The organism is Sphingomonas sp. PP-CE-1G-424, assembly GCF_004341085.1.
Taxonomy (GTDB): Bacteria; Pseudomonadota; Alphaproteobacteria; order Sphingomonadales; family Sphingomonadaceae; genus Sphingomonas.
In genome coordinates this window covers 688,603-745,462 of the sequence record NZ_SLXW01000001.1, presented here as the reverse complement: position 1 = coordinate 745,462, position 56,860 = coordinate 688,603, and the positions used below count along the sequence as shown (strand labels likewise).

Below are 56,860 nucleotides of genomic sequence, written 5' to 3'. Positions count from 1 at the left end.
GGGCATGGACGTCGTCGCACGCGCGCACATCGCCGAACTCGCCGCCTCACGCGCGATCGACCTGACCGGCGTCTTCACGACGTTGCCCGCCGACACCCCGCCGCCCGCGTTCGGCGGCGTCGGCGGCTACCGCGCGGATACGAAGACGCCGTCCAAGGCGCGCAAGCTCGCGCATCTCTTGTCGGGTAAGCTGCTGATGAGCATCGGCTTCGTCTCGACCCCGGCGCGACGTGCGATCCGCGCGGGACTGGCGGCGAAACCCGATCTGATCGTGGTCGACCATATCCAGGCGCTCGCGAACGTGTCGCTGTGGCGGCTCGTGCTGGGGCGCACGCCCTTCGTCTTCATCGCGCACAACGTCACGCCAGACACGCTGGTCGACGGCGCGCGGCTGCGGAAATCGCGCGCGGCGGCGGCGTTCCTCCGCGTCGAGGCGGTGCAGGCGTGGCTGATCGAGGCGCTGCTGTTGCGGCGTGCGGCGCGGACCGTGTTCATCTCCGACAGCGATGCGCGCCACTATCGCAGCCTGACCGGCGCGAAGGGCGTCGCGCTGTGCCCGGTGATCGAGCGTGCGCCGGTTTCGGCGGTAAAGGCGATCGCGCCGCCATCCAACGACATCAACCATCGCCGCGTCCTTTTCATCGGCAGCCCCGGCTTCCCCCCCAATCGCGCCGCGATCGACTGGATCACGCGGTCGCTCGCGCCCGCGCTGCTGGCACTCGACGCCCCCGCGATCGTGACGTTCATCGGCAAGGGCACGCGCGACCATATCGGTACACCCGCCGCCAATGTCGAAACATTGGGCTTCGTCGCCGACGACGAGATGGAGCGGCTGCTCGGCGCGTGCCTGTGCATGCTGAGCCCGGTCGTCCACGGCAGCGGGTTGAAGATCAAGATGCTCGAGGCGTTCGCCGCCGGCGCACCGGTGATGGCGACGCCGCTGTCGCTCCAGGGTTTCGAATTCATGGGCGTGCCCGCGCTGCTCGACCTCGACCGGCCCGAGACCGCCGCCCGCCACATCCTCGGGCTCGCGCAGGACCCGGCAGCGGTCGAGGCGGCACGGACGCACGTCCGCGAGCGCTGGGCCGCGCACAGCCGGCAGCGCGAGGGCGCCCTGGTCGATACGCTGATCGGAGCGCGCGCAGGACGGGCCGGATGATGGCGCCCAAGACGGACAAGGAGCGGGCATCGTGAGCGAGCCGCAGACGCACGCAGAACCGACCGGTCCTTTCGGGACGAAGGTCAGGGTGCTCGATCCCAATTTGTCGATCTACCTTGATCTGCTGCGTCTGGTCGCGGCGTTCGAGGTGGTGCTCGGCCATGCCCGGCATTTCGTCATGCCCCGGCTGCCCGGGTTCATCTCGGGCCACACCGGCGAAGCGGTCGCGGTGTTCTTCGTGCTGTCGGGGTTCGTCATCGCTTTCGTCGCCGAGGAGAAGGAGCACAGCCTTCGCGCCTATGCGACCGCTCGCCTGTCGCGGCTCTATTCGGTCTGCCTGATCGCGCTGCTGACGGGGTTCGTCTGCGACATGATCACGCAGCGCTACGGCGCCGTGCCGCTCAGCGATCATCCGTTCTACGATCCAGCCTACCTTACCAACCTGCCGTTCGCGCTGACCTTCACCAACGAACTCTGGTTCAGCCACCGTGTGTTCGGCAGCAACGAGCCCTATTGGTCGCTCGGGTTCGAGGCCGCCTATTACGTGATCTTTGCCGCGTTCTTCTATCTCGGGCGCGTGCGGGGCGCGGTGATCGGCGTCCTGTTGATGCTCGCGTTCGGACCGAAGGTCGTCGCGTACATGCCGATCTGGCTGTTCGGGCTGCTCGCCTACCGCCACGTTCGCGCCGGCCGCGTGACGATGCCGAAGCGTTTGGCGCTCGCGACGTTCGTCGCGACTGTGCTCGCCTATTTCGTCGTCAAGCGCACGTTGGAGCATTGGGCGTGGCCGATGTACGACCAAGCCGACCTGGCGCAGCTGGCGAAGAGCTTCGTGTATTTCGCGCTCGTCGGCGGGCTGATCACCGTCAACATCATCGCGTTCCGGCGCGCGACCGAGGGGCGGACGATCTTCCCCTCCGGCATCGCCCGCGCGATCCGCTGGCTGGCCGGGGCAAGCTTCACGTTGTACCTCGTCCACCAGCCGTTCTTCCTTATGCTGGCGTCGGTGTTCCCGAAGTTGCGCGCGAGTGCGGGGGGTGGACCGGTGGCGATCCTAGCCGCGGTGATCCTCGCGCTGCTGATCGCCGAAGTGTCGGAGCGTCGCAAGCGGGTGTTCCAGCGCGCGTTCGGCAAGCTGCTCGGCGTCGCATCGCCGTCCCGATCGAAGGTCGTTTTGTAATAATCTTCGGAGCAAAACAAATATTAGTTAAGATCGAAGAAACTATAGAATAACAGCAATTTTTCATTGCATGCCACCTAGATAGAGCGAGGGTTCAGGGTTTCGCCCGCACTAGGGAACAGATGGTGGCAACGGTACACAACGCAGCATTTTTCGCGGATCCAGCCGAACGTCGCGCCGACACGCGAGTGGCGTTGGCGCGTACCGGTACGTTGCGCCTGCATGACGAGACGACGTCGCGCGAGATCCGCATCGCCGATCTCAACCGCGACGGGTGCCGGATTGAATCGGTACTGCCGTTGCTGCTCGATCAGAGTGTCGTGGTCGGTATTCCCGGCGTAGGCCAGCGCGAGGCGCAGATCACCTGGGCCGGCGCACGCGATTATGGTTGCCAGTTCGACCTGCCGCTACCTGCCGGCAGCATCACCGCGGCGATGACCGACAATGTTTATGGTTTGAACACCACCGGCGCGATCCGTGCGCCCGCCACGTTCAAATGGCAGCCGCGCGGGCGGTTGTTGCTGCTCGGCGTGATCAGCCTGGCGGGATGGACCGCGATCACCTTGGTGGTCGAGCGTTTGCTCGGCTGACAGTCCGCTAGGTTCGGAAACGTGCACTGGCCGCCTCCTCCACGCGCAGGATGGGGCGGCCAGTGTTTTTTTGTGCGCCTACAACATGCGGTAGCGTATTCCCGCACCGCTGCCCGACAGTGACACCACGACCGGCCGCGATCCGACCGGGATCGTCGTGTCGCGCGGGCCGGCGGGCGAACAGATTGGCCGGTAGGGCGTCGGCGCGCCGCCGATTTGCAGCTCGGCCTTCTGCGCGGCACGATCCGTCCACGCGATCAACGTACGCGACTGCCCGTCGCTCATCCTCGCCACGGTCAGGCCGGGCTGCGGCCGATCGATCCGCCAGCTTTTCGCGCGACCGATCAGGCGGCTGACATCGCGCATCATGCAGGCGGCGGGCTTGGGTTTGTAATCGTAGGTGAACAGCCCGAAATTGGCCTCGTTGTCGGTGGGATCCTGGGCCTGGTCCTTCAACTGATAGATCCAGACGCCGCGCATCCACGGCGTCGCCGCGGACCACAGCAGGAACTGGGCGATGTTATTGCCCGAATCGTTGCGCGCGATATCGCACGGCCCGCCCTGCGTGGTCGGCCAACCGATCTCGGTTACGTAGATCGGCATCGCCCGACCACCGCGGATCCGCATCTTCGTGGCGAGCGCCTGCATCCGTGTGATCGCTTCGGCGGCGGTCCGGTTATCGGGGCGTTCGCAGTGGTTATAGTAATGGACCGACAGGCCGTCGGCGCCCTTCAGCCCGCCGCCGCCGGCTACCGCGTGCACCCACTGCCACCCGTCATCCGTACCCGCCGCACCGGCCAGGACGGTGGCGTTCGGTTGGCTTGCGCGAATCGCGGCGGTCGCCTTGGCCGCCAGTCGGGCATAGGCGTCGCCGCCGCGCGGATCGCCGGGCGCGGCGCGTCCGATCAGCTTGCCCATCGCTGGCGCGGCGTTGAGGTTCCACTCGTTCCAGATCTCGTAGATCGGGCGTCGGCCTGCGGTCTGGCGCGCAGCCTCGCCGGCAAAGTTCGCAAACGCCGCACGACCCGCATCGGTAACGGGCACGCCGTCGCCGCCGATCGCCGGATTGGGATGATCGAGGATGAACAGCGGCCGCGCCTTGGTCGCGGCCAGGAACGCCGCCAGGCGGGGCCGCATGCTGCCCGGCGCGTTCATGCCCGCACCCTTGAAGCCGGGCCAGGTCAGGTCGTCGCGGAACGACGATGCACCGACCGTGTCGATCGCCTGCGCGGTCCGGGCGGGATCATAGCCATATTCGCCGCCGATCCCGAAATGCACGCCGACGCCGATGATCAACGGCACGGCGCGTGGCGTCAGCGGTCCATCGGGCAGCGGCCGCAACGGGCCGGGCGACGACGACGGCATCGGCGCCATCGAGGCGAGCGCGACGGCACCCCCGACCAGCCCGGTCAGCACCAGCCCGGTACGGGCCACGATCTTCCCGGCCGTGAGGCGGGATTTCGGGGATCGAATAGATGGCATTGGCTTCTCCTCAACCCCCGGAATCGCGCCCTACCGCCCCCGCGGCGCGGGCTCAATAGGCGTTGCTGTGGACGAGAACGGTCATCGTCCGGAACAGGATCTTGACGTCGCGCATCAGACTCCAGTCATGGAGATATTCGAGATCGGCCTGCAGCCGGTTCTTCAGATCGACGTCGCGGTGGGTCGCGCCGCGGAACCCGCGAACCTGTGCGAGGCCGGTGATTCCGGGCTTCAGCGCGTGGCGATGCCAATATTCGCGATCGACTTCCCAGAACAGCTGGTTGCCCGCGAGCGACCCGAGCGCGTGCGGGCGCGGCCCGACCAGGCTCATGTCGCCGAGCAGGACGTTCAGGAACTGCGGGATCTCGTCGAGACTGGTCTTGCGGATGAACGCGCCGACGCGGGTGATGCGCTTGTCGTCGCGCTGCGTCGACGTTGCGCCCTTCGCATCGAGGCTTTCGACGCGCATCGAGCGGAACTTCAGGATGTTGAAGATGCGGTTGCCGCGGCCGATTCGCTCCTGCCGGAACAGCACGGGGCCGGGCGAATCGAGCTTCACCGCGAGCGCGATCAGTACGAGCGCCGGGGAGATCGCGATCAGCACGATCAGCGTCACGATGATGTCGAGCGCGCGCTTCTTGGCCATGTCGGTATAGCTCAGCGGCCCGCGTGCAACGAGCAGCGTCTGGCGGCCCTTGAAGTTCTGCAGGCCCAACACGCCGAGCTTGCCGAAACCGGCCGACAGGATCTCGCCGTCGACATTGGCGCCGCGCAACAGCAGCGACCAGTCGAGCTGGCGATCGACCGGGCAGTGCACCACGACCCGCTCGTACTTACTGACCATCTGGCCGAACCGGTTGAGCATGTGCGGATTGCCCATGTCCGGCTCGATCCCGGCCTCGCCGGCAAAGATCGTGTCGCAGAGCTTTGGCTCGTGCCATTGCGCGCGCGGCACGTCGTCGACGATCAGCAGTTCGGCGACCAGCTTCGGCGCGACCGTGCGCCGGACGACGATGACGATGATCATCCGGAACGTCGCCATCAGGATCGTCGTGCCGCCGAAACCGATCGCGAACGCGACGCGCGAGATGTCGTTGCCCGCCTGGACGAAGAAGATCAGCGTCAGCAGCGCGAACCCGGTGATCGCCAGCGGCACGATCGCGCGCATCATCGATTCGGTGCCACTGGTGATCGCAGGTCGGGAATACGCCTTGTTATTGAAGGCGATAAGGAAATAGATTGGCAGAACCGGATAAGCGAGATCGATCCCGCTGAGCGACAGCCAATTGTCGCCGCGTACGAAGCTGCCGATCGCGAATCCGATTGCGATCGCGAACAGGTCGGTCGCGATCAACAGGCAATATAGCCGCAGGCGCAGGTTCCGTCGGTGGAGGGCGCCGGCCAACGAAACTTCGCCGAGATGGTCCATGGCTACTTCCATCGCGTGACTTTATCCTTAGAAAATCGGCCCCTGGCCACCCGACCGGTTTTCGCTGCGCTGCAACAGTGATAGCGGGTGGGCCATCGTGGAGCAATCACGGCGATATAACCTTACGATGCAGGATCTAACCTGAACGAAACACTCGAATCAGTTTAGATGGCCACCCATGGCGGCGCATAGCAGCCTTGCAACAATATGGCGTCACACCGTGCCTATCCCCGGATAGAATTGGAAAATAGAGACAATGATCGCAGTTAATGGTCGTTTTCTGGGACGTTCGGTCACCGGTGTCGAACGGTTCGCGCGTATGTTGCTGGGGCAGGTTCACGACCGCATCGTGGCGGGCGTCGAGCCGCCCCGCTGGACGCTGTTGCTGCCGCCCGGCGTTGCTGCACCGCCAGAATGGCCGCGGTTTTCGATGCGCACCGTTGGTCGCGGCGGTGGTCACGCCTGGGAGCAGATCCATCTGCCCCGGGCCGCGCACGGGTCGACGCTTCTCAATCTGTGCAACTCCGGCCCGGTCGCGCCGCGCCGGTCGCTGACCGTGATCCACGACGCACTGGTCTACGATCTGCCGGAGAATTTCTCGAGACCGTATAGGACGATGCACCGGACGCTCGGGCATCTCATCGCGCGTCGCTCGCAGATCGCGACCGTGTCGGGCTTTTCGCGCGATCGTCTGGCCGCCGTGCTCAAGCTCGACCCCGCCAGGATCCCCGTGATCCCCAACGCGGCGGACCATGTCGACGCGATCGTCCCCGATACCGACATCGTCGCGCAACTGGGCCTGATCCCGGGGCGATTCCTGCTGTTTGTCGGATCGTTCGCGCCGAACAAGAACCTGCCGCGCGCGCTCGAGGCGTTCGCGCGGGTCGCCCAGCCTGACGATCGGCTCGTGCTGGTCGGGGCGGCGGTCAAGTCGTTCGCGCAGAACGGCATGGACGACGTGCCGCCCGGCGTGATCCTGCCGGGCCGGATCAGCGACGAGGCGTTGATGGGGCTGTACCGCGCCGCCCGCGCGCTGGTGTTTCCCAGCCTGTACGAAGGCTTCGGCATCCCACCGCTGGAGATGATGCAGTTCGGCCGTCCGGTGCTGGCGGGTGATATTCCCCCGGTGCGCGAAGTGTGCGGCGATGCGGCGCTGTACGTCGATCCGACCTCGGTCGACTCGATCGCCGGGGGGCTGGAGCGGATCCTGCGCGACGACATTTTGGTCGACGATCTGGCGGCACGCACCGCGGCGCGGGTTGACGCCTATAGCTGGTCGGCGAGCACCGACGATCTGATCGCCGCGCTCGCTGCGATCTGAATAGCGAGTAAAGAAACGCGAATCAGACGGGGCGGTCGGCGTCGCTGGCGTAGAGCGCGATATAGCGGCCCGCGACCGCCGCTTCGGAGAATTGCTCGAGCAATGCCGGATCGGCGGTGCGGCGCGCGCGCCAGGTCGCCGGGTCGTCGAGCGCAAGGCGCAGCTGCGACGCGAGCGCCTCGGGATCGTCCTTGGCGTACATCGCCGAGAGCGGCGCCATATGGCCGATCTCGGGCGTGCCGCCAGCGTCGGAATACAAGGTCGGCGTGCCGCGCGCGAGGCTTTCGATCATGGTACGCGGCAGCGGTTCGGGCCAGGTCGAGCCGATGATCAGGACGTCGATGCTGTCGTAGAACGCATCGGCCTCGACGAACCCCATCCAGTCGATCCGCGGATCCGGATGGCGCGCCTTCAGTCCGTCGATATAGTCGGTCTGGCCACCGCCGGCGATGCGCAGTCGCCAGTCGCCTTCGACGCTGGTAATCGCCGCGAGCACCACTTCGATGCCCTTTTCAGGTTCGACCCGGCCGATCACGCCGAACACCAGGCCGGGGGCGTCCTCGCGCCCCGGTCGTTCCGCGCTGGACACCACCGCGTTCACATCGGCGATGTTGAAGATCACGCGGCTCGGCGTATCGTCGAAGAAGCCGTGACGCTCGTGCGTATCGATCACGTACTGACTGTTCGAGGCGACCGCATCGACGAGCGGGGTATTGCGCTTCTTGCGGTCGGTCAGCAGGCGGCAATCGGCGCAGCGCTCGACGCAATCCTTGCGGTCGCGGTATAGCGCGGCACGCGCGCACATAAGGCTGTAGTCGCGCAGCGTGTGGACGATCCGGATGTCGTTGGCGCGCGCCCAGTGCCAGATCTCGGTCGAGAACCCCTGCAGATTGTTGGTGTGCAGCACGTCGGGCTTGATCCGCTTGGCGAGCGCGATCAGGTCGCGGGTCGCCCGCCGATTTTTCCGGTCGCGCAGGTGCCACATCAGGCGCACGGGCTTGGACGGCCGATGCCCGGGGCGGAACGGCCAATAGATGTTGCGCAGTGGCAGGCGGTGTACCGTGACCGGACCGTCGCGTTCCTCGATGATCGTATCGCCGTCGTGCAGCGAGGCGACGTGCACGTCGTGACCGCGCGCGCCGACCGCCCGGCCAAGCAGCGCGACCGACCGCTCGGCGCCACCGACGAGGGAGGGGGGATACAACGTGTTCACGATCAGAATGCGCATGCTACCCTATCAATTCGTCTTTTGCGTATCAGCCGCGACCCAAATACCGCGGAGGAGGCGCACCATGGAATTCAAGGCGGCGTAATTCTTAGGCGACATCCACCCGTTCTGGTCGATCGTTACTGTCGTCGCGACCAAATCCAGCGCGGATACAACGCCATCGAACGTTCATCTCGCGTCTGCGATATCGTGACCTCAGCATCTTTCGCAACCGTGAACTTGTGGAGGAAAGGGCAGGCACGTGTCCTCGACAGACGATATTTTTACAAAAAACGATACGAGTTCACCGATATGGCTTTGCGTGACGTCACAATTGCCGCAATGCACAAAAAATTTCTTTATACCATTTTCACCATGCCGGATGGCAGTCTCAAGCAGAGGTAGTGTTCGCCCATGACCAATACGGAATCAGGCGAAGCCGCCGGTTTCCGCGCGGCGGTCCGGCGTGATCTCGCGTTGTTCGCCCATCACGAATCGACCATCGTAACCGCGGGCTTCACCTTGCGGATGATCCTGGTGACGCAAGGGTTCCAGTTCGTGCTGGCGCGGCGGATCCAGGATCTGTTGGCGCGCATTCCGGTTATTGGTCGTCCGATGCGGCGTATCTGGTGGTGGGCGACGTGCCGCTCGTTCGGTTCGGAGATCGCGATCGGCTGTACGGTTTCGCCGGGACTGTACATTCCTCATCCGTACGGGATCGTCGTGGGCGTCTGCACCTTGGGCGAAAACGTCGCGATCCTGCAGAACGTGACGATCGGCTCGCGCCATTCGCACAGCCCTGGTCATGCACGGATCGGCCGAAACGCCTATCTGTCGGCAGGGGCGGCAATTATAGGCGCGATCTCAATCGGGGAGGGAGCCATGATCGGCGCCAATGCCGTAGTGTTGCGTGACGTGCCGAACGGTGCGGTCGCGGTTGGCGTGCCGGCCCGGATCGTCGCCGCGTCATGATGCTGCGCGAACTTTCGTCCTATAGCCATTGGAGCGGCACGCGATGCGCATCCTAAGCATTTCCGCCTATTACCCGCCTTATGTGATCGGTGGCGCGGAACTGTGCGCGCACAGTCTGACCTACTGGTTCGCGGCCAATGGCCATGAGGCGGCGGTGTTGACCGCGGCGCCGATGGCCGAGCATGAGAGCTGGGCGACGCCGCAGGACGGCTACACGCTGTACCGGGTCGGCACCCCGCATATCTATCCGGTGTTCAAGACCAGTCAGGCGCCGGGCTGGAAGAAGCCGATCTGGCATGCGCAGGATCATTACGATCCGCGCAACGAGGCTATGTTCGAGCAGGTCATCGCCGATTTCAAACCCGACTTCATCCATATCCACTGGATATCGGGGCTGGGCTATAACGGGTTGAAGGCGATCGGCCGTCACGACATCCCGACCGCGATCACGTTGCACGACCTCGCCTATACCTGCCTGCGTACGACAATGTTCCGCGGCAGCGACGAGTGCGTCGGTCAGTGTACGAGTTGCCGCGTGAGCTCGAAGGTCAAGATGGGGTTCCTGCGTGAGATCCCGCGGCTCGGCTTCATCTCGCCGTCGCAGTCCAACCTCGACACGGTGTCGTCGTTCCTGCCGATCGAGGACTATCCGCGGTTCCACATCCTCAACCCCAACCGCTATCCCACGCCGCGCACCACGCACGTGCCGTCGGATACGGTGCGACTGGTGTTCGTCGGACGGCTGGAAAAGACCAAGGGGATCAATTTCCTCCTCGAATTGCTCGATCCGCTCGCCGCGCAGTATAAGTTCCATCTCACCGTGCTCGGCAAGGGGCCGGAGGATCAGGCGTTGCGGGCGGCGTATGGCGATCGCCCATGGCTGACGATGCAGGGCCATGTGCCGCAGCAGAACGTCTCCGATCTGATGGCCGAAAGCGATATGCTGATCGTTCCGTCGCTATGGGCCGAAAATTCGCCGGGCGTCGTGTTCCAGGCGCTGGTCAACGCGGTGCCGGTGATGGGCAGCGACAAGGGCGGGCTGCCCGAACTGATCGAGCCCGGTGTCAACGGGATGCTGGTGCCCCCCGGCGACACCGAGCGGTGGCGCGCGGCGATCGTCGACGTGTTGGAGCATCCCGAGCAATTGCTGGTCCTGCGCGAGCAGGCCGCCAAGCAGACCGACCGGTACGACTATGACGTGCTCGCCAAACAGATGCTCGACGCGTTCGACCAGATCGCGGCCGGCAGCGGAAACCGCTGACCGGCGCGGGGTTCGCGGTTTGTCCGGCAGCCTAGAGCAGGCGGGCGTTGACCCCAAGTCGGCTGGCGTTGGGCATGTCGATCACGACCGGCATCTCGCCGATGGTGAGGGTGCGGTCGGAGGCGGCGGCAGCGGTGGCCTGGCACAGGGTGCGGGTGGTGTAGGCGGCGGTGCCGCCGACCGTGATCCGCCCCTGCCGGCCGGCTACCGCGCTCCACGCGACGATCGCCAGGCCGCGCGACGTCGTGACGCGGATCACCGTCAAGCCGTTGTCGACGCTCTGCACCGCCATCGCCTTCGCATCGGCGATCACCGCGCTGGCATCGGCGAACGCGCACTGCGCCGACTTCGCCGCGTAATTGGCGTCGTACAGACCGAAATTATGCTGGATGTTGGTCGGATCGACACCCGAATCTTTGGTCTCGTAATACCAGGATCCCGCCACCCAGGGCAGCGCGGCGGTGTGCAGCAGGAATTGCGGCACGTTGGTCGCGATCTTCGCCGCGCTCACCGCACAGACGTTGGTACCCGCCGGCCAGCCCCATTCGGTGACATACAAGGGCAGGTCGCGCCCGCCATTGGCGCCGGCGATCTTCGAATGCAGCAGCGTCAGCCGGCCCAGCGCCTCGGACGCGGTGCGGTTGGCGGTACTGGCGCAGTGATTGTAGATGTGTGCGGAGACGCCATCGGCCTGCGCCGCGGCCCCGCGGGCGAGGACGTCGAGCGTCCATTGCCAGTCGGGATCGTCGCCCGCCGCGCCCACCAAGACCTTCGCAGTCGGTGCGACCTGCTTTATCGCGCTGGTCGCACGCGCAGCGAGCGGCGCGTAGTAGAGCGACGCGCGATAGTCCGACGCGTCGCCCGGACCGACCATCACCGGCTTGTCGCGGACGACGTTGCGGTTCCATTCGTTCCAGATCTCGTAGATCGCATCACGGCCCGCGGTCGCGGCGACCGCGCGCTGCGCATAGGCCGCGAACGCGGTCTGTCCGGCATCGGCGACGGGCGGCGAGGCGCCCGGAATGAACGCGTTGCCGTTGTTGAGGATATACAAAGGGCGTGCGGTGGTCTTGCCGAGGAAGGTCACGAGCGGCTGCGGCAGGTGCGCGCCGTTGACGTCCCAGTCTGGTGCGAGCGCGTTCCAGTAGAGATCCTCGCGGAACGCCCGGATGCCGCTATCGGTAAACCGCTGCGCGACGCTGTCGGGATCGTAACCGGCGAGCGCCGCATAGGAGAAGTGCGTGGCCGCGCCGACGATATAGGGCGACGCGCGCACCGGCAGGTCCGACGCGGCGAATATGATCGCGGTGGCGCCGGCTTCGGTGGGCAGCGCGCTGGCGTCGGCGGCGGTCGGCGTGGCGGCCGGCGCGGGCGTCGGCGACGGCACTGCAGCAGGAACGGTCGTGACCGCCTCGGTCGAGGCGGAACTGCCGTCCCCGCCGCCGCAGGATGCGAGCAAAATGCTGAATAGTGGCAAAAAACGGCGAACCATGACGAACCCTCGATGAGGACTCATGCTTAATTTGCAGGGTTTTACATGCGGTTAATGGAGGGGACATATAGGAACACTTATGCGGCAGCGCAGCGTGATCGAAGGTGAGTTCGTCTTTTACATCGGTTAGGAGCGTCTTGACGCCGTGGATACGAGAAGGCACGCAGACTCTATGTTCGGTTGTTATTCCTCACCGGTTCGTCGCTCGATGTTGCATTGCAGCATGAATCGCGCGCGAGTCTTCAGCGTCCTTGCCCAGGCAATGGGTGCCGCTGCCTTCGTCGTTCCGCAGGTCGCCGTCGCGCAGTCCGAGCAGCTGGGGAATCCGTTGCTACCGATCCCGCTGATCGGCGTGACGACGATCGATCAGCCGGGTCTGAGCGTGACGCCGTCGGGAGAGGTTGCCTATGACGACAACATCTTCCGAACCAACGAAAACCGCGCGGCACCGGTCGACGACATCATCGTCACGCCTGCCGTGCGTGCCACCTATCAACGGCAGGTCGGGCACAACGACCTGCGCGTCGACGGCGATTTTGCCTATAGTTTCTATACCCGGAACACCGATCGCAGCCGCGCGCGCGCCGACATAGAGGGGACCGGCACGATCCGAGTCGCCGGCATCTGCCAGATCCAGCCCGATCTGCGATTCGCGCGGCAGCAGGCCGATTATGGCGACATCAACGGCCCGGTCGACAATTTCCAGACGTTTTCGACGGTGGCGGTCAAGGCCAGCTGCCCTCGCGCCGTGGGGTTCTTCCCGCTGGCCGAAGTGTCGCGGCGGACGACGCGCAACACGACGCAATTCGATTTCGCGGATCAGACGCTGGTCTCCGCGGCGGGCGGAATCGGCTATGCGCGTCCCAGCCTGGGACAGGTGGCACTGTTTTATCGCTATTCGCGAGCAGATCGTCCGACGATCGGCGTCGTCAATCGCATCGACGAGGCGGGCGTGACGTTCAATCGCGCGGTCGTGAGCCGGGTCGAACTGAACGTCGATCTGCATTACCTGCAGGCGCGAAGCGAGGGGGCCAACGTGCGCCCCTATCATGGCCCCGGCTGGGACGTTGACCTCGTGTTCCGGCCTATTCCGCGGATCATGTTCAAGGGTGAGGCGGGTCGGCGCATCGTCAACGATTCGCTGGTGCCGTCCGGGTTCACCGTACAGTCCGATTACGCGCTGAACACCGAATGGCGGTTTGCCGAGCGCACCACGCTGCGCGGCGGCGCGGTTCTTGGGCGGCGACAGTTTCGCGGCGATCCGCTTGTGATCGCGTCGCCTTTTTCCAGCGATCGTTTTTCCAGCCTGACTTTGGGGCTGACCCGTGCGATGGGCGAGCGCCTCAATCTGACGTTGGATGGCCAGCGCACGTCGCGGCGTACCAATACGGGGTTAAACGATTATGATGCCAACCGCGCCGCGGCCGGCGTATCGTACAGGTTCTGACACAATGACGAGGCACATCATGACAGTTAGCTGGCCCTTCGTACGCCTGGCTGGCGCAGTGGCCTTGTCCGCGGTGCCGCTCGCGCAGGCGCAGGCGCAGGCGCAGGTCGCCAATGCACCCGTTGGTCAGACCGGCGTCGGTCAGGGACCCGTCACGCCGGCAAGCTCGTACGTGCTCGGCCCCAACGACGAGATTTCGGTCACCGTGTTCGGGCAGGATTCGATGTCGTCGAAGACGCGGATCCGCGCCGACGGCACGATCACCGCGCCGTTCCTCGGCGTGGTCCAGGCGGCGGGCAAGACGACCGCGCAGCTCGGCACCGAATTGTCGCAGGCGTATGTCCGCGGCGGCTATCTGAGCAAGCCCTCGATCAACGTCGAGATCACCGCCTATGCCAGCAAGACCGCGACCGTGCTGGGTGCCGTACCCAATTCGGGTCTCTACCCGATCGATCGTCCCTATACCGTGTCGGCGATGGTCGCGCGCGCGGGCGGGCCACGGATCGACGGCGCCAACGCTGTGATCCTGACCCCGGTCGGTGGCCAGCCGGTCCGCATCTCGCTCGCCGATCTGGCAGGCGGCGCGTCGCGCATGGTCCAGCCGGGCGATACGCTGTTCGTGCCGACCGCCGAATCGGTCTATGTCTACGGCGAAGTCAACAAGGGCGGCGCCTATCCGATCCAGCCCGGCATGACCTTCCGCCAGGCGCTGGCGCTCGCCGGCGGGCCGACGCTGGCCGGTTCGGTCAAGCGGATCGAAGTGCGGCGCGGCGGTCAGAAGATCGACAAGCCCGATCTCGACATGGTGGTCCAGCCCGAAGACGTGCTGGTCATCAAGGAAAAGTGGTTCTGATCGTGATGATCCCGTTCCTGATCGAAACGCGGGGGAGCCACGCGTGAGCTTCTTCGCACGCCTCCGTGACTGGCTGTCCGGTCTGCTCGATCCCGAGCCGCCGATGTCGAGCCTGCCCGACCTGCGTATCGCGGTCGGTACGCCTGTGCAGGAAGCCTCTGCGACGGTGCGTCCGGGCGCGCGTCCGGGGTCGGCGACGCAGCCGGTTCCGGGGGCGGTATCGCAACCGGCGCGCGCGAACGCGGGCGTCATGGCGATCAGCTCGCAGCGGACTCGTATCCATGCGGCGTTCGATGCCGGGATGCCGGTCGAGCATCGCGCCGGTCTGGCCGGGCGCGCGCGCGAGCTCGACCGACTCGTCGAGGCGGTTCTCGAGCATGGCAAGCACGGCATCGTGTTCGGTGCGCGCGGGTCGGGCAAGACGTCGCTGTCGCGCGTGTTCGGCGATCTGGCGGACGAGGCCGGGGCGACGGTCCTGTACAATCTGGCCGGCGGCGACATCGATTTCTCCGAGCTGTGCCGTCCGTACCTCGTCGAGCTGATGTCGATCCCCGGCGAAGGCGTGCGGCGGATCGATATCCAGCCGCTGCTCAACGCGCCGTTCGACGCGCGGCAGGTGGCCAGCATCCTCGCGGAAAAGGTTCGCCGGCCGACGATCTTCGTGCTCGACGAGTTCGACCGGATCGAGAACCTGGCGACCAAAACCGAGATGGCGACGCTGATGAAGCTGCTGTCCGACATGCGCTCGCCGGTCCGGATCGTCGCGGTCGGCATCGCCGCCAATCTCGAGGATCTGATCGAGGGGCATCCGTCGCTCCGCCGGCATATCGTATCGGTGCCGATCGGCGGGATCGAGACCGAGCAGCTCAAGGCGCTGCTGCTGCGCTGCTGCGAGACCGCGGGCATGACGATCGACGACGACGCGGCCACCAGGATCTCGCGATCCGCGGTGGGGTCGCCCTATCATCTGCGGCTGTTCGGATCGAATTGCGCGATCGCGGCAAGCCGCGCGGGTCAGGACCATATCGACGACGCGGTGGTCCAGCAGGGTCTGGTCGACGCGTATGCCGAGTGGAGTGCGCTGAGCCCGCGCGCGGCGGCGGTGGTCGCCGATATCCAGCGCCTGCCGAAGCAGATCGCGACGGCGGCGGCGGTCATCTGCCTTGCAGCGGCGATGCGGACCCGTATCGAACGCACCGAGGTGGTCCTGGTGCTCGACGAAGACGGCCATGACGATGCGACGATCGCCGCGGCGTTCGCGGCGTTGAGCCCGATCCTGCGTGCCAGCGCGATCGAAGGCAGCTATTATTTCGACGATACGCTGGCACCGCAATTCTATCTGCTTGTGTATAATCGCAGGATCGATCCGACCCGGATCAAGACCCCCGGGCTCGACGATCTGCGAACTGTTCTGGAACGGGGAGTGCGTGATCTGTGATCGGTTTCACTGACTTGGTAAGCGCGATCCGGTATAGGCTCCGGCTTGTCCTGATCGTGGGCGGGCTGGTGTTTCTCGCCATCGCCGTGCTCGGCTTCACGCGCCCCCGCGCCTACACCGCATCGTCGTCGGTGCTGGTCGATCTGACCCAGCGCGATCCGGTCAGCGCCAACAGCGTGACCGGTTCCGACAATAGTTCGGTGCTCGAATCGGTGATCGGCACGCAGGAGGACATCATCCGCAGCGATGCCGTGCTCGGCGAGGTCATTCGCCGCAGCCCGCAGTTCCAGAGCGCGAAGCTGGGCGATACGCCCGCGGAGCGGACCCAGAACGGCCTTGTCATGCTGCGCCGCGATCTCGCGATCAGCAACGAGAAGGGCAGCAACGTGATCCGGCTCAGCCTGACCGCGAACACGCCCGAGCAGGCGGCCAAGACGCTGAATCTGATCGTCGACACGTTCCTGACCAAGCAGGTGACGCTGCGCAGCGGCAGCGCGCAGGGTAACGCCAAATGGTACGACGCGCGGACTCGCGACGTCCGTGACCGGCTCGAAGCGGCGCAGTCGCGCTTGTCCAACTTCCAGCGGCAGCACGGCATCGTCGGCATGAACCGGATGGACGTCGAGGCCGACCGCGTTCGCAACCTGTCGACCGAGCTGGTCTCCGCGCAGGCTGCCGCCGCGGTCGCGCAATCCAAATCGGGGTCGACCGCGCAGCCCGAAGTCGCGCAGTCGACGATCGTCCAGGACCTTCAGCGTGAGAGCGGTATGCAGGCGGGCAAGGTCGCCGAACTGTCGAAGACACTTGGTCCGAATCACCCCGACATGCTGGCCGCCAACGCGCAGCTGGCGGCGCTGCGCAGCCAGCTCGAATCGGCGCGATCGATCCAGGCGCAGGCATTGACCGCATCGAGCTCGGCAGCGGGCCGGCGCGAGTCGCAGATTCGCGCCGATCTGGCCGCACAGCAGACGCGCATGCTCGCGCTGTCGGGTGTGCAGGACCAGCTGAACGTGTTGCAGCGCGACGTCGATGCGGCGCGGGCGACCTACGACACGGTGCGTCAGCGCTACAACGAGGCGACGCTGCAATCCGAGGTGTCGCAGGCCAATGCGAGCCGTCTCGATCGCGCGGTGGCGCCGACGCTGCCGTCCAAGCCGAACCTGATCCTGTGGGTGATCGCGGCGATCGTGCTGGGCGCGGGTGCCGGCCTCGCCTCGGCGATCGGGCAGGAAATGCTCACGCCGCGGCTGCGGACCCCGTCGGGGACCGCACGCGCACTCGATCTCGACGTGATCGCCGACATGACCGACATCGAAAGCGGGACAACGGGCTGGCGAGCCCCGCGCAAGGAGGCAATAGCGTGAGGCTTCGTTCGACCACTGGTCCCGCATCGTTTCGTTCCGACGGCGACGATACCGGATCGTCCCATGTCGCCCCCGGCAGCGTCGATCCGCTGGTCGTCGCGGCCTATGCGGCCGACACGCCCTATGTGGTGGCGGCGCGCGCGATCCGCAGCTCGATCCTGCAAAGCTATGGCGAGACCGATCGCCGGTCGCGCGCGTGCGCGCTGATCGGCGTCGATTGCGACGAGGCGCTCGCCGTGCTGGCCGCCAATATCGGCGTGGTGATGGCGCAGGCCGGATCGCACACGCTGATCGTCGACACCAATCGCGCGCATCCGCGGATCGCCAGCCTGTTCCAACTGGCCGATCATGCCGATCACCAGGGCACCGCGATCCCGGGCCTGCTGGTGCAGGGGACCGGATCGGATGGCGGCAGCGGCGAGCCGATCGAGCGGCGGTCGCTGCTCGAACAGCATGACGCGGTCGCGACGTCGAGCGGCCAGATGCTGGCCGTCGCCGCGATCCATTCGACCAACGGCGCGACCAGCATCGCCGACGCGATCAGCGGCTTCGACGCGGCGGTGATCGTCGTCCGCAAACACCGGACCAAGCGCAGCGATGTGCGCGGGCTGATCGAAGTGCTCGACCAACACGGCATTCCGATCACCGGCACCGTCCTCGTCTGATCGCATGGCCGTGTCGACCGGACCGCGCGGGGATGGCGGCGCGCCCGGCGTGCTGCATGTGTGCGACAGCATCATCGGCGGGACGGGGAGCTTTCTCGCCGAGCTGCTGACCCCGCAGGCGGAGCTTTACGGCCCCGCCGCGCTGACGCTGCTGATGCCCGAGCAGCACCGCGACCATATCGAGCCGCGGCTGCGTGACAGCGGGATCCGGTTCGAATATTTCGATCGGCCGAACCGGCTGCGCGGGATGGCGAAACTGTTCTTCGCGTATCGACGCGTGCGGCGCGCGACCCGGCCGGACATCGTCCACGCGCATTCGTTCGGCGCCGGCGTGATCACGCGAATCCTGCGGTTCGGGCGGCGCCCTCGCGTGCTGTTCTGTCCGCATGGCTGGGCGTTCAGCATGCAGGTGTCGCCGAACGTGCGGCGGTTCATCGTCGCGGTCGAGCGTTATCTGGCAAGGGCGGCGGACCGCATCATCCTGATCTCGCCGCACGAACGTGACGTCGCGGTCGAGGCCGGCTTGCCCGAGCGCAAGCTGGTGACGATCAACAACGCGATCGCCGCAGCCCCGCCCCCGGTCGCGGCCGCGCGGTGGGACGACTCCCGGATCAAGCTGTTGTTCGTCGGGCGGCTCGACCGGCAGAAGGGGCTCGATCTGCTCCTGGAGGCGATCGCCGGCCTCGGTGATCGCTATGCGCTGCGAATCGTCGGGCAGGCGGTGCTGTCGACCGGCACGGGAAGTCCGACACCCGATTTCGTCGACTATGTCGGATGGCGCGACCGCAACGGCGTGGTCGCCGAGATGATGGCGGCGGATGCGATCATCGTGCCGTCGCGCTGGGAGGGCTTCGGCCTGGTTGCGATCGAGGCGATGCGAGTCCGCCGCGCGGTGATCGCGTCGACCGCGGGCGGGCTGAACGACATCCTCGACGGCGGACGCTACGGCGTGAGCTTCCCGGCGAACGATGCCGCCGCATTGCGCCGCACGCTGGAAACGCTCGACCCCGCCACGTTGCCCGACTGGGGCGAGCGGGGCCATGCGCGCTTCATCGCCGAATATACCGCGGAGAAAATGGTCGATGCGGTCGACCGGGTGTACCGGTCCGCGCTCGACGACTGACGCGGTCGCGCCCCGATCAGGACGCTTCGGCGATCAGCTTGGCGGCGGCGGGCGTGTTCCATTCATAGCCGCCGGTCATCCGCCACACTTCCTTGCCCGCCGAATCGTACAGAATCGTGGTCGGTAGGTTCGCCTGGTAGGCAAGGCTGAGGCCGAGCTTCGGGTCGAGATACGGCTTCAGCGTCGAGAATGTCTTCGCGGCGAAGAACGGCGTCACCTTCTCCGCGCCCTGCATGTCCTGGCTGACCGCGATCACCTGCACCTTGCCGGCGAGCGACTTCGCGGTGGCGTCGAGCGTCGGCATTTCCGCGACGCACGGCGCGCACCAGGTCGCCCACATGTTGAGCAGCAACGGCTTGCCCTTGAACGAGGCTAGCGTGACCGACTTGCCGTCCGGCGCGGTGAAGGCGACGGTCGGGCCGGTCTCGCCCTTGTGGCTGCGGTCGAGCTTTTCGGCGGGGGCGGTCGCACCGGTCGCCTCGTCGGGAGCTGGGCCGGACGCGACCTCGTCGGCGGACGCCGTGTTCGCCGCGACGACGTTTGCTTGCTCCGGCGCGGGCGATTTCCTATCGCAGCCGGCGACCAGCAGGCCCATCCCCATCACGGCGGCGATCGGCCCAGACTTTAACAGCGAATTGAACACAGGATTCGAGAACATGGACGGTTCCAATTCGATGTGGGGCGGGCGGTTCGCCGAAGGGCCGGCAGCGGTCATGCGCGAGATAAACGCCTCCATTCCCTTCGACAAGCGGCTCTGGCAGCAGGATATTGCCGGCTCGAAGGCACATGTCGCGATGCTCGGCAAGCAGGGCATCGTTTCGGCGGAGGACGCGACGACGATCTCCGCCGGGCTCGACACGGTCGCGGCGCATTATGCCGAGCACGGCGTCGAGGAGGATCTGGTCCTCGAGGATATCCACATGCAGACCGAGGCGCGGCTGGCCGATGCGATCGGGCCGGTCGCGGGACGGCTGCATACCGCACGTTCGCGCAACGATCAGGTTGCGACCGATTTTCGCCTTTGGGTGCGCGATGCGATCGACCAGGCGCTGGCGGCGCTCGCCGGGTTCCAGGCGGCGCTGCTCGGGCGGGCTGAAGAGCATGCGGCGAGTGTTATGCCGGGCTTCACGCACCTCCAGTCCGCGCAGCCGGTGACGCTGGGGCATCATCTGATGGCGTATCACGCGATGATCTCGCGTGACGTCGGGCGGTTCGCCGATGCCCGCGCGCGGATGAACCGATCGCCGCTTGGCTCGGCTGCGCTGGCTGGCACGGGTTTCCCGATCGACCGGGCGATGACCGCCGAGGCGCTCGGCTTCGACGGGCCGATGACCAACTCGCTCGACGGCGTCAGCGACCGCGATTTCGCGATCGAGTATCTCACTGCCGCGACGCAGACCTCGCTGCACCTCTCGCGGCTCGCCGAGGAGTTCGTGCTGTGGGCGTCGCAGCCGTTCGGGTTCGTCGCGCTCAGCGATCAATGGTCGACCGGCAGCTCGATCATGCCGCAGAAGCGCAATCCCGATGCCGCCGAGCTGGTGCGCGGGCATGCCGGACGCATTCTCGGCTGCATGACCGCGCTGATGGTGACGATGAAGGGCCTGCCGCTCGCCTATTCGAAGGACATGCAGGACGACAAGCCGCCGGTGTTCGAGGCGCACGACCTGCTCGCGCTGTCGATCGCGGCGATGACGGGCATGGTCGAGAGCGCGACGTTCCGCACCGATCGGATGCGCGGGCTGGCCGAGAGCGGCTTCGCGACCGCGACCGATCTCGCCGACTGGCTGGTGCGCGAGGCGGGGCTCCCGTTCCGCGAGGCGCATCATGTCACCGGGCGTGCGGTGAAGCTGGCGGAGGAGCGCAAGGTCGCGCTCGATGCGCTGCCGATCGAGGACCTGAAGGCAATCGATGCGCGGATCGACGAACGCGTGTACGGCGTGCTCTCGGTCGATGCGTCGGTCGCCAGCCGGACCAGCTTCGGTGGCACTGCGCCCGATAATGTGCGTGCTGCGATCCGCGCGGCTCGGGGAGAGACGGCATGAAGCGGTGTGTTGGATTGGCGGGACTGGCGTTGGCGCTGTCGGGATGCGGTGCGGCGGATGGCTTGAAACCGGCCGAGGGCAAGATGCTGCCAGTCGCGCCTTACGGTGCGAAGACCCGGCCGACGCCGGCGCAGTTGCTGACGCCCACCACGCAGCAACGCCCCAAGCGCAGCGACGAGCTGCTGACCCAATCCGACGAGCGGCGTAGCGACGAGTTCGACCTGCCGCCGCCCAATTGAAGACCTTATCCATGGACCATTTCGCCTATCGTGACGGTGTGATGCACGCCGAGGACGTCGCCCTGCCGGCGATCGCCGAGGCCGTCGGCACGCCCGTCTACGTCTATTCGACCGCCACCTTCCGCCGCCACGCGCAGGTGTTCCGCGACGCGCTGAAGGGCGCGGGCCGCGTCCACCTAGCCTATGCGATCAAGGCGAACCCCAACGTCGCGGTGCTGCGCGTGCTTGCCGACGAGGGCTACGGCGCCGACGTCGTCTCCGCGGGCGAGATGCAGCGCGCCCTGGCGGCGGGGATCCCGGCGTCGGACATCGTGTTCTCTGGCGTCGGCAAGACGCGGCGCGAACTGGCGCAGGCGCTCGATGCGGGGATCGGCCAGTTCAATCTGGAGCTGGAGGAAGAGGGCGAAGTCCTCGCCGCGCTCGCCCATGCTCGCGGCGAGCGCGCGCCGGCGGTGCTGCGCGTGAACCCCGACGTCGATGCCGGCACGCACGCGAAGATTTCGACGGGGCGCAAGGAGAACAAGTTCGGCGTCGCGATCGACCAGGCGGTGGCGATGTTCGACCGGTTGTCGAAGCATGACGGGCTCGACCTGCGCGGCGTCGCGATCCACATCGGCAGCCAGCTGGCCGATCTCGCGCCGCTGGAGGCAGCTTATGGGCGGATCGGCGAACTGGTCGCGGAATTGCGCGCCGCGGGGCACACGATCAGCCGCGTCGATCTCGGCGGCGGGCTCGGCGTGCCGTACAAGCCCGGTGACGTGCTGCCGAGCCCCGCCGAGTACGGCGCGATGGTCGCGCGCGCGACCGCCGACTGGGACGTCGAACTCATGTTCGAGCCCGGCCGCGTGATCGCAGGGAATGCGGGCGTGCTGCTGACCGAGGTGATCTGGGTGAAGCCGGGCGTGGTGAACCCGTACGTGATCGTCGATGCGGCGATGAACGACCTCGCGCGCGTCGCGATGTACGACGCGTATCACGATTTCGTCGCGGTCGTGCCGACCGGCGAGCGGATGACCGCCAACATCGCCGGGCCGGTGTGCGAGACCGGCGACACCTTCGCGATGGGCCGCGACATCGACGCGGTGAAGTCGGGCGATCTCGGTATCTTCCGCACCGCGGGCGCATATGGCGCGACGATGGCGTCGACCTACAACAGCCGTGCGCTGGTGCCCGAGGTGCTGGTCGACGGCGACCGGTTCGCAGTGGTCGCCGACCGCATTCACCCCGAGACGATCCTGGCTGCGGAGCGCGTGCCGGAATGGCTCAAGCGGTGACATTACCCGCGCCGCTACAGAGCCTGCCGCTGTTCGTCAGGCTGTCGGGGCGCCCGGTGATCCTGCTGGGCGAGGGCGAGGCGGCGGATGCGAAACGGCGATTGCTCGATCGCGCGGGGGCCGACGTGGTCGGTGAGGATGCTGCGGCGTCGCTCGCGATCGTCGCGATCGACGACGAGGACGACGCGCTGGCGGCGGTAGCGCGGCTGAAGGCGCGCGGCATCCTCGTCAACGCGGTCGACCGCTCGGCGCTGTGCGATTTCACGCTGCCGGCGATCGTCGACCGTGCGCCGGTGTTGATCGCGATCGGGACGAGCGGCGTGTCGGCGGGGCTCGCCGCGGCGCTGCGGCAACGGTTGGAAGCGATCGTCCCCGCCGATCTCGGCAAGCTCGCGCTGGCGTTGCAGGCGACGCGTGGCGCGTTGCGGGTGCGTTGGCCCGACATGGGTGAGCGACGCCGCGCGCTGGCGACGGCGATGGGGGCGGGCGGGATGCTCGATCCACTCTCGCCGACACACGACGTCGACGCATGGCTGGCCACACCAGACTCCCCTCCCGGGAAGGGAGGGGCAGGGGGTGGGGCGGCTGCTGATGCGCGGGCCGACTCCCAACTGGCCTACCCACCCCCAACCCCTCCCTTTCAGGGAGGGGAGCAGGTTGCGATCCGCCTCACCTCCACCGATCCGGACGACCTTACGTTGCGGCAGGCGCGGGCGCTGGCGAGCGCCGACCGGGTCTATCATAGTCCCGATGTGCCCGCGGCAATCCTCGATCGCGCGCGTGCTGATGCCGCGCGACACTGCGCGGCGATGCCGGCGGATCCGGGCACCGGCCTGTCGGTGGCGATCGAGATGGCCCTGTGAGCGGCTTCGGCTTTCGCATCACCAATGGCGAAGCGACGCGCGTCGACGTCAAGGAAGCGCTCGACTGCACCGCCGATCTCGTCTGGGTGCATTTGTCGACCACTGCCGAGCATGCGCAAACCTGGCTGCGCGACGAGGCCAAGCTGCTCGATTACGTCGTCGATGCGCTGACCGCGACCGAGACCCGGCCGCGCTGCGAGGCGGTCGGCGACGGCGCGTTCGTCAATCTGCGCGGGCGATCGAAGGAGGAGCTCGACACCTCCGACCTGCTCGCCTCGGTGCGGATCTGGGCGGTGAAGGGCCGCGTCTATTCGGTCACGCGGAAGCCGTTGATCGCGGTCGCCGAGGTCGAAAAGATGGTCGAGCGCGGCGAGATCCGCGATCCGGGCGATCTGATCGCCGCGTTCGCGACCGCGATCACCACCGATCTCGATCCCGACGTGGCGACGCTCGGCGACGAGCTCGACGACTGCGAGGAACAACTCGACGCCAACCGCGTGTTCGAACTGCGCCGCACGGTCAGCAAGGTGCGCGTCGCCGCGATCGGCTATAAACGCTTCCTCAACCCACAACGCGCGGCGCTGGAGAAGCTGGCGGCGCTGCCGGGCGACTGGCTGGCCGACGACGATCGCCTGCACCTCGCCGCAGCGGCTGATCGTGCGGCGCGGATGGCGGAGGAGCTCGAATCGATCCGCGAGCGCTCGGCGCTGGTCCACGAGACGCTGACCGATCTGCGTGCTGAGCAGATCGACAATCGCTCGCTGATCATCTCGATCGCGGCAATGGTGTTCCTGCCGCTGACCTTCCTGACCGGGCTGTACGGGATGAACGTCAAGGGCCTGCCCTATGCCGAGGAACCCTGGGCGTTCGACGCGATCGCGGTGGCGTGCCTGGTGATCGCGGTCGGCGTCGTGGGATATTTCTCCGCCCGCCACTGGTTCCGGCGGTAGCGCCTACGCCGCGCTGACGGTCCGCCAGGCCTGCGCGATCTCGTCGAGCATGTCCGCCGAATCGCGGAACGGGCGGGGATCGAGGCCGATCGAGGCGTTGATGATGGTTTTCCGCGCGCCACCGTACAGCCGCGCCAGCGTCTCGGCGACCGCGCCGCCATTCTCGAAATCGAGACCCGATTCGAGCGCGAACAGGATCGCGGTGGCGCGCGTGATCCGCTCGCTCTTGATCGCGAGCTTGCCCTTTTCGGCGGCCCAGGCAGCGGCGCGCAGTGCGGCGACGAGCTCCTTGTACAGCAGCTGGACGAGCGCCGGGCCGTCCGCCGTCGCGGTGCGGCCGACCGCATCGATCTGGCGATAGGTAGCGAACGGGTCGCGGGTCAGGGTGGTCGCGTAGGTCACGAGTCGCTCTTGTTCCACTGGGCGATCTGGCCGGCGAGGAACGTCTGCGTCGACTTGTACGCCGACACGCGCGAATTCATGCTGGCATATTGCTGGGTCAGGCGCGTGTTCATCTGGGCCGACTGGTCGGTGACCTTGTCCTGCTGGTCGGTGACGACGGATTGTGCCGCGGTGTAGCGCAGCGCGGACGCACCGAGCCCGGTCAGCGTGCTGGTCGCGCCGGTGGTCAGCGCGGTCAGCGTCGCGGACAGGCCGAGCGCGTTGGTCCCCGACGGCGCAAACATCGATTCGATCGTGTCGGGGTTCGCCGCGATCTGTTTGGCGAGCAACACCGCATCGACGCGCAACGTGCCGTCGGTGCTGGTCGCGACGCCGATCTCCGACAGCGTGCGCGGGATACCCGATACCGCGCCGCCGACGAGCGCCTTGGACGACAGCGCCTTGAACGATCGCAGCAGGCTGGTCGCGGCGGGATCGGAGCGGAGATTGCCGGTGATCGGATCGGTCTGTGCGGTGATCGCGGCCAGCACCTGGTTGTAGGTGTCGACGACATCGCTGACCGCCTGCGTCAGCGCGTCGGTCGGCGGGGTGCTGCCCAGCGTGACCGGGACCGTCGAGACGGCGTTGAGCTGGAGCTTCACGCCGTCGACCAGATCGCTGATGGTGTTGCTCGGGCGCTCCACGGCGATGCCGTCGACCGTCAGCTGCGCGTTCTGCGCGGTCGAGACGAGGCTGGTTTTCGTCGCGCCGCCGCCGATATCGACCGCATCGCCGGTCGCGCCCTTCAGCGTGAACGCCTGCGCGTCGCCGGTGCCGCCCTTGACCGACAGATAGGCGCCGCCGTTCGCATCCGTGACGACCGAGGCGGTGACGCCGGTCTTCGCGGCGTTGATTGCCGAGGCGATCGAATCGATGCTGCCGTTGCCGACGGCGATCGATACGGGGGTGCCGCCGCCGATCGTCAGCGTGAGCGCGCCGGTGCCGAGGTTGGCGGTGCGATCCGCGACCGCGGTCGTGGTCCGCGCGACCTGTGCGGTGGCGAGGCGCGTGACGGTGACGCTGGCCGCCAGAGTCGACAGCTTCGCACCGGGCAGTGCGGTGGCGGACAGGATTGTGGTGTTGGAGCTGCTCGGCTGGGTCTGGAGACTGCCGCTCTTCACCAGATTGGCGAGCGCGGTGGAGAACCCGGTGATCGCGCTCTTGATCGTGCCGATTCCCGAGATCTGCGCGGTCAGCGTGTCGGCTTTTGCCTTCAACGTTGCGGTCTTGGTCGCGAATTGCGCGTTGACCAGCGCAGGGACCAGCGTGGAAGTATCGATCCCGGAGCCGGTGTTGAGCGACGTCAGCAGCGCCTGAGTCGCCGACTGGATGACGCTCGTCGCGCTCGGCGTGGGGGTCGCAGTGGGCGTCGGCGTGGCCGTCGTGCTGGTGGTCGAAGTTACCATGGCGAAATCCCTGCACTGCGCACGCTTACGATCAGTAACGGCCGGGCCGCCGCGATCTTTAGGCCTGTTTCATCCCGTTTTCGTCGAATCGCGCGTCCTTCGGCACGGTGACGAACGGCTGGACCGGCGCGGCCGCCCCGCCCCCCGTGCCGCCGGCTGCGACGTTGAGCCCGAACACGAACGCGAGCACCGTCGCGATCGCCATGTAGAGGTCGTCGCGAACCTCCTGGTTTTCCTTGCTGGTGTAATAGATCGCACGCGCCAGCATCGGATATTCGAGCACCGGCACGCGGCCCTCCGCGGCGAGTTCGCGGATCGCCAGCGCGGTCGCACCGCGACCCTTGGCGACCACCACCGGCACCTGATCCTTGCCGCGATCATAGCGCAACGCCACCGCGAAGTGCGTCGGGTTGGTCAGCACGACATGCGCCTCCGCGACCGACTTGCGCAGGCCCCCGCTCGCCATCGCGCGCATCTTGGCGCGCATCTGGCCCTTCGCCTCGCCATTGCCCTCGGTCGACTTGTGCTCGTCCTTCACCTCCTGCTTCGACATCCGCATCTTGCCGAGGCGGCGAATGATCTGGATCGGCAGGTCGATGCCAGCGATCGCGCACAGCCCGAACGCCATCGCGATCAGGATCGCCTTGAACGTGCCGCCGAGCGACGACAGCGCCTGGTTGAGATCGGCCGACGAGGCGAGCCCCATCGTCGTATGCGCCGCCTTCCACAGCATCCAGCCGCCGATCGTGCCGAGCAGGATCACCTTCAGCAGCGACTTGCCGAGCTCGATCCAGCCGTTCGACCCGAAGATCCGCTTGAGCCCCGCGGCAGGATCGACACGGCTGTATTTGGGCGCCATCAGCTTGCCGTTGAAGCCGAGCGAGCCGAGCCCGGCCTGGCTGAGGATCGCGGCGGCGATGGTGACGACGAACAGGCTGATCAGCGACGGCGCGAGCTTGCCGCCGGCGTCCATCAGCGGCCGCCACGGCGAGAAATCCTCGACATCGGCATGCGTGAACTGGAAGCTCGATGCCATCACCTGCTTGCACGCGGTGATCAGCGTCGGGCCGGCGTAGATCAGCCAGCCGACACCGGCGACCATGCTGAGCGCGGTGGCGAAATCGCGCGATCGAAGGATGTCGCCCTTCTCGACCGCATCCTTCTTGCGCTTGGCGGTTGGCGATTCGGTCTTTTCACCGCTGTCCTCAGACATGAGCCGCCGCCGCCATCAGCCGAGCACCAGGTTTTCGGTCGCCGACAGCCCTTCGCGGACGATGACGAGCATGTAGTCGCCCATCGTCGGGAACGCGATCGCCAGCGTGATGACGCCGACCGCGAGGCTCGCGGGCAGGCCGACCGCGAACAGGTTGAGCGCGGGCGCGGCGCGGCTCAGCATGCCGACGACGATGTTGAGGCAGAGCAGCAGGAAGCCGACCGGGAGCGCGAGCAGCAACCCGGCAAGAAACGCATAGCCGCCGAAGAACGCGATCGCCTTCAGCCGCTCGACACCGATCCATGCGGCACCTGGGGGGAGGACGTCGTAGCTCCGGACGATCAGGTCGATCAGGATCAGGTGGCCGTCGACCGACAGGAACAGCAGGGTCAGCATGATCGAGAAGAACTGACCGAGCGCGGGGGACGATTTGCCGTTCTGCGGGTCGATCGAGGAGGCGAAGCCGAGCCCCATCGCGCCGCCGATCACTTCGGCCGCAATCATCGGTGCGGCGAACGCGATCTGGAGCACGAAGCCGAGCGCGAGGCCGACCAGCGCTTCGGCGGCGGCGGACAGCATCGTCGGAACGCTGAAGATGTTTTCCGGCGGCACGATCGGATGCGCCGCGAGGACGAGGAATCCGATCGCGCCCGACAGCGTGACGCGCACGGTGACGGGCACCGAGACGTTGCCGAACACGGGCGCGGCGATGAACGTCGCGCCGATCCGGATCATCACGAAGAAGAGCGCCCAGAGCTGGGGCTCGATCGAGAGGCCGAAGCCTAGCATGGCGCAGACCGCGAGAGCGCGCACGCTGCGCGCCACGCGTGCAAGCCCGGCCGGCCTCGGCAGCGCCGAGGACCGACGACGCGGCTTTGCCGTGGCGCAATGCTGTTCGAATTCCTGTTCGGATTATGTGCCACGCCGCGGCAAAGCCGCGTCGTCGGACGGGAGCTTTGCCCCGCCGGCCGGGCTTGCGCTAGCAGCGCGGGCGTGGCCGCGCTGGCGCTGCGCCTCACTTCACCAGATCCGGGATGCGCTCGAAGATCCCGATCGTGAAGTCACTCAGCAACCCAAGGATCAGGCTCCCGAAGATCAGGATCGACACCGCGACCACGACCAGTTTCGGCACGAACGACAACGTCTGCTCGTTGATCGACGTCGCCGCCTGGATCATCCCGAGGATCAGCCCCGCGAGCAGCGCCGGGATCAGGATCGGTGCACTGGCGAGCGCCAGCACCCACATCGTCTGGTTCGCGACGGTCAGGAAATATTGCGCGTCCATGGCTTACAAAACTGCCGTTCGTGCTGAGCGAAGTCGAAGCACAGGAGTCTCAGGCCCTTCGACTACCGCCCTTGGCGGTAGTTCATCCTGAGCGCCTGCCTTGCAGGCAGCCGAAGGGCTCAGGGCGAACGGTAGGTGTGGGGCGAACAGGAGTGTGGGGCCGTGCATGGCTCTACGTCGCGAACGAGTTGGCGAGGCTGCCCATCGTCAGCGCCCAGCCGTCGACCAGCACGAACAGCAGCAGCTTGAACGGCATCGAGATGATCGTCGGCGAGAGCATCGCCATGCCGAGCGACATCAGCACGGTCGCGACGACGAGATCGATGACGATGAACGGCAAGAAGATCAGGAAGCCGATCTGGAACGCGGTCTTGAGCTCGGACGTGACGAACGCGGGGAGCAGGACCGAGAAGGGGATGTCGAGCGACGACGCGTAGGGGCCGGACTTGGCCATCTGCGCGAACATCGTGACGTCCTTAACGCGTGTCTGCTTGACCATGAACGCGTGCAGCGGCACGCCTGCGGTGGTGATCATCTGCGTGCCGGCGAGCTTCCCCGCGGCGTAGGGCTGGATCGCGGTCGTGTTGATCTGGTTGATCGTCGGCGCCATGATGAAGAAGCTCAGGAACAGCGACAGCCCGAGCAGCACCTGATTCGGCGGCGTCTGCTGGAGGCCAAGCGCCTGGCGCAGGATCGCGAGCACGATGATGATCCGCGTGAAGCTGGTCATCATCAGCAGGATCCCCGGCAGGATCGTCAGCAGCCCCATGATGATGAGGACTTGCAGCGAGAGCGACAGCGAGCCGCTCTGGCCGGTGTTGCCCGCGGCCTGTCCGCCGAGCTGGCCGAGCGCGCGATCGACCGCGTCGCCGACGGCGGGGTTGGTCGGGGCAGGGACGCCCTGCGCGAAGGCGGGCATCGCGAGGAACAGGGCGAGGAGGACGGCGAGGCCTATCCACACCCACGCGTTGGCGCGCGACCGGGGCGCAGCGTTGCGCAATGCGCCGTTCGTGGCTCCTGGATTCCCGCGTTCGCGGGAAAACGGCTTGGCCTTCGACGCGGCAAACAAGGCCGGACCGGAACCTTGGCGCGTCACTGTAGCGCGGGGGGTCATGCGTCGACCTTGTCGATCAGGTGCACGCCGCCGCGGCCGACCGAGACGAGCAACCGGCGGCCTTCGAAATCGATCACCGCCAGGCGCAGGCCCGGCGAGATCATCATCGTTTCCTTGACGCCGATCAGCCGCGTCGAGGGCTTGCCAGGGATCCGGCTCTCGAACTTGCGCCACAGATACAGGCAGCCGAACATCAGGCCGCACACCAGTGGCAGCAGGATGACGAGCTTGAGGATATAGGTCCAGAGCATCGGGCTCAGCCGCGCTTGTCGGGGCTGACGAGCTCGGTCATCCGCACGCCGAAGCGTTCACCGACCGTCACCACTTCGCCGCGCCCTATCAGCGTGCCGTTGACGAACACGTCGAGCAACTCGTTGGCCTGGCGATCGAGTTCGATCACGCTGGATTCGCCGAGCGCAAGCAGTTCGCGCAAGGTCAGGCTGGTCGAGCCGATCTCGACGGTCAGCTTGACATCGACATCCTGAAGCAGCCGGAAATTGGCGGCGACGGCGGCGTCGACGGGGAAGCCTCCGGTCATGTCGTTCATGCTGCAAATCCTTCGTCGAAACTGGTAATCGAGGTGAGCTGGATGGCGGCGAAGCCGTTGGATGTGCCGACCGTGCCGCAGCCGAGCCGGTTGTTGCCGACCATCACCGGCACATCGCCCGAGATGGTGATCGGGATCACGTCGCCGGGCTTCAGGTCCATCAGCATCGTCAGCTTGACGACCGGCTCGGCGAGCACCGAGCGGATCGGGAAGCGCACGTTCATCGCGGCCCGCGTCAGCTCGGTGCGCCAGGCCGGATCGGGCTCGGCCGACTTGCCAACGACCTTCGCGGTCAGCGACGGCGCATGCGGCTTCAGCGCGGAAACGGGATAGACCAGATCGAGGAACACCGGCTTGGCGCTGCCCGCGGCGATGCCGAAGCGCGTGACGATCATCGCGTCCTCGCCGTCGAGATCGGCGATCATCGCCGGGTTCACCTCGACGCGCGTCGGCAGAAAGTCGAACCGCGCCATCGGCTCCCACGCGGTCTTCAGCGGCGCGGCGATCATCTGGCCGATCCGCGCGACCATCGCTTCTGCGGCGGGCGAGAATTCGGTCGGCAACGTGTGCGGCGCGGCGCCGGTGCCGCCGAAGAACATGTCGAGCATCTCGAGCACGAACTTGCCGTCCATGATGCACAGCGCCTGCGCCATCCCCGGCGTCATGATCAGCGGCAACCACGCGGTCAGCGCATCGCTGCGTTCCGCGCGGTAGTCGGTGAAGCGCTGGACCACCAAAGGCTCGGCCCAGCAGCGGACTTCCTGGCGCAGCAACGGCTCGAACACGCCGCGCAAACCGCGTGCGAAACGGGCGGAGAGATGCTGCAACGAGTGCAGGTCGCCGAACGGATTGAGCTTGGCCCCGCCGAGCACGCCCTGATGCAGCACGCCGTCCTTGGGCGCGCCGGAGCGATCCCGGTCGCGTCGCTCGCGTGTCTTTGCTGAGGCCTCGTTAACCATGCCTCACTGAACAACGAAACTGGTAAAGTAAACGTTACCGATGCCGCCGAAGCCTTCCTTCTGCTTGAGCGTATCGTTGATCGCTTTTGCCAATCTGGCCTGCAACTGGCGCTTGCCGTCGCTGCTCATGACCTGCTCCTCGGTGGTGTCGCCGAGCGCCATCAGGATCGCCGAACGGACCGCGATATCGTTGGTCTTGAGGTTGGTGATGACGGTGTCGTCGTACGGCGTTGCGACCGCGATCCCGACCTGGACGAAGTGCGACGAGTCCTGGAGATTCGAGGTGAACTCCTTCTCCATCGGATAATAGGTCGAGGCGTATTTGTCACCGCCCTCTCCTGCGGGGGGCTTCATCCCGTGGTTTTCGGGGGCTGCTTCCTCGCCGCCGTGACCGCCGCCTTCGCTGCCTTCGGTGGGATGCTTCTGCTCGCTTTTCGGGACGAGTTTGGGCTTGCCGTCGTCGGCCGCCGCAGCGTGACCGCCGCCGAGCAGGCCGGCGTTCGACGCGTAGACGCCCGCGCCGACGCCGCCGCCGACCAGCACGATCAGCGCGACGCCGCCGATCAGGATCGTCTTCATCTTGCCCTTTTTCTTGGGCGTGGCGTCGGCAATATCTTTCTTGTCGCTCATGTCAGGGTCCTTCGGGTCAAGCGATTCGGGTGTCTTCGTGCGCGTCGTCGATCACCGCGGCTGGCGCGGTCGTCGGGCGATTCGGAGAGTGCGGCGCGGTGGGTGTGCGCTGCTGGCTGGAGCTGGCGGCACCGTCACCGAGCATGCCTTGGCCGAGCTTCAGGCCGCGTGCTTCGGCGAGTTCGACGAGCCGCGGCTGCGCATCCTGCAACAGGGTGCGCGTCGCGGCCTGGTCGGCGTTGAAATGGACGTGGACGGTATCGCCGTCCTTGCGCATCGAGACGTCGATCGCGCCGAGCGCGTCGGGGACCAGGCGGATCCGCGTATCGGTCGCATCGGCGGCATCGCGCAGGATCTCGATCCGCTCGATCATCGCATGCGGCCAGCGCTCCTGCCGCATGTCGAGCGGCGCCTGCTGTGCCTCGGCGGTCTTGATCGCCAGCGGGGATACCGGCGCGCTAGCGGCGATCGATGGCGCGGTCGGATCGGTCGCATCACGCTCGTCGCGCGTCTTGGCGGCCTGGATCGCGGCGCCGAACACCTGGCTGGCCGAGGCGACGGTGCCGGGTTGCGGCTGGACCGCGGCGGGCTGCGCAAGCGCGAGCGCGACGGGGGTGGTCGCCTCGGTCGCGAACCAGCGCGGCGTGGCCGGCGCGGTGTCGGCGGCTGGCGCTGGCACCGACGATTGCGCGGTCGAACCGGGTTCGGTCGCAAGACCGAGTGGGGGAATCACGCTTGAGATTTGTGGCGCGACGGGCACGGTCGCCGCTAGCGCCACGATCTGCAACGGGGGAGTCGCGACGGCCGTGGTGGTGACCGAGGTGACGGGCGTCAGGGCGACCGGCGTGACTTCCCGCGATGAGCTCTGGCTACGGTCGACGGCTCCCATCGCAGATCGCGGCGAGGCTGTGGCGACGGGTAGGGCGCTAAGCTGCGCGACTGGGCGTGGCGCGATCGGGATTTGCAGAATCGCGGATGGCGCGACGGGGATCGCCGTTAGGACAGCCGGTTCGGCCTTTGCGAGCTTCGGCGCGTTGCGGGATTGCCGGGGGGCCGGAGTGATCGAGGTCCTGAGGTCCGGTTCCGCCGCCATGAGAGGCTTTGCGTCTGCCACACCTGGAGCGATGGGTTTCGCGGCACCGATCGCCGATCCGGCGGGGGCGACAGCGTCCTCGGCCACGATTAGCTTGGTGGCTTCGGGGTGCAGCGCAGGTGCGGGGGGCGCGACGGGCGGGATGTCCGCGTTTGCCTGCGCAAGGGGCGGAGCGAGCGTGGGCTGCGCGATCATGGGCTGAGCGGGCAGCGCCGCTTGATCGGCGGGCGTCGCGTCGGCGGTGTCGTCCGAGGGGGACGTCGAAGTGTCGTTTTTGGCCTTGCCGCCGCGGGGCGCGATCGCGAACGCCGCGGGACGCGCCGCACTGGGGCTCGGACGCGGGGCGATGGTGCGTTTGGCGACGTCGGGCACCGTGGGCTCCGGATTCGCCGGGATTGGCGGCTGTACGAGCGTTAGCGATGTCGGGCGCGGGCCTGCCGCAAGCGGCTCGGCGAGGAGGGTGACGATCGCCGGGACGATCGGCTGTGCGCCCTCCGTCACGATCGGGGTCGGCAAGGCGTTGCCGGTCGCGGCGGCGTCCTGCCGGACGATCGTGCCGGGCGACAGTGTCGGGATCGCGACGATCGGAGCCGGCGGCGTCGGCGCACCGTCCACGGCGGCGTCGTCGTTCGCCTGCGCGAAGGAGCCCGCGAAATCGCCCGGCGTCCGCCCGTTCTGCACGGCCGTCGACCGCGCCGGGGTCGGCAGCGTGGGAGATAGGGTCGCGGTCGGGATCATGCAGGATACTCGTTCGGGCGGCGGCACGGCGCCGGTCCGCTAGCGCTCAGCAAGGATCGTGCCGAACCTTTCGGAACGCGGGCGATTCTTCCATCGCGCGGATCGCTTTCAGCACCGCATCGGCGTCGGCACGCGCGAGCAGCTTTTCGACAGCACTCTGGTCTCGCTTGGCGGCACGGGTCGCCTCGGCGGCGCGGCCGACATGGTGTTCGGCGGCCTGCATGCGTTCGACCGCCGCGTCGGCGGATTTCTGCAGGCGTTCGCGGTAATGCGCGGCAGCGCCCAGCGACACCGCGACCTGTGTCTCGTGGACCGGCGCGACCGCGTCGACGAGCAGTGCGATACGCCCGGACAGGACCTGTTCGCTGGCGAACTTGTCGTGCGCGCGCGCTTCGTCGGCACGGGTCAGGCCGAGCTGGAGCGTGCGGACGCGGTGGATGCGCGCCAGGGTCTTGCCGCGAGCATCCGCCATCTCAGCCGCAGAAGACGCCGGTCAGTTCGGCTACGGCATCATCGAGCGAGACGTTTTCGTCGGCATCCTGGCGGATATACTCCATGACCGCCGGGTGGCACGCGATCGCCGCGTCGATCGCCGGATCGGCGCCGTGGCGATACGCGCCCATTAGCACTAGATCGCGGTTCTCCTCGTAGGTGGCGAGGTGGCGGCGGAGCGTCCGTGCGGCCATTGCGTGCGGCGCGTCGACGATGTCGGTCATCACGCGGCTGACCGACGGGCCGATATCGATCGCCGGGTACACGCCGCGCTCGGCGAGCTGGCGGTTGAGGACGATATGGCCGTCGAGGATCGACCGCGCCGAATCGACCACCGGATCGTTGCCGTCGTCGCCGTCCGCCAGCACCGTGTAGATCGCGGTGATCGAGCCGCCGGTGTGGACGTCGACGCCCGCGCGCTCGATCAGGTTCGGGAGCATGGCGATGGCGCTGGGCGGATAGCCGCGCGCCGACGCTGGCTCGCCGAGTGCGAGACCGATCTCGCGACCGGCATGCGCGACGCGGGTCAGCGAATCCATGATGAGCAGGACCTTCTTGCCCTCGTCGCGGAACGCTTCAGCAATTGCATGCGCGCGCAGCGCACCGCGGATGCGGAGCACGGGCGAATGGTTGGCGGGGACGGCGACGACGACCGAGCGCTTGCGCGCTTCGCCGGCGACCTTGGTCTCGAGAAAGTCGGCGACTTCGCGTGAGCGCTCGCCGATGAGGCCGATCACGATCACGTCGGCCTGCGCGGCGCGGACGATCATCCCGAGCAGCACCGACTTGCCGACGCCCGAGCCCGCCATGATGCCGACGCGCTGGCCCTGGCCGATGGTGAGCAGGCCGTTGATCGCGCGGACGCCGACGTCGAGCGGTTCGCGCACGCGGCCCCGATCGAGCGGCGACTGGAGCTTTCCGGCGAGCGGCCAGCGTCCGGCACCGCGGATCGGGCCGAGCCCGTCGATCGGCTTGCCGGCACCGTCGACGACGCGGCCGAGCAGTGCGGGACCGACCTCGGCCTCGCCGGGCGCACCGATCGGCTTGACCGGCGCGCGTGGCAGCAGCGCGGCGGCGCCGCCGAGGTTCATCATCAAGGTGCGGCCGTTGCGGAAGCCGATCACCTCGGCCTCCACGCTCGCAGCACCTTCGCCGACTTGGCAGACCGTGCCGACCGGCAGCGTCAGCCCGACGGCTTCCATCAGCAGGCCGTCGAACGACGCCAAGCGGCCGGAAACCTTGGGCTTGGCGACGAAATCGGCGTTGGAGAGGGTTTCGAGATAATCGGCGGTAAAGCGGTTCAACATTTGGGCACCGGCACGCGGTCGATCGCCAGTGCCAGCTGATCGAGCCACAATTCCGGACCGTCCTCGACGATCGTCGAGGCACTTTCGAGGACGAAGCTGCCGCGCGCGACGCCGGGGTCGCCCGCCGCGAAGATCGATTTGGGCAAGCGGCCTTCGAGCAGCGCGACGTCGTCGGGGTGGACGCGGAGCAACGCCGATTCGGCACCGTCGGCGAGCAGTTCGGCGGCATTTTCGATCCGGCCGGCGAGCACGTCGGGCGCGATCCCGACTTCGCCGACGACCTTCGACACGAGGAACAGGACGGTCTGGCGGAGCTGTCCCGCGATCCGCTCGCGGTCGATCCGATCGGCGCCCAGCGCGGTGGCGAGATCGCCGAGCAACGTCGCGTCCCGCGTGCCGGCATCGCGAGCGGCTGCCGCAGCGGCGGCGAGCCCTTCCTCGTAGCCGGCGGCATGCGCGGCCGCGAGCGGATCGATGAACGACGATTCGCTGACCGGATCGAGCGGATCCCAGCCGGCGGTCGGGTTCGCGTCCTTGTCGGCCGGGCTGAAATGGCGCGGAGTGCCGGCATCGCCTGCGGTGTCGCGGACGGATTCGGCGGTGAACGCGTGCCCGAAATCATTGGCAGGCCGGATCGTCGCGCGCGCGCGAATATCCGCGGCGGCGAACCCCGAAGGTGGCGCGAACGCGCTGGCGAGGACGTTGGCCGCGGTGGTGTGGCGCGACGCGAAGCCCGCGGTGAACCCGTTAGACATAATCGTCCTCGCCCCCGCCCATCTGGATCGTGCCGTCCTTCGCGAGCCCGCGCGCGATCGCGATCATCGCCTTTTGCGCTTCGAGCACTTCGGCCAGCTTCATCGGTCCGCGCGCCTCCATCTCGTCGCGGATGCCGTCGGCGGCGCGCGCCGACATGCAACCGAGGAAGCGGTTGCGGATCGTCTCGTCGACGCCCTTCAGCGATTTGGTGAGGATCTCGCTGTCGACGTTGCGGATCAGCGTGCCCAGATTCTTGTCGTCGAGGTCGAGCAGATTGTCGAAGATGAACATCGCCTCCTCGATCGCCTTGGCGACATCACGGTCGATCTTGAACAGCTTCGGCATGACGCGCTGTTCGGTCGCCTTGCGCGCGCCGGACAGGATCTTGGCGGCCTCGCGCGTGCCGCCGAGCGTGACGCCCGCGCCGGCCGACGATGTGCTGGTGCGGTTGGCGAGCAACGTGCGCAACGTATCGACCGCCTCGGGCGTGATCGGCCCAAGCCGGGCGATGCGGTGGAGGATGTCGGGCTGGACCGCGTCGGGCAGCAGTTCGAGGACCTGGCCGCCGATCGACGCGTCGAGATTGGCGATCAGGACCGCGGCGATCTGCGGATGCTCCTTCTCGATCATCGCCGCGATCTCGGGCGCGTCGAGCCAGTCGAGCAGTTCGAGTTCGCATGCGGCTTCGGCAGGGGTGATCCGCGCGAGCACGCTCTCGGCCTTTTCGCGACCGAGCGCACGGTTCATCACCGCCTCGATCTTGGGCCGCGGGTCGAAGCCGATCGCGGTGCGTTCGCGGGCATGGCCGACGAAATCGTCGAGCACGTCCTCGACTTCCTGCTCGGACACATCGGCGACCTTGAACATCGCCGCGCCGAGCTGACGCACTTCCTCGGGCTCGAGCTTCTGGAGGATGGCGGCAGCCTCTTCCTCGCCGACCAGCATCATCAACACCGCGGCGCGTTCGACGCCGGTGTAGGTTCGGATCGCGACCTCGCTCACTTCGCGTCCGCCTTGATCATGTCGCGTACCGCCAGCGCGGCGCGGGTCGGATTGTCGCGGGTGAAACCGCGCACCGCGCCGATCCGGTCGTCATAGCCACGCGTGTTCTCGAGCTGGTCGAGGCTGACGGGGGCGGCGACGCCGATCCCGGCAGGCGCGCCGTCGCCATCGACCTCGCCGATCGGCTGGCCGAAGGCAGGACGCGTCGTGGCATCCTCGCGCTTCTTCATCAGCGCCTTCGCAATCGGGCGGACGCCGAGCAGCAGCACCAGCAGCGCGATGACGATCGCGGTGCCGTTGCGTGCGAGCACCGGCAGCCAGGCGTTGTCGTACCAGGCGGGGCCGCTCGTCGCGGACGCGTCGGCGCCGGCGAACTTGCGGCTGATCACCGTGACGTTGTCGTTGCGCGCCTGATCGAAGCCGACCGCGCTCTTAACGAGATCGCTGATCTGGGTGATCTCCATCGCGGTGCGGCGGGTCTTGTCAGGATCGCGGAGGAGCACGGCGACCGACAGGCGCTTGACCCCGCCCGGCGTGGCGCGCGTCACCGAGACTTCGCGGCCGAGGTCGTAGGCGCGCTGATACTGGTCGGACTGCTTCATCGGATCCGGGGCCGGACCGCCGGCGACCGGGGGACCGGGGTTGCCGTTCTGCGCCTGCGGAGTCGACAAGGTGCTGGCCGAGGGCGGGGTGTTGCTGAGTGCGCCGGGGATACCGCCGGGGCCGGCGGCGGCGCCTTCCTTCTGGTTGCCCGTCCAGTTGCCCGTCTCGGCGCGCAATACGCCCTGCTTCTCGTAGCTTTCGCGCGTCGCCTGGCTTTCGTCGAGATTGACGTCGGCCTGGACCTCGGCGGTGAAGTTGCCCGCGCCGACCAGCGGCGTCAGCAGCGCGATCAGCTGGGTGCGATACTTGTCCTCGATCCGGCGCTGGATATCGATCCGGGCGTCGCTCGCGGCACCGGCGCCATCGCCGCCACCGCTCTTGGTCAGCAACGCGCCCATCTGGTCGACGATCGTCACCGCCTCGGGCTTCATCCCCGGCACCGACGAGGCGACGAGGTTGATGATCGAGCTGACCTGCGCATCGCTCAGCGAGCGGCCGCCCTGCAATTTCAGGATCACCGACGCCGACGGTGCGGCGTTGTCGCGGACGAACACCGACGCTTCGGGCATCGCGAGATGCACGCGCGCTTCGGCGACCGCATCGATCTCCTCGATTGACTTGGCGAGCTCGGACTCGCGCGCCTGGCGGAGGCGTTCGCCTTCGACCGCGCGGCTGACGCCCATCGGCAACTGGTCGAGGATCGCATAACCGCCGGGCGCGGCCTTGGGCAGGCCCTGGCCGGCGAGCAGCATTTTCGCGCGGCTATAGTCCTCTTCGGACACCGTCAGCGCGCCGGTACCGTCGTCGATATGGCTCTTGATGTTGGCGGTGGTCAGCGCGGAGGTCACCGCGGCCTTGTCCGAATCGGGCAAGCCGCTGAAGAGCGTCTTCTGCGTCGGCGTCGACAGGCTCATCCACGCAAGCGCGGCGGCCGCGATGAGTCCGACCATCAGCGCCATCGGCAGCGAACGGCGGACCGCCGGCTGCGCGAACGCGCTCTTGATCTGCTGGAGAGGGTTGGCGAACCGTTCTGTGCCGCCGGGCGATGGGATGAGTGCGGTGCTCATGTCAGACCGGCATGCTCATGATATCCTTGTAGGCGGACAGCAGCTTGTTGCGGACCTGCAACGTCGCCTCGAAACCGACCGATGCCTGCTGGCGGGCGAGCATCACTTTCGCGATGTCGACCGTCTCGCCGCGCTCATAGCTTTCGCTGACCTTGGCGGCCTGGGTCTGGCCTTCGTTGACGCTTTTGAGCGCCGATTCCATCGTGTCGACGAAGCTGACCGGCTTGACCGCTTCGGTCGGCGCGGCGTTGCCGGTGGCGCCGGCACGCGACAGCGCCTGGTTGCGTTCGAGGATCTGCGAGCGCAGCGCCATCACGCGGTCGACGCTCATCGCGCCGCCACCAATGCCCGAGACGCCGCTCATGCCGAGGCCGCCCAGTTATGGACGCTGCCGATGTCGTCGCCCTGCTCGCGCGCCTTGGCGAGGCGATAGCGCAGCGTGCGTTCGGAGATGCCGAGACGCTTGGCGGTCTCGATCCGGCTGCCGTTGCACGCCTTGAGCGTCTCGCGGATCGCGGCGAACTCGCTCATCTGGACGATGTTGCCCAGGGTGTCGGGGCTGCCCCGGGTTTCGGGCTCGGCCGGTGCGACGGCCGCGGCGGGGATGATCGACGCCATCGGCACGCTGCGCTGGAAGGTCAGCGACACCGGACGATCGAACACGATGTGGTTCGCCTCGATCGTGTCGCCGCCGCAGAACAGCAACGCGCGCTGGATCACGTTCTCGAGCTCGCGGACGTTGCCGGGCCAGTCATGGTGCATCAGCTGTTCGATCGCGGCGTGGCTCGGCCAGGGAATGAGCGTGCGGTTGCCGGCGTGGCGCAGGATCAGCGTGGCGGCGAGCGCCGGGATGTCATGCGGACGGTCGGCGAGCGGCTTGGTCGCGAGCGGGAACACCGCGAGACGGTAATAGAGATCGGCGCGGAACCGGCCGGCGGCGACTTCGGCGTGGAGATCGCGGTTGGCACAGGCGATGACGCGCACGTCGATCGGCTGCGGTACCGACGCGCCGAGCGGCACGACCTCGCGCTCCTGCAACACGCGCAGCAGCTTGGCCTGCAGCTGGAGCGGCATCTCGGCGATTTCGTCCAACAAGATCGTGCCGCCATTGGCGGCGCGGAAGAACCCGTCGCCACCGCTCGACGCGCCGGTGAACGCGCCCTTCTGGTGACCGAACAGCAGCGCCTCGAGCATCGATTCGGGGAGCGCGGCGCAGTTGATCGCGATGAACGGCTTGTCCTTGCGGGCGGAGCCGTTGTGGATCGCGCGGGCGAGCACCTCCTTGCCGGTGCCGGTCGGGCCGTTGATCAGCACGGTGATGTCGGCGGCGGCGACGCGCTCCGCCAAGGCGAGCAGCGCGAGTGATTCGGGGTCGGCGGCGGTCGGCATCTCGGGCCCACCGATCAGCGCGCGCGCGAAGCCGTTGCCGACTGCGGCGTCCTCGGCGGTGAAGCTGATCCGGGCCGGCGTGCCGTCGCGCGACGGCGTCACCTGGCGTCCCTCGCAGCCGATCACCACGGTACGGGCAGGGGCGGTGATGCCCTCGCCATCCGCCACCAGGAACAGGTCGTTCGCGCCGGGCTGGCCGGTTTCGAACGAGCCCACGCCGAAGCCCTGCGCGCGCAGCGACGAGACCAGCGCATATTTTCGCGAAGTGACTGCGGCTGATGGAAAAATCGATCGCATGGTGTTCCCCTTGGACGAGTCGGGGAATGCCGCATTGCTGGTAAACTACTGGTTAAATGCTGCCGCCTGCCGGCAGAATATTTCCGGGCGTGGCTGCGCGGACACGTGCGATCGCGTTCGCGCGCGTGCGCCCGCGTAGAAGACTTGGGCGGACGGCGGTCGGGACGGCGTGATTTGCCGATTCGATCCCGCTGTAATTTCCGGCGCGATTTTTTTTCTAAAGCCCGCGCGGACCCGGCCGTTACTCATTTCGATAGATCGGCACTTCGCCACGGGGGCGGCGCGGATCGTCTGAAAATTTACGGAGATTTCGCAATGACTGTCATCGGTACCAACATCTCGGCCATGCGCGCCGCGAACGCTTCGAACGCAGCCAGCATGGCACTGTCGACCTCGATGGAGCGCCTGTCGACCGGCAAGAGCATCAACTCGGCCAAGGACAACGCAGCCGGCATGGCGATCAAGACGTCGATGACGTCGCAGATCAAGGGCATGAACCAGGGCATCCGCAACGCCAATGACGGCATCTCGATGGCGCAGACCGCTGAAGGCGCGCTCGACGAGGTCACCAACAACCTGCAGCGTATGCGCGAACTCGAAGTCCAGAAGGGCAACGGCACGTATTCGGCCAGCGACATCCTGAACATCAAGGCCGAGCAGGACGCGCTGTCGACGCAGATCACCAACGTCCTGACGAACACCAAGTTCAACGGCGTGGCGCTGTTCGACGGCTCGGCGGGTACCGGCGGCACGGTGAAGATCCAGGCCGGCGCGAACTCGACCGACGCGATCGATCTCGCGCTCGGCGGCGACCTCAAGGCTGCGGGCACGGGCCTCGGCACGGTCGTGACGGCAACCGGTTCGGCCGGCACGCTGTCCGACTACGACACGGCGATCTCGAACGTCTCGAACCGTCGTGCGAACCTCGGTGCGGCGCAGAACCAGCTGCAGTCGGCGGTCAACAACCTGACCTCGAACTCGACCAACCTGTCGGACGCAAAGAGCCGGATCGAAGACACCGACTTCTCGTCGGAGACGACCGCCCTCGCCAAGGCACAGATCCTGAGCCAGGCATCGACCGCGATGCTGAGCCAGGCCAACCAGAGCCAGCAGAGCGTCCTGAAGCTGCTTCAGTAATCCGAAACGGCACCGGCACCGCCCCCCCAAAAGGGTGTCGGTGCCGATCGGACCCGTCCGCCGATGCGGACGGACAGAACCCCGGTGGCTTCGGCCGCCGGGGTTTTGCGGCGTTCGCCGTCGGCGCCTGTATAGAGTGTGACGTCTTGTCAGACGGTCGTCCGCCTTCGATACCGGCGTGCACCTGTTGCAACGCGAGTGACGATGAACACCAAAGGCGTCGATCCCGACATTGTATATGCGTGGCTTTGCGGTCGATCGCTGGCGCGCGGGGTACCGCAGCCGGTTGCCGACCAGGGCGGTTTTCGTGTCGATACCGGGACCGAGGCGGAGATCAGCCGCTGGGTGTTTCCGACGATCGGGCCGGGATTGCCAGCGCTTGCCCGTGGTCTTCAGGATCCCCGCTACTTGCTGAAGCTGTGCGGAGAGGCCGACCAACTCCGATTGATCCTCCCCGGCGGCTGGGAGGTCGAAGGCGGCCATTTCTTCATGCAGAGCAGCGGCGCGCGCTTCGAGGCCGCTTCGGTCGAGGGCTCAATCGACGTCGTCCGCAACGATGCGGTGATTGCGGTGCGGATAGTGGCGGAGGACGGTAGTCTGGTGGCAAGCGGCTACGCGGGCGAAACACCGAACGCCTTCGTCTATGACCGGATCGCGACCGCGCCCGCGCATCGTCGGCAGGGATTGGGCCGCGCGGTGATGGCGGCGCTTCAGGGTGCGCGGCATTATCCCGGTACGCCCGAACTGCTGGTCGCGACCGAAGCGGGGCGTGTGCTGTACGAACGCCTGGGATGGCGGACGCTCTCGGCCTATTCGACGGCGACGATCGTGCGACCGTAGGACCGCCGGCCGGCGTGCACCCGCCGTCACGTTGCATTGCAACAGCAGGGCGAACGCGTAGGCTGATTCTTCCACGACGATATCGAGCAGACCGGGAGTGGGGCCATCAGCGGGCCGAATGTGATCTTTGCGATCATCGCCTATTGCGCGGTGTTGTTCGGCATCGCCTGGGTGGTCGATCGGCGAGGCCTGTCGCAGCGGCTCGGGCGGATCGCCTATCCGCTGTCGCTCGCGGTCTATTGCAGCAGCTGGACGTTCTTCGGCGGGGTCGGCACCGCCGCCACCCGTGGGTGGGATTACCTCGCCATCTATCTCGGGCCGGCGTTGGTGTTCCTGCTCGCGCCGAAGTTTCTCGCGCGGCTGGTGAAGCTCGCGCGCGACGAGGGATCGAGTTCGATCGCGGACTTCATCTCGGCGCGCTACGGGCGCAGTCGGAGTACCGCGGCGATCGTCGCGGGCACGGCCTTGCTCGCGTCGGTGCCGTATATCGCGCTCCAGTTGCGGTCGGTGACGCTGAGTTTCGGCGCGATCGCGGGCGTCGGCAGTTCGGCGGAAGTCGGCACGTTCGTCGCGCTGCTGCTGGCGGTGTTCGCGATCGTCTTTGGCGCGCGGCGCTATGAAGTCGCAGGGCGCAATCCCGGCGTGATCGCGGCGATCGCGGCGGAATCGCTGATCAAGCTGCTATGTTTCGTCGTGCTCGGCGTGGTCACGATGGCGTTGCTCGTCGAGGTACCGGCAGCAACGCTGGCGCCGTCACTGGCGCGGCTCCGGGCGGGCTTTACCTGGGGGGCGCTGTCGTCGGATTTCTGGGTGCGGACGGTGTTGTCGGCGTTGGCGATCCTGTGTCTGCCGCGGCAATTCTATGTCGGGGTGATCGAGGCGCGGGGGCCCGACGCGGTCGCCCGAGCGCGCGGGCCGTTCATCGCGTACATGGTGGTGATCTCGCTGCTCGTGCTGCCGCTGGCGCTTGCGGGCATGACGCTGTTGCCGGGCGATGCCGAGCCCGATCTCTACGTGCTCGCGGTGCCGTTGCAGCAGGGTCAGCACGTCGTTGCGTTGCTCGCGTTCCTCGGTGGGTTCTCGGCGGCGACGGCGATGGTGGTGGTCGAGACGATCGCGCTGTCGACGATGGCGACCAATGATCTGCTCGCGCCGCTGCTGCTCCGGCGGCACGGCGAGGCGGGCGAGGGCGAGCTCGGGCGGCGGATGCTGCGCGTGCGGCGCCTCATCATCGCCGCGATCGTCGCTGTCGCGCTGGTGTATGGACGGAGTCTCGGCGCCGACCTGCCGCTCGCGTCGATCGGGCTGATCGCATTTGCCGGCGTTGCGCAGTTCGCGCCTGCGCTGATCGCGACGGTTGGGTGGAATTTCGCCAACCACACCGCCGCGCGCGCGGGGCTGGTCGGGGGCGTGATCGTCTGGATCTACTGCCTGTTGCTGCCGTCGATCGGCGAAGGCGTCGGCCCGGCACTGGCGCAGTTCACGCGGGGCTGGCTCGATCCCGATGCGTTGCTCGGCTGGCGGATCGGCTCGCCTTTGGTCAACGGCACGGTGTGGAGCCTCGGCGTCAACGTCGCGCTGATGGCGGGTTTGCACGTCCGCGAACGCCAGCGCGGCAACAGCGCGCTCGATCACGTCACGACGCTGGGCGAGTTGAAGTCGCTCGTGGCCAGGTTCGTCGGCGATACCGAGGCGCTGGCGCTGGATCTGGTGTCCGCCGATCCGCGCGCGCCGATCGACGGCCCCGCCGCGCGCACCGCCGAGCGGTTGATCGCGGGCGTGATCGGCGCTCCGTCGGCGCGCAAGATCGTCGCGTCGAGCATTGCCGGGTCGGCGATCGACGTCAGCGACGTGGTCCGCCTGCTCGACCAGCGCGGCCGCTCGCTGCGATTCTCGCGCACGCTGTTGTCGGCAACGCTGGAGACGATCGATCCGGGTGTCAGCGTGATCGACGCGGACCTGCGGCTTGTCGCGTGGAATCCGCGCTATGTCGAGATGTTCGAGTATCCCGAGGGCTATGTCGTCGTCGGGCGCTCGATCGCGGACCTGATCCGCTACAATGCCGAGCGCGAAGGCATCGCGGGCGATATCGCGGCGCATGTCGGGCGGCGGGTGGCGCACCTCGCGCGCGGGACGCCGCACAGTTTCGAGCGGCAGCGGCCGTCGGGGCGATGGATCAAGATGGTCGGGCGGCCGATGCCGGGCGGCGGGTACGTCCAGAGTTTCACCGACATCACCGCGGAGAAGGAGGCGCAGGCCGATCTCGAGGCGCGGGTGGCGGCACGGACGCAGGATCTGGCGCGGTCGAACCACATGCTGGGCGAGGCGCGCGCGATTGCCGAGACCGCGACGCGGGACAAGACGCGGTTCCTGGCGGCGGCGAGCCACGATCTGTTGCAGCCGTTGCATGCGGCGCGGCTATTCTGTGCGGCGCTTGCCGAGGACAGGGCGCCGCATCAGGCGGACCTGGTGCGCGCGATCGATGGCGCGATCGGGTCGGCGGACACGTTGCTGCGTGCGCTGCTCGACGTGTCGCGGCTCGATGCGGGGGGCGTCGTGCCGAAGGTCGAGCGGTTTGCGCTGGGGGCGTTGATCGAGGAGCTGGCGGTGCAGTTCCGGCCGCTGGCGGGCGAGCGGGGGCTGGTGCTGGCGGCACACCCGGGGGCGTTCAGCGTGGCGACGGATCGGTCGCTGCTGCGGTCGATCTTGCAAAATTTCCTGTCGAACGCGGTGCGCTATTCGGCGGATGGGCGGATCTGGATCGGAGCGCGGCGCAGGGGTGGCGATGTGCTGATCGAGGTGCGCGACAACGGGCCGGGGATCGCGGCGGCGGACCGCGAGCGGATCTTCGAGGAGTTCGAGCGTCTGGAGAGCAAGGGGAGCGCGGGGGGCGGCGTCGGGCTCGGACTGGCGATCGTCCGGCGTATCGCGCGATTGCTCGGGTCGGCGGTGGAGCTGCGGTCGGACTTGGGGCGGGGGACGACGTTTGCGGTGCGCGTGCCGCTTGCGCCGGCCGGGTTGGACGTGGCGTTGCCGGCGCCCTTGGCGACGCGTGCGCTGGTGCCGGGGTTGCGGGTGCTGTGTCTCGATAATGATGCGACGATTCTGGCGGCGCTCGATGCGGCGTTGCGGGCGCGGCGGTGCGTGCCGTTGCTGGCGGCGACGGTTGCCGAGGCGATGGAACTGGCGGCGGACGAGGAGCCGGACGTGGCGCTCGTCGACTTTCATCTGGACGAGGTGGAGGACGGACTGGATGTCGTGGCACGGCTGCGGGCGATGGTGCCGGCGCCGGCGATTGCGCTGGTGACCGCGGATCGTGCGGTTGCTGACGATCCGCGGTGTGTGGGGCTGGTGGTGCTGACGAAGCCGGTGGTACCGGCGGATTTGTGGCGGTTTATCGAGGATGCGTCTGCTGCGGCGGCTCTGGGAAGTTGAGGCTTCTCGATCCTCCCCCGCCAGGGGGGGGTGGCAGGCGTTTGCCTGACGGAGGGGGAGGAAAGGGAGAACTGCTGTTGCGGCTTCCTCCCCTCCGTCGCCTTTGGCGCCACCTCCCCCTGGCGGGGGAGGATCAAGCCGCGGACACACGCCGTCATCCCGACGAAAGTCAGGATCCAGAGCCACGATCGGGGTGGGTGGTATCCTGGGTCCTGACTTTCGTCAGGATGACGGTTGGGGGAGGGGGCAGTCGGTGCGCGGCTAGTCGGCGAAGTGGATGTCCATCGCTCTTGCTGCGAGGACCGCTTGCGTGCGGTTTTGGACGCCCAGCTTGCGCAGGATGGCGGTCATGTGACCCTTCACCGTGCCTTCGGAGATACCGAGGTCGAAGGCGACTTGCTTGTTGAGGCGGCCGGCCAGCACGCCGAGCAGGACTTTCAGTTCGGTTGGGGTGAGGCTCGCAACACGCGTCGCCATGTCATCGACGGAGGCACCTTCGATCGGCGCGTCGCGTTCGCCGGCGAGGGCTCGGGCTACGGCGTTTTCCAACGTGGCGAGGTCAGCGGTCTTAGAGACGAAACCGATTGCGCCATACGCCCGCGCACGCGGTGCCGCTTCGGCTTCGTCCGCCGAGGAGATCACCATGATCGGCGTGTCGGGGCGCTCGGCATGGAGCAACGCCACCCCCGCGAACCCTTCCGAGCCCGGCATGCGCAGGTCAAGCAGGATCAGGTCGAGCCGTTCCGCCCCCCGAACCGCGTCGACCGCCTCGCAGAGCTGCCCCGCCTCGATCACCACCGCGTCGGGCGCGGCGCGGCTGACCGCCAGTTTTAACGCCTGGCGGAACAGCGGGTGATCGTCGGCGATGAGGATCGTGCGCGTCATGCCGGTACGGGGATAGCCTCCTCGCGGCCGGCGATCAGCGCGTCGACCACCGCGGGATCGGCGAGCGTCGAGGTGTCGCCAAGCTGGTCGAGCTGGTTCTCCGCGATCTTGCGCAGGATGCGGCGCATGATCTTCCCCGAGCGAGTCTTCGGGAGGGCCGGCGCGAACTGGAGGATGTCGGGGGTCGCGATCGGCCCGATCTCGCGGCGGACCCACTGCACGAGTTCCTTGCGCAGGTCATCGCTCGGCTCGGCGTTCGCGTTGAGCGTGACGTACGCGTAGATGCCCTGACCCTTCACGTCGTGCGGCATGCCGACGACCGCGGCCTCGGCGACCTTCGAGTGCGCGACGAGTGCGCTCTCGACTTCGGCGGTGCCCATGCGGTGGCCGCTGACGTTGATGACGTCGTCGACCCGACCGGTGATCCAGTAATAGCCGTCCTCGTCGCGGCGGCAGCCGTCGCCGGTGAAATACTTGCCGGGATAGGTCGAGAAATAGGTCTGGAAGAAGCGTTCGTGATCGTTCCACACGGTCCGCATCTGGCCGGGCCAGCTGTCGGCGATGACGAGGTTGCCCTCGACCGCGCCCTCCAGCACCTTGCCGTCCGCATCGACCAGTTCCGGGAGCACGCCGAACAGCGGCTTGGTCGCGCTGCCGGGTTTCAACGCGGTGGCGCCCGGCAGTGGCGAGATCATGTGGCCGCCGGTTTCCGTCTGCCACCAGGTGTCGACGATCGGGCAACGGCCGTCACCGACGACGTTGTGATACCAGTTCCACGCTTCCGGATTGATCGGTTCGCCGACCGAGCCGAGCAGGCGCAGCGACTTGCGGCTGGTGCGCGTCACCCAGTCGTCGCCCTCGCGCATCAGCGACCGGAGCGCGGTCGGTGCGGTGTAGAGGATGTTGACCTGGTATTTGTCGACGATCTGCCAGAACCGGCTGTGATCGGGGTAGTTGGGCACGCCCTCGAACATCACGGTGGTCGCGCCGTTCGCGAGTGCGCCGTACAGCGAATAGGTGTGGCCGGTAACCCAACCGACGTCCGCCGCGCACCAGAAGATCTCGCCGGGGCGGTAGTTGAAGACGTATTCGTGCGTCATCGACGCCCAGACCAGATAGCCGCCGGTCGAGTGGAGTACGCCCTTGGGCTGGCCGGTCGAGCCACTGGTATAGAGGATGAACAGCGGGTCCTCGGCGTTCATCGGCTCGGGGGCGCAGTCGGTCGACTGGCCCTCGACGCAGTCCGCATACCAGCAGTCGCGGCCTTCGGTCATGGTGACCTTGCCGCCGGTGCGACGGACGACGATGACGGTCTCGACCGCGAGATCGCCGTGGTCGAGCGCGGCGTCGACATTGGCCTTCAACGGCACGGTCTTGCCGCCACGCAGACCCTCGTCGGCGGTGATGACGATGCGGCTGTCGCAATCGTGAATGCGGTTGCACAGGCTCTCGGGCGAGAAACCGCCGAACACCACCGAATGGATCGCGCCGATCCGCGCGCAGGCGAGCATCGCGAACGCCGCCTCGGGGATCATCGGCAGGTAGATCGTGACGCGGTCGCCCTTCCTGACGCCTTTGGCCTTCAGCGCATTGCCGAGCTTCGACACCTCGTCGCGCAGTTCGGCATAGCTGATCTTGCGGTCGTCGGCAGGGTCGTCGCCTTCCCACAGGATCGCGGTCGCATCGGGGCGCGTCTCGGCGTGGCGATCGACGCAGTTCGCGGCGACGTTGAGCTGCCCGTCCTCGAACCAGCGGATGTGGAAGTCGTTCTCGTCGAACGACGTATCCTTGATCTTGGTCGGCGCCACGATCCAGTCGAGCCGCTTGGCCTCTTTCGCCCAGAACGCGTCGGGATCGGTCGCGGCCTCGGCATACATCCGGTCATAGGCGGCGGCGTCGATCAGGGCGTCCTTCGCCCATTCCGCGGGGACGGGATAGCTTGCCTCGGTCATCTGGCTCTCCTTTTGCCGCGCTGTACGCGGTCGTGTCGGCACGATCATCCCTAACCAAAGTAAGGGATGTGTGCGTCGTCGCAATCCGTCATGGTGGCAACGATCCTATAGTAGAACGTCGAATAGACGAACTGGGACGGAGACGGGTGGGGATGGAAACGGGCATGAAGCGATTGGCTTTCAGGACGCTGCTGATGAGTAGTGCGTTGGCGGGGCTGGTGCCGACCGCGGCGCAGGCGCAGACCGCGCGCGAAGTCGAGCTCGAGACACGGTTGAAGGCGCTCGAAGCGGCGGTGCAGGATCTGCGCGGCGAGCTGAACGCGGCGCGGGCAACGGCCGCGGCGCCGATCGCCCCGACTCCCATGAGCGCGACTTCCACGAGCACGACCCCCATGAGCGTGGCATCCGAGTCGCCAGGCCGATCGCCCGGCGCGACCAACGTGGCCCAGGCCAAGCCTGTCGCGACAAATTCGGCACCGACCGACGGTTTTCGCGTCGGCAACACGACGGTCAAGCTGGGCGGCTTCGTTCGTCTCAACGTCATTGCCAGCCGTTACAGCGACGGCGAGGCCGCGGTCGGCGGGCTGGGCAAGGAGTTCTTCCTGCCGCAGCAGATTCCGGTCGGCGGCGGGTTCTCCACACAGGATCTGCTGCTCTCCGCGCGCCAGACCCGCCTGCAGTTCAGCACGTCGACGCCGATGAACGGCACCGACATCAAGACGCTGGTGGAGTTCGATTTCGCGCTCGCGACGGCGCCGGTCGGCGCGCAGCGCGCGACCAACCCCTACACGCCCACCTTCCGCCGTGGCTTCATCGAATATGGCAATTTGCTGGTCGGGCAGGAATGGTCGACCTTCCAGAACATCGCGGTGCTGCCGGAGACGACGGATTTCGTCGGACCGCTGGACGGCACGGTGTTCAACCGCCAGGCCCAGGTCCGCTACACCATCCCGTTCCGATCCGGGCTGACGTTGCAGATCGCGGCCGAGAACCCCGAAACGGAAACGGCATTGCCGGCCAACGCCGCGCTGGTCGACACGGATGACGACCGCCTGCCCGACGTGGTGGCACGGGTGAACTGGAAACCGAAATTCGGCGATTTCGCGCTCGCCGGCCTCGCGCGCGAGTTGCGGACCGATACGCTGGGCAGCGGCGATACCGCCTTCGGCTGGGGCGTATCCGGGTCCGGCAAGATTCCGATCGGCAAGCGTCACGACCTGCGCTTCATGGCGACCTACGGGCAAGGCATCGGCCGCTATCTGGGATTGGGATACGTCCCCGACGCGATCTACGGCGGCACCGCGACCCAGCTCGAGCGGATCGACAATTTCGCGGGCTTCGCGGCGCTGCGGATCGGCTGGACCGATGCGATCCACTCGACGCTCATGGGCAGCTACCAGTCGGCCAATTATCCGGCGGGCGTGATCGTCACGGGGCTGGCCAACGCCAAGTCCTATGGCGGCGCAGGCAATTTGTTCTGGTCGCCGGGCAAGGGCTTCGACATCGGCGTGGAATATCGCCACGCCGTCCGCGAGCTCGTCTCGGGTGACACCGGCGCGCTCGATCGCCTCGAATTCGCATTCAAATACGGGTTCTGACTGCCCAACGCAGCAGAATCCCCACCCAACCCATCTGAGAGGATACCGCCATGGCGACGACAACAGGGGACGCATCGCCCCTTGGGCACGTGAAACAGAGCCAGCCGCTGATCATCATCGCGTCGTCGCTCGGCGCGGTGTTCGAATGGTATGATTTTTACCTCTACGGCCTGCTCGCGACGATCATCACCGCGCAGTTCTTCTCGGGCGTCAACGAGACCACCGGGTTCATTTTCGCGCTCGCGGCGTTCGCGGCCGGGTTCGCGGTGCGGCCGTTCGGCGCGCTGGTGTTCGGGCGGATCGGCGATGTCGTCGGCCGCAAGAACACCTTCCTAGTGACGATGGCGATCATGGGCCTGTCGACCTTCCTGGTTGGCCTGCTCCCGAGCTACGCATCGGTCGGCGTCGCCGCACCGATCGCACTGGTGGTATTGCGCCTGTTGCAGGGCCTCGCGCTCGGCGGCGAATATGGCGGCGCTGCGACCTATGTCGCAGAGCACGCGCCCGACAAGAAGCGCGGGCTGTTCACCAGCTTCATCCAGACCACCGCCTCGCTCGGGCTGTTCGCGGCGCTGCTGATCGTCATCGGCGTACGTACGCTGGTGGGCGAAGAGGCGTTCGCGGCATGGGGCTGGCGCATCCCGTTCATCGTCTCGATCGCGCTGCTCGCCGTGTCGCTGTGGATCCGCATGCAGCTCGAAGAGAGCCCGGTGTTCCAGAAGATGAAGGACGAGGGCAAGACCTCGAAGGCGCCGCTGACCGAAGCGTTCGGGCAGTGGAGCAACCTCAAGGTCGTGCTGATCGCGCTGTTCGGTGCGGTCGTCGGGCAGGGCGTCGTGTTCTACACTAGCCAGTTCTACGCGTTGTTCTTCCTTGAGAAGAACCTGCGCGTCGATGGGCCGACCACCAACATCCTGATCGCGATCGCGCTGTTGATCGCCACGCCGGCGTTCATCTTCTTCGGCTGGCTGTCGGACAAGATCGGGCGGAAATACATCATCCTGACCGGCTGTGCGCTCGCCGCGCTGACGTACATGCCGCTGTTCCATGCGCTGTCGAAGGCCGCCAACCCGGCGCTCTATGCCGCGCAGGCCAATTCGCCGGTAACCGTCGTCGCTAATCCCGACGAGTGCTCGGTGCAGTTCGATCCGGTCGGCAAGAACAAGTTCGACAGCAGCTCGTGCGACATCGCCAAGGCGTATCTGGCAAAGGCGGGTATCTCCTATGCCAACGTGATCGCACCCGCGGGCACCGTCGCGCAGATCCACATCGGTGGCACGACCATCCCGGTCGTCAATCCGGCGGTCGTTACGGGTCCTGACAAGGCGGCGGCGATCAAGGCGTTCGGTGCCGAGGTGAAGACCGCACTGACCGCAGTAGGCTACCCCGAAAAGGCGGACCCGGCACAGATCAACAAGCCGATGGTCATCGCGATCCTCGTCCTGCTCGTGCTGTACGTCACGATGGTCTACGGCCCGATCGCGGCGCTGCTGGTCGAGCTGTTCCCGACGCGGATCCGCTACACGTCGATGTCGCTGCCCTATCATATCGGCAATGGCTGGTTCGGCGGGTTCCTGCCGACCGCGGCGTTCGCGATGGTCGCGGCGACCGGGGATATCTATTACGGGCTCTGGTATCCGATCCTCGCCTGCGCGGTGACGGCGCTGGTGGGTCTCGTATTCCTGCCCGAGACGTTCCGCCGGTCGCTGCACAGCTGACCGAAAATGGTCCGGACCCCGCAGGCTACGGGGTCCGGATCGGCTTTCAGCGTAGCAAATCGTTCGACCGGTAGAAGGCGGCAAGTGCGCCGGTCGACTCGAGCGCCACCTTCGGCAGGCGAATATCCTCGAACATCCGAGCATAGCGTGCGCGGTTCGTTCTGGTGGCGATCGTGATGTGGCGGATCATCGCCCATTTGACCGTGTCGCGACCGCCTTCGAGCGCGCCGCGGCGATCATGATCGAACCAGCAGCGCTTCAAATAGCGGTAGAGGCTGACCGCAGTGGACACATCGAGCAGGATGACCCCGGTGGCGCGCTCAAGTCTGCGCGGGATAAGCCGCGAATAATTGCCGTCGATCACCCAGCATGAGCCCAGGATCGCGGCATCATGCAACGCGGCGAATTCGTCTGCGGGCCGCGGGACCCAGTCGGTATGCGGCAGATGGTGCAGCTGATCGAGGTGGATCGCGGTAAGCTCCCGCGCCTGCGATAGGGCGTCCGCCAGCGTGGACTTGCCGCTGTTGGATGGTCCCATGATGCAGATGCGCGATCCGAGTTCGTCCAACGTCATCCGCGCCGATTACTCTTCCGCGCGCTGAAGAAACAGAGCTCAGGCGATCTGGCGGGCGAGTGCCTTTTTCAGTTTCGCATGCGCGGACGCCTTGATCTGGCAGACGCGCGCCGAGCCCACGCCGAAGACTTCGCCGATCTCCTCGAGGTTGAGTTCCTCGACATAATAGAGCTGGATCACCTGCGCCTCGCGTTCGGGGAGCGCGGTGATCGCCTTGATCAAGGCCTCGCGCATGTCGCTGTCGGCGAGCTGCTCGAAGGCATCGGGCGTGTCGTCGGCGAACCAGGGCAGGTCGTCGGCATACATCTCGTCGATCGAGTCGAAGCGGAGTGCGTCGGCCGTGACGTAGTCGGTGCGGAGTTTTTCGATCGTCACGCCGATATGCTCTGCGATCATGTCTTCTCCTGGGGCTTTCCCCGTGCGGGCGGTGAGCGTCGAGATCGCCTCGGCATACTGACGTCGTCGACGCATCGCGCCGCGCGTCGACGTGGCCTGGCGGCGGAGTTCGTCGATCATGCTGCCGCGCAGGCGGGTGATAAGGTAGGTCTTGAACGGCATGCCGCGTTCGTCGAAATTCGCGGCGGCCTCGACCAGCGCGACCAGGCCGACCTGGATCAGATCCTCGACCTCGACGCTGCTGCTCATGCTGCCGTGGACGTGCCACGCGATCCGGCGGACCAGCGGGAGATGCTGTTTGACGAGCTGGTCCGCATCGCCGCCGGGGCGCTGGTGGGGGCGGTAGGTGAGCGGCTGGCCTGTATAGGGCTGCGCATCGTCGAACGCACCACGCATCGGGAGCGCGCTCATGCCGCCAGCGCCTGCTGCGAGGCACCGATGACCGCAACGACTTCGACGGCCTTTTCTTCAGGCACCTCGAAGAACGACATGACGGGCGTATCGGGCAGGCACGTCCGCACGAGCTTGCGGATGGCGATGCGGATGGTCGGCTGGACGACCAGCGCGAACGGTTTCGCCTCGGCGATCAGCGGTTCGGCGGCGCGTTGCAGCGCCTCGACGATGCGGCGGCCGAGATCGGGTTCGATGACGTGGCGGCGCGATTGATCGGCGCGCATCGCCTGGCCGAGCAGACCTTCCAATTGACCCTCCAACGTCATGACGCGCAGCGGTTCGCGCACGCCGCACAGTTTCTGGATGATGAGCGCGCCGAGCTCGGGACGGATCGTCTCGATGATCTCCTCGGCATCCTGCGTGCGCTGCGCCGCGACCGCGATCGCGCCGGCGATGCGGCGGAATTCCTTGAGCGGCACGTTCTCCGCGAGCAGGCCTTTCAGGACCTGCGTCAGCGTCGTGATCGGCAGCGGCGCAAGTGCTGCGACCAGTTGCGCGGCGCGCTCCTTGAGGCCGTCGAGCAGCGCCTGCACTTCGTCCTGGCCGAGCAGCTCGGACGCGTTCTGGCCGAGCAGGTGGTTGAGGTGCGTCGCCATCACGGTGCCGGGATCGACCACGAGATAGCCCGCACCGGTCGCCGCATCGGCATCGCCCGCATCGACCCAGGTCGCGTCGAGCCCGAAGGTGGGATCCTTGACCTTCTTGCCGAACAGGTCGCCGAACGCCTGGCCGGTGTCGAGCGCGAGCATCTCGTCGGGCGACACGGTGTCCTCGCCGGCGACGACGCCGTTGACGAGGATGCGGTAGACGTACGGCGCGAGGTTGATGTCGTCGCGGACGCGGACCTGCGGCACGACGAAGCCGAGTTCCTTCGACAGCTGACGACGCACGCCGGTGATCCGCCCCATCAGTGGTGACCCGCGTCGCTCGTCGGCGAGCGGCACGAGGCCGTAGCCGATGTCGAGGTTGACCTGCATGCCATCCGTAACTTCCTCCCAGCCGATCTTCGACTGGTCGATCGTCTCGACGGGGACGACCATAACGGGGGCAGGGCGGCGCTCGATCTGGCGGAGCTTCCACGCGGCGAACCCGGCAATGGCGGCCGCCGGCAGGATCACCATGTGCGGCATGCCGGGCAGGATACCGAGCAGCGCGAGGATGACCGCGACCGGCGTCCAGGTGCGTGGGCTACCGAACTGGCCGCCGATCTGGCCGGCAAGGTCCTTGTCGGAGGTGACGCGCGTGACGATCGACGCGGCGGCGATCGACAGCATCAGCGACGGCAGCTGCGCGACCAGCGCGTCGCCGATCGCGAGCAGGATGTAATTGTGCGCCGCATCCGCGATCGTCATGCCGTGGCTGACGGGGCCGAGGATCAGGCCGCCGATGATGTTGGCGGCGAGGATCAGCATCGCCGCGACCGCATCGCCCTTCACGAACTTCGACGAGCCGTCCATCGAGCCGTAGAAATCGGCTTCGGTGGAGACTTCGACGCGGCGCGCCTTGGCTTCGTCGGGGGTGATGAGGCCCGCGTTGAGGTCGGCGTCGATCGCCATCTGCTTGCCGGGGAGTGCGTCGAGCGTGAAGCGCGCGCTGACTTCCGACACGCGGCCGGCGCCCTTGGTGACGACGATCATGTTGATGATCATCAGGATCGCGAAGACGAAGATGCCGACGACGTAATCGCCGCCGATCAGGAAGGTGCCGAACGCCTCGATGACGTGACCCGCCGCGCTCTCGCCCTCGTGGCCGTGGACCAGCACGATGCGGGTGGAGGCGACGTTGAGGCCGAGGCGGAAGAGGGTGGCGAACAGCAGCACGGTCGGGAAGGCGGAGAAATCGAGCGGCTTCTGCGCGTTCAGGGCGACCATCAGCACCGCGAGGCTGATCGCGATGTTCGCCACGAAGAAGATGTCGAGCATGAACGCCGGGATCGGCACGACCATGACGAGCACGAGCAGCAGGATCGCGAGCGGCAGGACGGACGCGCGGGCGTTGGAGAGGATGCGGTTCATCGCTTAGCCGCCCAACCGTGCGAGCATCATGTAGGCGAGGCGCGCGGTGTCGGGCGTCGGGCGCAGGACGTTCACCGCGGCCTGCGTCGCCTTGCCGGTGAACCTGCCCATTGCAGTTGTTGCCCAGGCGAGCGCGTCGTCGGCGCTTTCGTTGCTGCCGGTGATGACCGTGGAACCGTTCATGTCGAGTGCCTGCGCGGCATAGTTGGCGGGTGTCGCGGTCGCGCCTGCCCCGGCGGCGGCACCGCCGAGCTTGTCGGCGAACCGGTCGTAGATCGCCGACAGCGTGCGCGGCTGGTTGTTCGAATCGTAGAAGACGTTGTGGTTCGCGCGCGCCGCGGCGGGGAAGAGCGCGGCGCCGCTCGCCTGCGGGTTGGCCTGCATCGTCTTGAGGAACTTGGTCGCGCCACCGAGACCCATGAAGTGCGCCATATACAGGTCGGTGCCCGACGCGGGGCGGTTCAGCGTGCCTTCGAGCGAGGCCTTGTTGTCGGACGCGTATTCGGCGGCCATCAGCGAGGCGGCGTTGGGATCGTTGCGCAGCGCGAGGATCGCCGCCTTGGTGCCGGCATCGCCGACCGAGAGGCGACCGCTCGACGACTGGCCGATGCTGTTCGCGGCCCACGCCATGCCGTGTTCGGCGCCGTGCTTCTTGACGACGGAGAGCCAGCTCTGTTCGATGAACTGATAGAGGCCGGAGGCGCTCGACGTGCCGGCCTTGGCGTTGGCGTTGAGCCCGCTCTCGAGCTTCGCCTGGCCCAGCAGATAGTCGAAATCCACGCCCGTCTTGCTGCTCGCAAGCGCGATCGCGGACTGGATCCGGCCGGTAGTGATAGGATTGACGGTCATGCCCGTGTGCGGTGCCCCTGGTTCAGGGGATGCTCAGCAAGGGGCGTGCCAGTTTCGGTATTCGGTTCCCGTAGCGCCGTCATCCTGACGAAAGTCAGGATCCAGAGCCATGTAGCGAAACCCTCTGTTACTCTGGATCCTGACTTTCGTCAGGATGACGGAGGTTAAAAGGGAGAGGCGCAGAAGTCAGGCGTACGCGGCGCGCAGACCCGGCCGATACCCGGCAATGGCGCCGTCGCCGGTCAGGGTTTGCAGGCGGCGGCGGACATTTGCCGCCATCAAGTTGGTGTAGATCCGGCATGTCTCGTTGAGCCGGTT

At 67.0% G+C, this 56,860-nt stretch carries 53 protein-coding genes (2 of these 53 running past the window's edge); 23 read left to right on the top strand and 30 right to left on the bottom strand.

Annotated features, from left to right (window positions below):
* The 3 genes from C8J43_RS03415 to C8J43_RS03405 form a co-directional block, all read left to right on the top strand.
* Positions 1-1,159, top strand: the 3' portion of a protein-coding gene (locus C8J43_RS03415; protein WP_133029713.1) for a glycosyltransferase. Its footprint begins 80 nt before the window's first position; the window shows 1,159 of its 1,239 coding nt (coding positions 81-1,239); its start codon lies beyond the left edge, outside the window; the stop codon is at positions 1,157-1,159.
* Positions 1,160-1,190: 31 nt separating this feature from the next.
* A complete protein-coding gene (locus tag C8J43_RS03410; protein ID WP_165899532.1) occupies positions 1,191-2,339 on the top strand; it encodes an acyltransferase in 1,149 nt (382 codons plus the stop codon).
* Positions 2,340-2,464: 125 nt separating this feature from the next.
* On the top strand, positions 2,465-2,929 hold the full coding sequence (locus C8J43_RS03405) for a PilZ domain-containing protein (protein ID WP_165899531.1): 465 nt from the start codon (positions 2,465-2,467) through the stop codon (positions 2,927-2,929).
* Positions 2,930-3,007: 78 nt separating this feature from the next.
* On the opposite strand, the gene C8J43_RS03400 is transcribed toward C8J43_RS03405, so the two are convergent.
* Both C8J43_RS03400 and C8J43_RS03395 read right to left on the bottom strand, forming a co-directional pair.
* Positions 3,008-4,411, bottom strand: coding sequence for a cellulase family glycosylhydrolase (locus C8J43_RS03400; RefSeq protein ID WP_133029710.1), 1,404 nt, complete (start codon positions 4,409-4,411; stop codon positions 3,008-3,010).
* A 52-nt stretch (positions 4,412-4,463) separates the two neighbouring features.
* Positions 4,464-5,852: an exopolysaccharide biosynthesis polyprenyl glycosylphosphotransferase gene (locus C8J43_RS03395; protein ID WP_056054069.1), complete on the bottom strand. Its 1,389-nt coding sequence runs from the start codon at positions 5,850-5,852 to the stop codon at positions 4,464-4,466.
* A gap of 244 nt (positions 5,853-6,096) precedes the next feature.
* On the opposite strand from C8J43_RS03395, the gene C8J43_RS03390 reads away from it, so the two are divergent.
* Complete coding sequence (locus C8J43_RS03390) at positions 6,097-7,161, top strand: glycosyltransferase family 1 protein (protein WP_133029709.1); 1,065 nt, start codon at positions 6,097-6,099, stop codon at positions 7,159-7,161.
* A gap of 22 nt (positions 7,162-7,183) precedes the next feature.
* Here the strand turns inward: C8J43_RS03390 and C8J43_RS03385 are convergent, their stop codons facing one another.
* On the bottom strand, positions 7,184-8,389 hold the full coding sequence (locus C8J43_RS03385; RefSeq protein WP_133029708.1) for a glycosyltransferase family 4 protein: 1,206 nt from the start codon (positions 8,387-8,389) through the stop codon (positions 7,184-7,186).
* 21 nt (positions 8,390-8,410) lie between these two features.
* Here C8J43_RS03385 and C8J43_RS03380 point away from each other — a divergent pair, with 21 nt between their 5' ends.
* Genes C8J43_RS03380 through C8J43_RS03370 form a run of 3 tightly spaced genes read left to right on the top strand, consistent with a single transcriptional unit; the run spans position 8,411 to position 10,601 of the window.
* Entirely contained in the window at positions 8,411-8,773 is a 363-nt protein-coding gene (locus C8J43_RS03380) for a hypothetical protein (RefSeq protein WP_133029707.1), read from the top strand.
* 9 nt (positions 8,774-8,782) lie between these two features.
* Positions 8,783-9,340 carry a serine acetyltransferase gene (locus C8J43_RS03375; RefSeq protein ID WP_133029706.1) on the top strand — a complete coding sequence of 186 codons (558 nt, stop codon included), beginning with the start codon at positions 8,783-8,785 and terminating at the stop codon, positions 9,338-9,340.
* Between the two features lie 43 nt (positions 9,341-9,383).
* Entirely contained in the window at positions 9,384-10,601 is a 1,218-nt protein-coding gene (locus C8J43_RS03370) for a glycosyltransferase family 4 protein (protein ID WP_133029705.1), read from the top strand.
* A gap of 31 nt (positions 10,602-10,632) precedes the next feature.
* Here C8J43_RS03370 and C8J43_RS03365 read toward each other — a convergent pair whose 3' ends face one another.
* A complete protein-coding gene (locus C8J43_RS03365; protein WP_133029704.1) occupies positions 10,633-12,093 on the bottom strand; it encodes a hypothetical protein in 1,461 nt (486 codons plus the stop codon).
* 223 nt (positions 12,094-12,316) lie between these two features.
* On the opposite strand from C8J43_RS03365, the gene C8J43_RS03360 reads away from it, so the two are divergent.
* From C8J43_RS03360 to C8J43_RS03335, 6 genes are read left to right on the top strand one after another with little or no spacing between them, the layout of a single operon-like run.
* The gene (locus C8J43_RS03360; RefSeq protein ID WP_165899530.1) at positions 12,317-13,540 is read left to right on the top strand and encodes an outer membrane beta-barrel protein; all 1,224 of its coding nucleotides are present in this window, start codon (positions 12,317-12,319) and stop codon (positions 13,538-13,540) included.
* Between the two features lie 19 nt (positions 13,541-13,559).
* On the top strand, positions 13,560-14,393 hold the full coding sequence (locus C8J43_RS03355; protein WP_133029702.1) for a polysaccharide biosynthesis/export family protein: 834 nt from the start codon (positions 13,560-13,562) through the stop codon (positions 14,391-14,393).
* A gap of 43 nt (positions 14,394-14,436) precedes the next feature.
* The gene (locus C8J43_RS03350) at positions 14,437-15,831 is read left to right on the top strand and encodes an ATP-binding protein (RefSeq protein ID WP_133029701.1); all 1,395 of its coding nucleotides are present in this window, start codon (positions 14,437-14,439) and stop codon (positions 15,829-15,831) included.
* Complete coding sequence (locus C8J43_RS03345) at positions 15,828-17,195, top strand: GNVR domain-containing protein (RefSeq protein ID WP_060526192.1); 1,368 nt, start codon at positions 15,828-15,830, stop codon at positions 17,193-17,195. The genes C8J43_RS03350 and C8J43_RS03345 overlap by 4 nt, the downstream gene beginning before the upstream one ends.
* Positions 17,192-17,860 (top strand): hypothetical protein, encoded by a 669-nt coding sequence (locus C8J43_RS03340; protein ID WP_056054098.1) that lies wholly within the window; start codon positions 17,192-17,194, stop codon positions 17,858-17,860. The genes C8J43_RS03345 and C8J43_RS03340 overlap by 4 nt, the downstream gene beginning before the upstream one ends.
* Positions 17,861-17,870: 10 nt before the next feature.
* Positions 17,871-18,983, top strand: a complete 1,113-nt coding sequence (locus tag C8J43_RS03335; RefSeq protein WP_165899529.1) for a glycosyltransferase — start codon at positions 17,871-17,873, stop codon at positions 18,981-18,983.
* Positions 18,984-18,999: 16 nt separating this feature from the next.
* Here the strand turns inward: C8J43_RS03335 and C8J43_RS03330 are convergent, their stop codons facing one another.
* Positions 19,000-19,641: a TlpA disulfide reductase family protein gene (locus tag C8J43_RS03330; RefSeq protein WP_243645384.1), complete on the bottom strand. Its 642-nt coding sequence runs from the start codon at positions 19,639-19,641 to the stop codon at positions 19,000-19,002.
* On the opposite strand from C8J43_RS03330, the gene argH reads away from it, so the two are divergent.
* The 5 genes from argH to C8J43_RS03305 are packed head-to-tail and all read left to right on the top strand — an operon-like array spanning position 19,640 to position 24,351.
* Positions 19,640-21,025, top strand: coding sequence for an argininosuccinate lyase (gene argH / locus C8J43_RS03325; RefSeq protein ID WP_243645383.1), 1,386 nt, complete (start codon positions 19,640-19,642; stop codon positions 21,023-21,025). The two genes, C8J43_RS03330 and argH, sit on opposite strands and share 2 nt — an antisense overlap.
* Entirely contained in the window at positions 21,022-21,264 is a 243-nt protein-coding gene (locus C8J43_RS03320) for a hypothetical protein (protein ID WP_056054108.1), read from the top strand. Before argH ends, C8J43_RS03320 begins: the two co-directional genes overlap by 4 nt.
* An 11-nt stretch (positions 21,265-21,275) precedes the next feature.
* Positions 21,276-22,538 carry a diaminopimelate decarboxylase gene (lysA, locus tag C8J43_RS03315; protein ID WP_133029698.1) on the top strand — a complete coding sequence of 421 codons (1,263 nt, stop codon included), beginning with the start codon at positions 21,276-21,278 and terminating at the stop codon, positions 22,536-22,538.
* Positions 22,523-23,401, top strand: a complete 879-nt coding sequence (locus C8J43_RS03310; protein WP_133029697.1) for a bifunctional precorrin-2 dehydrogenase/sirohydrochlorin ferrochelatase — start codon at positions 22,523-22,525, stop codon at positions 23,399-23,401. The genes lysA and C8J43_RS03310 overlap by 16 nt, the downstream gene beginning before the upstream one ends.
* Complete coding sequence (locus tag C8J43_RS03305; RefSeq protein WP_133029696.1) at positions 23,398-24,351, top strand: zinc transporter ZntB; 954 nt, start codon at positions 23,398-23,400, stop codon at positions 24,349-24,351. The genes C8J43_RS03310 and C8J43_RS03305 overlap by 4 nt, the downstream gene beginning before the upstream one ends.
* Positions 24,352-24,354: 3 nt before the next feature.
* Here the strand turns inward: C8J43_RS03305 and C8J43_RS03300 are convergent, their stop codons facing one another.
* The 18 genes from C8J43_RS03300 to C8J43_RS03215 all read right to left on the bottom strand — a co-directional run bounded on the left by C8J43_RS03300 (position 24,355) and on the right by C8J43_RS03215 (position 40,690).
* The gene (locus C8J43_RS03300) at positions 24,355-24,753 is read right to left on the bottom strand and encodes a flagellar protein FliS (RefSeq protein ID WP_060526200.1); all 399 of its coding nucleotides are present in this window, start codon (positions 24,751-24,753) and stop codon (positions 24,355-24,357) included.
* Positions 24,750-26,198: a flagellar filament capping protein FliD gene (fliD, locus tag C8J43_RS03295; RefSeq protein ID WP_133029695.1), complete on the bottom strand. Its 1,449-nt coding sequence runs from the start codon at positions 26,196-26,198 to the stop codon at positions 24,750-24,752. The genes C8J43_RS03300 and fliD overlap by 4 nt, the downstream gene beginning before the upstream one ends.
* A 58-nt stretch (positions 26,199-26,256) precedes the next feature.
* Entirely contained in the window at positions 26,257-27,411 is a 1,155-nt protein-coding gene (locus tag C8J43_RS03290; protein ID WP_056054124.1) for a flagellar type III secretion system protein FlhB, read from the bottom strand.
* Between the two features lie 15 nt (positions 27,412-27,426).
* Positions 27,427-28,200 carry a flagellar biosynthetic protein FliR gene (gene fliR / locus C8J43_RS03285; RefSeq protein WP_121885885.1) on the bottom strand — a complete coding sequence of 258 codons (774 nt, stop codon included), beginning with the start codon at positions 28,198-28,200 and terminating at the stop codon, positions 27,427-27,429.
* 226 nt (positions 28,201-28,426) lie between these two features.
* The gene (gene fliQ, locus C8J43_RS03280) at positions 28,427-28,696 is read right to left on the bottom strand and encodes a flagellar biosynthesis protein FliQ (RefSeq protein ID WP_055874447.1); all 270 of its coding nucleotides are present in this window, start codon (positions 28,694-28,696) and stop codon (positions 28,427-28,429) included.
* Between the two features lie 172 nt (positions 28,697-28,868).
* On the bottom strand, positions 28,869-29,810 hold the full coding sequence (fliP, locus tag C8J43_RS03275) for a flagellar type III secretion system pore protein FliP (RefSeq protein WP_133029694.1): 942 nt from the start codon (positions 29,808-29,810) through the stop codon (positions 28,869-28,871).
* Positions 29,807-30,061, bottom strand: coding sequence for a flagellar biosynthetic protein FliO (locus C8J43_RS03270; protein ID WP_056054129.1), 255 nt, complete (start codon positions 30,059-30,061; stop codon positions 29,807-29,809). Before C8J43_RS03270 ends, fliP begins: the two co-directional genes overlap by 4 nt.
* Positions 30,062-30,066: 5 nt before the next feature.
* Positions 30,067-30,357, bottom strand: coding sequence for a flagellar motor switch protein FliN (gene fliN / locus C8J43_RS03265; RefSeq protein ID WP_056054132.1), 291 nt, complete (start codon positions 30,355-30,357; stop codon positions 30,067-30,069).
* A complete protein-coding gene (locus tag C8J43_RS03260) occupies positions 30,354-31,316 on the bottom strand; it encodes a flagellar motor switch protein FliM (RefSeq protein WP_056054136.1) in 963 nt (320 codons plus the stop codon). The genes fliN and C8J43_RS03260 overlap by 4 nt, the downstream gene beginning before the upstream one ends.
* 3 nt (positions 31,317-31,319) lie before the next feature.
* On the bottom strand, positions 31,320-31,946 hold the full coding sequence (locus C8J43_RS03255; RefSeq protein WP_133029693.1) for a flagellar basal body-associated FliL family protein: 627 nt from the start codon (positions 31,944-31,946) through the stop codon (positions 31,320-31,322).
* A gap of 16 nt (positions 31,947-31,962) precedes the next feature.
* Positions 31,963-33,777 carry a flagellar hook-length control protein FliK gene (locus tag C8J43_RS03250; RefSeq protein ID WP_133029692.1) on the bottom strand — a complete coding sequence of 605 codons (1,815 nt, stop codon included), beginning with the start codon at positions 33,775-33,777 and terminating at the stop codon, positions 31,963-31,965.
* Between the two features lie 46 nt (positions 33,778-33,823).
* The gene (locus tag C8J43_RS03245; protein ID WP_133029691.1) at positions 33,824-34,249 is read right to left on the bottom strand and encodes a hypothetical protein; all 426 of its coding nucleotides are present in this window, start codon (positions 34,247-34,249) and stop codon (positions 33,824-33,826) included.
* 1 nt (position 34,250) lies between these two features.
* Positions 34,251-35,576, bottom strand: a complete 1,326-nt coding sequence (locus tag C8J43_RS03240; RefSeq protein WP_133029690.1) for a FliI/YscN family ATPase — start codon at positions 35,574-35,576, stop codon at positions 34,251-34,253.
* Entirely contained in the window at positions 35,570-36,331 is a 762-nt protein-coding gene (locus C8J43_RS03235; RefSeq protein ID WP_133029689.1) for a FliH/SctL family protein, read from the bottom strand. Before C8J43_RS03235 ends, C8J43_RS03240 begins: the two co-directional genes overlap by 7 nt.
* The gene (fliG, locus tag C8J43_RS03230) at positions 36,324-37,334 is read right to left on the bottom strand and encodes a flagellar motor switch protein FliG (protein WP_056054156.1); all 1,011 of its coding nucleotides are present in this window, start codon (positions 37,332-37,334) and stop codon (positions 36,324-36,326) included. Before fliG ends, C8J43_RS03235 begins: the two co-directional genes overlap by 8 nt.
* Positions 37,331-39,004: a flagellar basal-body MS-ring/collar protein FliF gene (gene fliF / locus C8J43_RS03225; RefSeq protein ID WP_133029688.1), complete on the bottom strand. Its 1,674-nt coding sequence runs from the start codon at positions 39,002-39,004 to the stop codon at positions 37,331-37,333. Before fliF ends, fliG begins: the two co-directional genes overlap by 4 nt.
* A 1-nt stretch (position 39,005) precedes the next feature.
* Positions 39,006-39,368: a flagellar hook-basal body complex protein FliE gene (gene fliE / locus C8J43_RS03220; RefSeq protein WP_056054162.1), complete on the bottom strand. Its 363-nt coding sequence runs from the start codon at positions 39,366-39,368 to the stop codon at positions 39,006-39,008.
* On the bottom strand, positions 39,365-40,690 hold the full coding sequence (locus C8J43_RS03215; RefSeq protein ID WP_133029687.1) for a sigma 54-interacting transcriptional regulator: 1,326 nt from the start codon (positions 40,688-40,690) through the stop codon (positions 39,365-39,367). Before C8J43_RS03215 ends, fliE begins: the two co-directional genes overlap by 4 nt.
* Before the next feature lie 315 nt (positions 40,691-41,005).
* On the opposite strand from C8J43_RS03215, the gene C8J43_RS03210 reads away from it, so the two are divergent.
* The 3 genes from C8J43_RS03210 (at position 41,006) to C8J43_RS03200 (ending at position 46,102) form a co-directional block, all read left to right on the top strand.
* Positions 41,006-41,827, top strand: a complete 822-nt coding sequence (locus tag C8J43_RS03210) for a flagellin (RefSeq protein WP_056054167.1) — start codon at positions 41,006-41,008, stop codon at positions 41,825-41,827.
* A gap of 204 nt (positions 41,828-42,031) precedes the next feature.
* The gene (locus tag C8J43_RS03205; RefSeq protein ID WP_133029686.1) at positions 42,032-42,667 is read left to right on the top strand and encodes a GNAT family N-acetyltransferase; all 636 of its coding nucleotides are present in this window, start codon (positions 42,032-42,034) and stop codon (positions 42,665-42,667) included.
* A 120-nt stretch (positions 42,668-42,787) separates the two neighbouring features.
* Positions 42,788-46,102 carry a PAS-domain containing protein gene (locus tag C8J43_RS03200; RefSeq protein ID WP_243645382.1) on the top strand — a complete coding sequence of 1,105 codons (3,315 nt, stop codon included), beginning with the start codon at positions 42,788-42,790 and terminating at the stop codon, positions 46,100-46,102.
* A 261-nt stretch (positions 46,103-46,363) separates the two neighbouring features.
* Here the strand turns inward: C8J43_RS03200 and C8J43_RS03195 are convergent, their stop codons facing one another.
* Positions 46,364-46,987, bottom strand: a complete 624-nt coding sequence (locus C8J43_RS03195; protein ID WP_133029685.1) for a response regulator transcription factor — start codon at positions 46,985-46,987, stop codon at positions 46,364-46,366.
* Complete coding sequence (gene acs / locus C8J43_RS03190; RefSeq protein ID WP_133029684.1) at positions 46,984-48,939, bottom strand: acetate--CoA ligase; 1,956 nt, start codon at positions 48,937-48,939, stop codon at positions 46,984-46,986. Before acs ends, C8J43_RS03195 begins: the two co-directional genes overlap by 4 nt.
* Before the next feature lie 194 nt (positions 48,940-49,133).
* Here acs and C8J43_RS03185 point away from each other — a divergent pair, with 194 nt between their 5' ends.
* Together C8J43_RS03185 and C8J43_RS03180 are read left to right on the top strand one after the other, a co-directional pair.
* A complete protein-coding gene (locus C8J43_RS03185) occupies positions 49,134-50,537 on the top strand; it encodes a DcaP family trimeric outer membrane transporter (RefSeq protein WP_133029683.1) in 1,404 nt (467 codons plus the stop codon).
* 50 nt (positions 50,538-50,587) lie between these two features.
* Positions 50,588-52,255 (top strand): MFS transporter, encoded by a 1,668-nt coding sequence (locus C8J43_RS03180; protein WP_133029682.1) that lies wholly within the window; start codon positions 50,588-50,590, stop codon positions 52,253-52,255.
* A 46-nt stretch (positions 52,256-52,301) separates the two neighbouring features.
* Here the strand turns inward: C8J43_RS03180 and C8J43_RS03175 are convergent, their stop codons facing one another.
* The 5 genes from C8J43_RS03175 to C8J43_RS03155 all read right to left on the bottom strand — a co-directional run.
* Positions 52,302-52,829: an AAA family ATPase gene (locus tag C8J43_RS03175; protein ID WP_133029681.1), complete on the bottom strand. Its 528-nt coding sequence runs from the start codon at positions 52,827-52,829 to the stop codon at positions 52,302-52,304.
* Positions 52,830-52,868: 39 nt separating this feature from the next.
* Positions 52,869-53,636: a FliA/WhiG family RNA polymerase sigma factor gene (locus C8J43_RS03170; protein WP_133029680.1), complete on the bottom strand. Its 768-nt coding sequence runs from the start codon at positions 53,634-53,636 to the stop codon at positions 52,869-52,871.
* Positions 53,633-55,693: a flagellar biosynthesis protein FlhA gene (gene flhA / locus C8J43_RS03165; RefSeq protein WP_133029679.1), complete on the bottom strand. Its 2,061-nt coding sequence runs from the start codon at positions 55,691-55,693 to the stop codon at positions 53,633-53,635. Before flhA ends, C8J43_RS03170 begins: the two co-directional genes overlap by 4 nt.
* A 3-nt stretch (positions 55,694-55,696) precedes the next feature.
* Positions 55,697-56,542 (bottom strand): lytic transglycosylase domain-containing protein, encoded by an 846-nt coding sequence (locus C8J43_RS03160; protein ID WP_133029678.1) that lies wholly within the window; start codon positions 56,540-56,542, stop codon positions 55,697-55,699.
* Between the two features lie 186 nt (positions 56,543-56,728).
* On the bottom strand, positions 56,729-56,860 hold the final stretch of the coding sequence (locus C8J43_RS03155; protein ID WP_056054194.1) for a hypothetical protein. 186 nt of this gene lie beyond the right edge of the window; the window shows 132 of its 318 coding nt (coding positions 187-318); the start codon falls outside the window, past its right edge; it ends in the stop codon at positions 56,729-56,731.

Coding starts and splice junctions, on each gene's coding strand:
- fliN (WP_056054132.1), bottom strand. CDS start 30,357: ATGAACGACATGACCGGAGGCTTCCCCGTCGACGCCGCCGTCGCCGCC.
- C8J43_RS03365 (WP_133029704.1), bottom strand. CDS start 12,093: ATGGTTCGCCGTTTTTTGCCACTATTCAGCATTTTGCTCGCATCCTGC.
- C8J43_RS03290 (WP_056054124.1), bottom strand. CDS start 27,411: ATGTCTGAGGACAGCGGTGAAAAGACCGAATCGCCAACCGCCAAGCGC.
- fliP (WP_133029694.1), bottom strand. CDS start 29,810: ATGACCCCCCGCGCTACAGTGACGCGCCAAGGTTCCGGTCCGGCCTTG.
- C8J43_RS03255 (WP_133029693.1), bottom strand. CDS start 31,946: ATGAGCGACAAGAAAGATATTGCCGACGCCACGCCCAAGAAAAAGGGC.
- C8J43_RS03330 (WP_243645384.1), bottom strand. CDS start 19,641: ATGTTCTCGAATCCTGTGTTCAATTCGCTGTTAAAGTCTGGGCCGATC.
- C8J43_RS03355 (WP_133029702.1), top strand. CDS start 13,560: ATGACAGTTAGCTGGCCCTTCGTACGCCTGGCTGGCGCAGTGGCCTTG.
- C8J43_RS03370 (WP_133029705.1), top strand. CDS start 9,384: ATGCGCATCCTAAGCATTTCCGCCTATTACCCGCCTTATGTGATCGGT.
- lysA (WP_133029698.1), top strand. CDS start 21,276: ATGGACCATTTCGCCTATCGTGACGGTGTGATGCACGCCGAGGACGTC.
- fliE (WP_056054162.1), bottom strand. CDS start 39,368: ATGAGCGGCGTCTCGGGCATTGGTGGCGGCGCGATGAGCGTCGACCGC.
- acs (WP_133029684.1), bottom strand. CDS start 48,939: ATGACCGAGGCAAGCTATCCCGTCCCCGCGGAATGGGCGAAGGACGCC.
- C8J43_RS03240 (WP_133029690.1), bottom strand. CDS start 35,576: ATGTTGAACCGCTTTACCGCCGATTATCTCGAAACCCTCTCCAACGCC.
- C8J43_RS03270 (WP_056054129.1), bottom strand. CDS start 30,061: ATGCTCTGGACCTATATCCTCAAGCTCGTCATCCTGCTGCCACTGGTG.
- fliD (WP_133029695.1), bottom strand. CDS start 26,198: ATGGTAACTTCGACCACCAGCACGACGGCCACGCCGACGCCCACTGCG.
- C8J43_RS03400 (WP_133029710.1), bottom strand. CDS start 4,411: ATGCCATCTATTCGATCCCCGAAATCCCGCCTCACGGCCGGGAAGATC.
- argH (WP_243645383.1), top strand. CDS start 19,640: ATGGACGGTTCCAATTCGATGTGGGGCGGGCGGTTCGCCGAAGGGCCG.
- C8J43_RS03185 (WP_133029683.1), top strand. CDS start 49,134: ATGAGTAGTGCGTTGGCGGGGCTGGTGCCGACCGCGGCGCAGGCGCAG.
- C8J43_RS03160 (WP_133029678.1), bottom strand. CDS start 56,542: ATGACCGTCAATCCTATCACTACCGGCCGGATCCAGTCCGCGATCGCG.
- C8J43_RS03195 (WP_133029685.1), bottom strand. CDS start 46,987: ATGACGCGCACGATCCTCATCGCCGACGATCACCCGCTGTTCCGCCAG.
- C8J43_RS03395 (WP_056054069.1), bottom strand. CDS start 5,852: ATGGAAGTAGCCATGGACCATCTCGGCGAAGTTTCGTTGGCCGGCGCC.
- C8J43_RS03210 (WP_056054167.1), top strand. CDS start 41,006: ATGACTGTCATCGGTACCAACATCTCGGCCATGCGCGCCGCGAACGCT.
- C8J43_RS03250 (WP_133029692.1), bottom strand. CDS start 33,777: ATGATCCCGACCGCGACCCTATCTCCCACGCTGCCGACCCCGGCGCGG.
- C8J43_RS03180 (WP_133029682.1), top strand. CDS start 50,588: ATGGCGACGACAACAGGGGACGCATCGCCCCTTGGGCACGTGAAACAG.
- C8J43_RS03235 (WP_133029689.1), bottom strand. CDS start 36,331: ATGTCTAACGGGTTCACCGCGGGCTTCGCGTCGCGCCACACCACCGCG.
- C8J43_RS03320 (WP_056054108.1), top strand. CDS start 21,022: ATGAAGCGGTGTGTTGGATTGGCGGGACTGGCGTTGGCGCTGTCGGGA.
- fliF (WP_133029688.1), bottom strand. CDS start 39,004: ATGAGCACCGCACTCATCCCATCGCCCGGCGGCACAGAACGGTTCGCC.
- flhA (WP_133029679.1), bottom strand. CDS start 55,693: ATGAACCGCATCCTCTCCAACGCCCGCGCGTCCGTCCTGCCGCTCGCG.
- C8J43_RS03390 (WP_133029709.1), top strand. CDS start 6,097: ATGATCGCAGTTAATGGTCGTTTTCTGGGACGTTCGGTCACCGGTGTC.
- C8J43_RS03175 (WP_133029681.1), bottom strand. CDS start 52,829: ATGACGTTGGACGAACTCGGATCGCGCATCTGCATCATGGGACCATCC.
- C8J43_RS03260 (WP_056054136.1), bottom strand. CDS start 31,316: ATGGTTAACGAGGCCTCAGCAAAGACACGCGAGCGACGCGACCGGGAT.
- C8J43_RS03205 (WP_133029686.1), top strand. CDS start 42,032: ATGAACACCAAAGGCGTCGATCCCGACATTGTATATGCGTGGCTTTGC.
- C8J43_RS03215 (WP_133029687.1), bottom strand. CDS start 40,690: ATGCGATCGATTTTTCCATCAGCCGCAGTCACTTCGCGAAAATATGCG.
- fliR (WP_121885885.1), bottom strand. CDS start 28,200: ATGCTAGGCTTCGGCCTCTCGATCGAGCCCCAGCTCTGGGCGCTCTTC.
- C8J43_RS03245 (WP_133029691.1), bottom strand. CDS start 34,249: ATGGCGGATGCTCGCGGCAAGACCCTGGCGCGCATCCACCGCGTCCGC.
- C8J43_RS03310 (WP_133029697.1), top strand. CDS start 22,523: ATGGCTCAAGCGGTGACATTACCCGCGCCGCTACAGAGCCTGCCGCTG.
- fliQ (WP_055874447.1), bottom strand. CDS start 28,696: ATGGACGCGCAATATTTCCTGACCGTCGCGAACCAGACGATGTGGGTG.
- C8J43_RS03375 (WP_133029706.1), top strand. CDS start 8,783: ATGACCAATACGGAATCAGGCGAAGCCGCCGGTTTCCGCGCGGCGGTC.
- C8J43_RS03385 (WP_133029708.1), bottom strand. CDS start 8,389: ATGCGCATTCTGATCGTGAACACGTTGTATCCCCCCTCCCTCGTCGGT.
- C8J43_RS03360 (WP_165899530.1), top strand. CDS start 12,317: ATGAATCGCGCGCGAGTCTTCAGCGTCCTTGCCCAGGCAATGGGTGCC.
- C8J43_RS03170 (WP_133029680.1), bottom strand. CDS start 53,636: ATGAGCGCGCTCCCGATGCGTGGTGCGTTCGACGATGCGCAGCCCTAT.